The following is a 57671-nucleotide window of genomic DNA, read 5'->3' as shown; positions in this document are numbered from 1 at the left end:
TAACTTTCATATACGGATTTTACTGCATCCCGAAATGCGTTCGGGTCCGGCGTAGTAACTGTGACTTTTTGTTCCCTGATTTGTTGTAGATAGTCCGATTCTACGTCCGTCGAGAGCTTTCTCTGAATATCTCCTGCTTCCTTTGCTGCTTTCAGAATCGCGTCTTTTTGCACCTGAGAAAAACCATCAAAAAGATCTTTTCTGATAAGCAGCGGTTCTGCCGCGTATATATGGTGGGTTATTGCGAAATAAGGTTGTACTTCATAGAGTTTATAGGCGATCATATGACCATTCGGATTTTCCTGTCCATCCACTGTTTTCAACTGCAAGGCAGCAAATAACTCACTAAAAGCCATCGGAGTGGGAATAGCTCCTAAAGCCTCGAAAGTAGCAATGTAGACTTTGCTCTCCGGAACTCGAATTTTCAGCCCTTTCAGATCCTCAGCAGAATTGATTGGCCTTTTGGAATTACTTATGTTTCTGAATCCATTATCCCAAAAGTAGAGAAGCTGTAAATTTTTGTTTTCTAATTTTTGCGCTAAAGTTTTACCAATTTCACCGTCCAAGACTTTGTATACAACATCCCGGTCCGGAAAAAGAAAAGGCATGTCCAGAACGCCGAAAGCCTTTTCAAAATTGGTAACAGCCATTGATGACTCCAATGCTATATCGATAGTCCCGAATTGTACAGCTTCCACGGCCTGTCTTCCTGAAGCCAGTTCGTTGTTGGGGAAAATGTCGATTTTAATTGTACCGTCTGAATACTTCTCGACGCGTTCCTTGAATTCCAACGCACCCTTGTGATAAGGATGCCCAATAGGGCCGGGATGATGCATTTTCAGGCTATACGTATTTTCCGCCGCAAAACCGTTTAAAGATGAAAAAAACAACACTAACGCCGCACACAGAAATCTGATTGCAAGTTTTTTCACTTTAAAATCCTCCTTATAAAATATATTATTGATCAATAACTGAGCCGTCTATGTGAAGTCTCGTTTCAATCTTTCTGCGGTCGAACGGAAATTTTTCCTCCGCTCCGGGAGCAAGCTCCACACCAATGCCGGGAGTGTCCGGAATGATGATGAATCCGTTTTCACACTTTAAAGTATTTTTTACTACATCTTTTTGGTGGAATTTGTCGCTGTGTTCCGCGCTGACTTTACCATCGACGAACCGTTCAGTTGCCGCTCCTCGATCGTCTCCGGGATATTCCTGCAGGGCAAAATTAGGGATACAGGCCGCGATTTGTATGCAGGCTGCTGTACTGACGGGGCTGAGTGGGTTGTGCGGCACGACTCCCACCTCGTTGGCTTCGGCAAGAGCTGCTATTTTTTTTGCTCCGGTGATTCCTCCACACATGCAAACATCGGGCCTGACGTAAGATACCGCGTTTCGACGCAACAACAATTCGAACTCCTGCGGGGTGTGAAATCGTTCTCCTGTGGCAATGGGAATATGAATTTTTTCGGCTATCGCTGCCATAGCGTCAAAATTATCCGGTGTAGTCGGATCTTCGAAAAAGTAAGGATGGTATTTTTCAATTCCACGCGCCAGGACTATGGCCTCGGCTGGTTTCAGCTGGCGGTGAATTTCGATACAGAGATCCACGGTGTCACCAACAGCTTCCCTGTATTGTCTTACCCGATCGATAGCACGTTCCATTTTCTGTACATGAGTCTCAAAATAGGGCTTACTGCGCGGTTCATCCAAAAAAGGAGTCAGGTGGCCAATAGCGGTAAAGCCTTTGTTCTTAGCGTCAATACAATTTTTGACGAGTTCCTCTGTATTTTGTCCCCCCACATGATAATAGACCCGCGCTTTATAACGGCATTTTCCGCCTAAAAGCTGATATACCGGCACTCCGAAATACTTCCCGGCAATATCCCAGAGTGCGATATCGATGGCGCTCAATGCTCCCATAATGGCCGCTCCTCTGAAATGATAAGCACGATACATGTACTGCCAGAGATGTTCGATCCTGAGGGGATTCTGACCTATCAGACATTGAGCGAAGGAATTAATGGCTTCCCGCGATGCGTCGAGGAATGCCCAAGTCCCGGATTCTCCCAACCCGACTATTCCTTCATCGGTATGGACCTCTGCAAACAAAAAACGATTGATACCTATTGCCTTAACATCTGTGATTTTCATATTATGACCTCCCTGTTCAAAAACATATATTGATGTTGTCAACGCCGTTATTGTCTTCTGCGCAGATCAACGTCCTTTCTTTATAAAAAATTGGTAGGAGGTAGGACCAATTTGTCCTGCGAAAAAAAGAGGTGCACAAACCTCCTTTTTACTTCAGTATCAATTTTACTCCTTTAAGGTGTTCTTTTGCAAGTTTTACAGCTTTGTCCGTTTGTCCCTTTTTTATAGCATTGAAAATATTTATGTGTTCTTTATGTCTGGCTGCAGCATTAAGAACTGTGGAACCATTTTTTTTCCAAAATTCTTTCCAGGCTAGACTGATATTGAAATAAAACCCATACAGCAAAGTATTTTCCGTCAATCTAACTAACTCCACTTCAAAATTCAGATTGGGGAGATCGCTGATATCTTCTGCTTTGTTTTTTTCGGCCTCTCTTAAAAGGAGAGTCTCCAATTCCGAATAGTCCGGACAGGGGTGTTGCATGGACAGCAATCCTACAGCATAAGGTTCCACCATTTCGCGGATTTGGAGCAGTTTTTCCAGAACTCTCCCGTCAAAAACCTGTTTTTCTACAATCAGTCCGCTGATGTCACTGACATAGGTACCTGCGCCATGGGATATGTGTATATATCCCTGCGATTGCATACTCTTTAACGCTTCTCTTATGGAGTTTCTGCTTACATCAAGCGTTTGAGCCAAATCTCTTTCGGAAGGCAGTTTATTTCCGGGATTCAGCTTGTTGGAGAGAATGTATTCTTTTATAAGATTGAGAATCGTATCATGAACAACGACTCTTTTTATCGGCGTAAGTTCCAAAGTATCGCTTCCTTTCTCGTTGAGATTTTTCTGCATAGAACAGTTGGGATATAAAAAGACAAGGTTTCCTTTTTCTGTCGATCAGACCTTTCATTTCCTTATTTTGACGCGCTGCCGACGCCCAACAGGCGGTACGCGGCGAGGCCGGCCAGCTCTCTCAGGGCCATGCAGGAATCGTAAAACGCCAGAGCGCTGACTCCCAGAATATTGACGGCAAAACGCCCCCGGGTGGAGCGCCATCCGGAGGGCCAGGGAAGAAGCTCCACGTCGGGCATTTGCCGCCTCGCCATCCAGAGCGTCCGACGCATGTGGAAAGCCGTGGTGGAAAGAACGACCCGCTTGAATCCCCGTTGCCTCACGATTTTCGCGGTCTCTCTCAGATTTTCCCAGGTGTTTCGGGAGCTCGCATCCACCAGCACTTCCCCTTCGAATCCCAGCCGTTTCGCCTCACCGCGGAGATAATCCTCGTACACCGAGGCGTCCCCTTCCTCCCAGGCCCCCGAATAGAGCAGAGGCCAGCCGCGGCTTTTGGCCGCCAGAATCCCCTCCGCCAAACGCTGAAAGGACTGAGCGGACAGTTCCACCTCCGTCCCGGCCTCCCCGGAAACGTCGAGAACGGGGTGCGTGTCGCCTCCGGCCAGGGCCAGAACCAGCGTTGGGGTTTCGTCTCGGGGCAGAGGCGGACGGCCCGTCTCCACCTGCCTCATCAGAAAATCCGACGTCACCGGCATGAACAGAGCGTACAACAGAACGAGGAGAAAAAGCGCAGCCCGACTTCGCCACTTTTCACCCCGGCTCCGCGCACCGAGAGCCTGCCACAGCAGAAGGGGAAACAGCAGAGCGAAAAAACACCCCGGAGGTGTCAAAAGCCCGCCGATCAGTTTATAAAGGAAAAAAACGACCCCGCCGTACACCTGAACCTCCCCTGTTCCGCCTCTGACTGACGCTCCGTGTAGTATATACCATGCCGATCAGAATATTTCGTACAAAATAAAAAACGAGCAGCGCGAAACAATCGGATTTACGTGATTGACACAGCTCCTTGCGTCAGAAAGAGCCTGACACATTTTTTCTGTCCGACATAAGCGAATACACGTGATTTTTTAAAGAAACAGCATAAGACTATAGTATTACATGGATTTAAAAAATATGCTACACTCCAGACAGTCTAATGTGCGCTTTGCCCTGTGGAACGCAAGTTCTGCTGTGGCGGGCCGTTATTTTTGTACACAAAAAACGCGAAATTCGACAAATGCGCCTGCATGTGCCTCCGCATTGTCAGAAGGAGGTGAGCGAAATGAAATATCGTATTCTGACCGCGTGTCTGGAACAGACGCAGAAGTTCGACACGGAAAACGCTTATCAAACTTATATTAAAGGGCTTGACCGCAAGCGTGTCAGGTACAGAATTCTCGATAAGCAAAACCAGTCCGACGGCAGCGTTGTCATAAAGATGCTCAGGGACTACAGCACGTATCCCACAGGCGATTATCTGAACTGACGTTCCAGGGGCCGAATGAAAGGAAGGCAAATGAAAGGAAGGTAAAAACAATGAGACGCATTCAATTCGCGTGTCTTCATCAGACGCTTCATTTTCAGCTTCGGGACGGATTTGCTCCGGAGCAGGCGGCAAAGAAAGCGAGGGAAGAATACGAAGACTATAAAAACTCCCTCGACTACAACCATACGAAGTACAAAATCCTCGACGAAAAAACGTGTGACAACGGCTCCATCATCGTCAGGATAAAAAAACAGCTCAACAGCTACGATGTAGGAAATTATTTGGATTGATGCCACACACAGTCATATGCTCTCGCCGGAGATGGGGCATATGACTTTTTTTTGGTAAAAGCCCGCGCAACCCGGCTGAAGACTTCAAAACCACAAACCTGCCGTATCCTCCGTGACGTTTGGCTTAACATAACTTTACACAAATAACTTAACACAAATAGATTAGACATCTCTATATCTCTGCTCTATAATGATCAAACAATCTTTTAACAAATTAATTTGATTATTTTCTGATAAAGAGGTGATCATAGGGGACGCTGAATCCTTTTCGGCGATATGTACAGGGGTGTTGACGGATGGTTTTTATGGTCTGAAATTGGGAAGATTATGATTGTCCCGAGGAGGGTGTTTATTCAAATGAAGAAGCTATATATTGTGCTGTCGATATGCGTTCTGCTGGCGGTTGCCGCAGGGGCGGCCTTTGCGCAGGGCGATACGCTTACGGTCATTATGGCCGCCGATTCCAAGAGCCTCGATCCTCACGCCGCTCCGGACCTGGCCTCCACCGGCGTTATGAACCAGATGATGGAGTCTCTGATCACGATTCGAGACGGCGAAATTGTTCCTCTGCTGGCGGAAAAGTACGAAAAGTTGGACGACCTGAACTATAAATTTTATCTCAGAAAGGGCGTCAAATTCCACAACGGCGAGGAACTGAAGGCCTCGGACGTGAAGTTCACCTTCACCCGCGCCGTGAACACGGGCAAGGTCATCGACTACGTGGTCCGCAACATCGACATCGACAAAATTCAGATCCTCGACGACTACACCATCATCGTCCCCTCGAAGACGCCGGACAGCAGCTTTCTGGCCTGCCTTTCCCACTACTGCGCCGGGGTCATTCTCAGCGAGAAGGCCGTGAAGGACGCCGGAGACAACGTGGGCACCCAGCCCGTGGGGACGGGCCCCTATCAGTTCGTGAGCTGGCAGAAGGGCAACCGCATCGTCCTCAAGGGCTTCGACGGCTACTGGGGCGACAAGGCGAAGACTCCGAACCTGATTTTCCGCACCATCACGGAGGGAACCAGCCGCTGCATCGAACTGGAGACCGGAGGCGCGGACGTGGCGCTGAACATTCTGCCCATCGATGTGGACAAGGTTTCGAACAACGCAAAACTCTCCCTTCTGAGAGTTCCCTCCCGCAGCGTCATGTACCTGGGCATGAACGTCTCCAACGAGCCTCTCAGCGACATCCGCGTGCGTAAGGCCATCAACCTGGCCGTGGACAACCGGCCCATCGTGAAAATAGCCTTCCGCAACGTGGGACAGCCTCCAAGAGGTCCCGTGCCGCCCACCATCAAGTATTACGACACCAGTCTGCCGGAAATTCTGCCGGACGTGGAGAAGGCCAAAGCCCTTCTTGCGGAGGCCGGCTATAAGGACGGCATGAAGCTGGAGCTCTGGTGCCGCGACGACAAAACCTACACGGACACGGCGACCATCATTCAGAGCCAGCTCAAAAAGGTGGGAATCGACATCTCCATTCAGGTCATGGAGTGGGGCGCGTTCCTCGAAAAGCTGAAACAGCGGGAACAGCAGCTCTACCTGCAGGCATGGAACTCGGTCATCGCCGACCCGGACTACAGCCTGTTCGGGGTGTTCCACTCCTCCCAGAAGCTGACGGGGCTCAACCGAGGCGTCTACGGAAATCCGGAGGTGGACAAGCTGCTGGAGGAGGGCAAGCGCGTCAACGACGGCCCTGAACGCGAGGCGATCTACCACAAGCTGCAGCACATGATTCTGGACGACGCCGCCTGGGGATACCTGCACGTCAACGACCTTCTGATCGGAATGCAGAAAAACGTCAAAGGCTTCATCTTCGAGCCCTCCGGAAATCATCAGTACTATCAGACTTATTTCGAATAGAATATAAATTCCGGTGACTCTCAGGGGGGCAAAGGTTTGCAGACCGGCTCCGTCCCCCTGAGCCCTGCCCTTGAGCTTTGATTAATTCCTGTCATTTTCGCGGAGGTGACGCCTGTGTGGAGGTATGTGCTTCGCAGAGTTTTGTATCTTCTGCCGGTTTTCGTCGGCATCAGCTTTTTTGTCTTTCTCATGCTGCATCTGACGCCCGGCGACCCCGCCAAGATGATTCTGGGGGACACCGCCACCGAAGAAAGCGTGCAGGAACTTCGCAGAGAAATGGGGCTGAACGATCCCTTTCTGCTCCAATACTGGCGTTACATCAAAAATGCCATCGCCGGCAACATCGGAAGGTCCTACATCACAAAAAGCAGCGTCGCCCACGAGGTGATGCAGGCCTTCCCCGCCACGGTGAAACTGGCGCTTTTTTCCATCGTGCTGGCGATAGCCATCGGGGTTCCTCTTGGGGTCATCTCCGCCATTCGTCAGTACTCTTTGATGGATAACCTGGCCATGGGATTTGCGCTGGTGGGTATTTCCATGCCGGTGTTCTGGCTGGGGCTTCTGCTGATTCTCCTTTTCAGCGTGCACCTGGGCTGGTTTCCGGCGTCGGGATTCGATCGTTTCCGCCAGATGATCCTTCCGGCCGTGACGCTTTCCACGCCCTCTCTGGCCATTATCTCCCGAATGTCCCGCTCCAGTATGCTGGAGGTCATCCGTCAGGACTACATCCGGACGGCCCGGGCCAAGGGGCAGACGGAGTTCCGGGTCATTCGGGACCACGCCCTGAACAACGCGCTCATCCCCATCGTGACCATCATTGGACTTCAGTTCGGCGGCCTTCTGGAGGGAGCCGTGGTGACGGAGGCGGTTTTCGCCGTTCCGGGCATCGGCAGCCTTCTGGTGGAGGCCATCAAGACGCGGGATTATCCCATGGTGCTGGGGGGCGTGCTCTTCATCGGCATCGTGTTCAGTCTGGTGAACCTGGTGGTGGACGTTTTGTACGCCTGGATCGATCCGCGTATCAAGGCGCAGTATCAGGAGAGGGGGTAGCGGACCGTGAGCGACCTCGGAAAAAAGAAGTACGGCGGTCTGTGGGCGCGTTTTCGCAAAAACCGCATGGCCCTGTTTGGAGGGATCATGATCACGGGGCTGGCGGTGGTGGCCGTGTTCGCCCCCTGGATTGCCCCGTTCCCCTACGACGAACAGGACTTCATGGTGGCGCAGGAGCCGCCCTCCAGGGACCACTGGTTCGGCACGGACGAATTTGGGCGGGACATCTTCAGCCGCATCGTCTACGCGTCCCGAATTTCGCTGGAGGTGGGGTTCATCGCCGTGAGCATCGGCATGTTCGTGGGGGGGATGCTGGGGTCCATCGCCGGGTACTACGGGCAGAGGCTCGACAACATGATCATGCGCGCCATGGATATTCTGCTGGCGGTGCCCTCCACGATTCTGGCCATCGCCATCGCGGCCACCCTGGGACCGGGGCTTTTCAACCTCATGCTGGCCGTGGGAATTTCCACCATCCCCCGTTACGCGCGGATCGTGCGGGCCTCCGTCCTGTCCATCCGACACCTGGAGTTCATTGAGGCGGCGAAGGCCGTGGGGTCCAGCGACCTGCGCATTATCGCGAAGCACATTCTCCCCAACTGTCTGGCTCCGGTGATCGTTCAGGCGACGCTGGGAGTGGCCTCGGCCATCCTGAACACGGCGGGGCTTTCCTTCATCGGGCTGGGCATTCAGCCCCCGACTCCGGAATGGGGAGCCATGCTGTCCGGGGCCCGAACCTACATTCGGGACTACCCCTACATGATGATTTCCCCGGGGCTGGCCATTATGATAACGGTGCTGGCGCTGAATTTCCTGGGCGACGGCCTTCGGGACGCGCTGGACCCGAAGCTGAAACGATAAGGCTCCGGCGGAATCTGCGCAAAACGCGAAAAAAGAGGAAGGGCCGATTGAACAATGCTGACGGAACGGGAAAAGGAATTTTTGGCGCGGCTGGATCGCGAAACTTTGATGTCCCACCTGCGGAATATCGCGTCGTTCAATCGGCGCAGTGACGGAGAGGGAGAGCGACAGGCGCGAGGGTACATTCTGGAGCGGCTGAAACAGGAGGGAATTTCCTGCGGCGAAAGCTCCGAACCGGGCATTCTGAGCTTTGGAAGGGAAGCGTCCGTTCGAACCCATCCGTCGAAATCTTTTCCGCAGGGCCAGACGTTCACGGCGAAATCCTGGAATTTCTCGGTCTCCGCGGATTCCCGTCCGGCGACGGGAACCGCTGTGGTTCTGACCGAAGGACCCTCCGGCATTCTGGACTTGCTGTCCTCCATGAAACCCGCCGGTCAAAACCGGGACCTTGCGGGGCGTGTGGTTCTGTCCCGCTTTTTTTCGCCTCCCAGAATTTTGGACGCGGCCGCCCGGGGGGCAGTCGCCTTTGTTATCTGCTGGCCCCGGGGGGACGAAAAGGAAATTCACCACAGCGGCGCCGTCATGTGGTGGGGAACGCCAAACCCCGAAGAAAGCGCGTGGGCGCCGTCCATTCCGGTGGTGGGCGTCAACGGGATCGACGGAAACAGGCTCATTGAGGCGGTGGAAAAAGAGGGAGAGGGAGAAATTGTCCTCGAAGTTTCCTCCGACTGCAGAGAAGCGGTGACGCCGGTTTATCGCGTGGAGGCCGAAATTCCCTCCACGGAGGGGGATCCGCACTTCATCCTCCTGGGGGCGCATCTCGACAGCAAATATCTCGGGGCCACGGACAACGCCACGGGCGCGGCTCTGCTCCTGTCCCTGGCGGAAGCGGTCTCCCGGCTGAAGTACAGAAAATGGGGCGTCAAAATGTGCTGGTGGTCGGGGCACGAGTTCGGACGATACACGGGGTCCTCCATCTACGCCAGAGATTGCTTCGACGAGCTGGAGGAATATTGCATCGCCTGCGCGAACGCCGATATGCCCGGCATGAAGGACGCGAACAACTGGACCTCCATCACGGCCGGACCCGACCTCTTCGACCTGGCGGCCGGGGCCGTTCTGGACGTGACGGGGCAGAAGGGCGTTCCCTCCGGACGCGTTCGATCCTGGGATCAGTCTTTTCAGAATCTGGGCATTTCCACTCTGTTCGCCTGGAGTTCTCTCCTGGCTCCGGACAGCCCCTGTCGCACGGGGCGGGGGAATATGCCCTGGTGGTGGCACACGGAAGCGGACACTCTGGAGTTCTGCGATCCCGACGTGTTTGAAACGGACGCGAAGCTCTACATGACCGGCCTCTTCCGCCTCATCGCCTCCGGGGAGGAAAATAAAAACCAACCCTTTCAGGTGGAAAAACTCTGGAAGGCCGTCGACGAACGTCTTGCGCAGCTTCAGGGGGAACTGTCCGGGGCAGCGGACCTCTCCGGCGTTCGGGAACGTCTCGGCGAGGGGCTGCGGGAGTGGAGGAAAAGGGAGCGTTCTCCCGAAGAGTCTCTGCGAGCGGTTCGTCTGCTCAACCGCATGTGGTATTCCGCACGGGCTTCCTTTCTGCAGGACTGGGGAGACGGCAGCGAGTTTGTCCCAGGGCTTTCGGAGGCGGCTTCCCTGCTGCGCAGTGGAATTTCAAAAACGGATGTCCGCAAAACGACGATCGTCGTCAACTACGCCAAAACTCAGAGAAACAGACTTCGAATGCTCGCGGAAGGTCTGAAGCGCCTCGCCGCGGAGCGCCCTTCAGTCAGCACGTCGCCCTCGGGGTGAAACATGGGCGGTTGTTCCACGCCGCGCATGGCCCCGACAGGGAAGCTCTGACGGAAAGGGATCAATGATGGCGTACAGCGAGCTCATAAAAAATTTCGACCGTATCCGCGATTTTCTGCGCGAGTTTTTCGTGTACGGGTTCAGGAACCGCGGCGAGTACGACGCGAAAAGCGGCAGAACGTACGACGACGAGCGCCGGCGCATGGAAAGCTGGCTGGGAAGCTACATGTCCTTCCGTCGGGAAGCGTCCGGCAAGAACGTATTCATCTCCATCGACAGCCGCTCGATTCGCCGCAACCCCCTTTACAACGCCTTCAAGGCCAAAAGTTTCACCGCAAACGACCTCGTTCTCCATTTTTATATCCTGGACATTCTCGCGGACGGGGGAAGGATGTCGGTGCGGGAGATTCTCGAAAAAATCGACGGCGAATACCTGTCGCGGGTCAAAACGCCGCTTGAGTTCGACGAGTCCACGGTTCGCAAAAAACTCAAAGAATACGAAAGTTTGGGACTTCTGTGCTCCGAAAAATCAGGGAAACAGGTGCTGTACGCCAGATCCGACCGATCGTCCGTTGACGGAACGAATGAGTTCAACGACCGGAGTTGGAAGGAGGCCGCCGCGTTTTTCTCCGAGGCCGACCCTCTGGGGGTGATCGGCTCCACACTGTTGGACAGGGACAAATCGCCGCCGGACTATTTCGGCTTCAAGCACCATTACATTCTTCACGCCATGGAGAGCGAAATCCTGTACGGTCTGCTGGATGCCATCCACAGGCGGTTCCGCGTGGAGCTGAAGATTTTCAGTCCCCGCCGCGGGGAGCCCTCGTCTCACATCGTCGTCCCGCTGAAGATTTACATTTCCGCGCAGAACGGCAGGCGCTACCTGCTGGCTTACAACGCCCGCTTCAAACGGCATATTTTTTACCGTCTGGACAGCGTCAGAACCCTTGTTTTAAAGGAGCCCGAACCCGCCTTCGAGAGATACGAAAAATCGGCGGAGGCCTTCAGAAAGACTTTGTGGGGTGTCGCCGCTCCGAAACGGGACTCGTTCGATCACGTCGAGATGGACGTCCGCGTGAAGAAAGGCGAGCAGCACATCATCGGCCGCCTGAATCGGGAAAAGCGCGGCGGGAGCGTCTGTGTTCTGAACGGTGACGATGGTGAAAAACTCTGTCGATTTTCGGCGGACGTGAAGGACGCCGCGGAAATGCTTCCCTGGCTCCGAACCTTCATCGGGCGCATCGCCGATCTGCGTTGCAGCGAAGATCCCGTCATAAAGACGTTCCGCGAGGACATTCGGGCGATGGAGAAGATGTACGGGGTGAACGACGATGCTGTTCTCTGAAATTTACGGAAGTTATTTCAGCGTCCTTGCCGCCGTGCTGGAAGAAGCCGTGTCCGGAACCCTGACTCCGGAGCGAAGGGACGCAATCGCGGGAGAAAAAGCCTTTGCGGAAAGCGCGCTCCGCATCGTCTCCGCTCTGGAAACCGGCGAGTGGCCGCTGCTGGATGAACGGTTGCGCACTCCCGTGAAACATATCCCCACGATGCCGCTCACGACCCTGCAAAAGCGTTGGATGAAGGCGCTCCTCTCCGACCCGCGGATTCGCCTGTTCGAGCCCCCGACCACCGGGCTGGAGGACGTGGAACCCCTGTACGACCCGGACGTGTTCGTGTACTTCGACCGCTACGAAGACGGCGACCCTTACGGGGACGAGAGATATATCCGGCATTTCCGCACAATTCTGACAGCGCTGCGGGAGGGGAGAAAGCTGAAAATCCGCTTCCTTGGCGGCAAGGGGCGTAAACACATCTGGACATGCGTCCCTCACAGGCTGGAATACTCCTCGAAGGACGACAAGTTTCGGCTCGTGATTACGTCCTTCCCAAACGCGTCCTACATCAACGTCGCGAGAATCACGTCCTGCGCGCTTCTGGAGCCTTACACTCCCGAAGAACACGGAGAGCCGGTACGCGAAACCAAAACGCTGACGCTGGAGCTCATCGACGAGCGCAACGCGCTGGAGCGGGCGATGCTCCACTTCTCCCATTTAGAAAAGGAAACCAGGCGTCTGGACGAGAAACGCTACGCCATCACCCTGCGCTACGACCGCGACGACGAGATCGAAATGCTCATCAGGGTCCTGTCTTTCGGCCCCATGCTGCGAGTGACGTCCCCCGAAAGCTTCATTGAGAAGATACGCGAAAGGCTGAAAAAGCAGAGATCTTTAAATAAAGAAGCTAAATTATTCGACGACAGCCAGAAACGCGTCAGTTTATAAGCGCCTGAATTTTTTCCACGGGCAAACCGGCGCTCTTCGCGATAATATCCGGTGGAACACCATCAGCCAACAGATTTTTTGCCATTTCTTCCTTGCCGCGCTGTTCACCACGCTGTTCACCGCGTTTTTCCGCCATTCTCTCTTCTACTTTTTTAAGAAACGGTTCGTACACGAGTTTTCCCTCCCTGTCCAGTTCCTGGCGGTACTCCCAATATTGTGCCTCCAAAAGCTCGTCATTCAAATATATTATACGCATGATGAAAAGCATGAGATCACGCTTTTTATCCCTGTCCCAACCGCGCTCGGCAAGAAGACCGGTCAGTGTACGCAGATAATTGTACTTTTGGAGCTCCTCTTTGACCCGCAGCGAGACTTTGGCCGCATAAAGCGCGAGGTCGAAAGGATTGTCGCTCGCCAGGAGCTCTTCGTCGTCCAACTCCGCCAGCACAAGACTATTATAACGGTAAAGGTTCTCTGTGCCAAAATGGCTGTGTTCGTAAAATCGCGGTTCATTTTGATGTTTGTCCGTGATGATCACAAGCGCCACAGGATGCCGCCGAAAATGGCCGTAGATCAGACACTGATAATGGAACATCCGCTCGGCGATGCTTCCTCCGCCCGGTCCCTGCGCCTCGATATGCAGGAGAATCCATTCAGCATCCCCGTTCTTCAGCGGAACTTCGATGATATAGTCCGCGAAATACGGGCTCGTATGGATTTCCGGGTCTCCCGTGTTCAGGATGTCCCTGAATTCCTTGTCGAGAAAACGGGGAGCCCGTTTTATGTCAACGACCGCGTAAAGTTCCGGCAGGGCTCTGTTCAGCAGATCGCAGAAGAATTTTTCTATGAGGTCCTTCCACAAACCGTCATGGTCAAAGCGCACTTTCTTGTCGGATTTACTTTTGACAGCCGAACTTTGAATCGTTGTCTTTTTCCTGTTCGCCATCCAGGGCAAACCTCCTTTGTCATCAGCCGCATTATAGCGACAATCTCAAAACACCGGCTCCGCTTTATGACTGAAGGCGTTTTGATGAATGAGACCGAAGCAGTCTTCAGAAGGTATCTCGGTGACATATCCCCGTTCCACTTCACGACCAATGACAGTGTTGGGAATTTTCGAGTGGCATAAAATCAATCTCGCAACTTTTTTTCCATGATTTTTTCGCGACGCTTCTCTATTATCTTTTGCGTTCATGATGAAAATTCTCGGCTCGGAACGTTACGCAAAAATCGCGGCCTGACCATCAAAGCCGCGGGAACGGAGGACAGGGGATAATCCATGATTGAAATTCAGGGCGCGCACAACACGGCGGTCTGTTACTGTTCTGCTCTGGATGAAATCGCGGCGGCGCAGATCAGGGCGGTGTGCGATCAGGAAGAATTCGCGGGCTGCAAAATCAGGATCATGCCCGACGTTCACGCCGGCAGAGGGTGCACCATCGGAACCACCATGACCCTTCGGGACAGGGTCGTGCCCGGCATGGTGGGCGTGGACATCGGCTGCGGCATGGAAACGACGAAGCTGGCGGAAAGAAAGATCGACTGTCAGGCTCTCGACAGACTGGTACGCCAAAAGATACCGTCCGGCAGGGACGTCCGTAAAGAGCCTCATCTTCTGAACGCGGAAATCGACCTGTCCGAACTCCGCTGCGCGGCCCGGGTCAACCTGGAGCGGGCCCGCCGGAGCATCGGCACTCTGGGCGGCGGCAATCACTTCATCGAAGTGGACCGGGGAACGGACGGCGCGTTGTACCTCGTCGTCCACTCCGGCAGCCGGCATATTGGCACCGAGGTGGCGGGCTATTATCAGGACGAGGGTCTGGGCGCTTTGCACGGCGCCGCCGCGTTCCAGATCGACGAGACCATCGCCAGGCTGAAAGCGGAAGGCCGCGAGAGGGAAATTCAGAAAACCGTGAAGGAAATGAAAAAACGGCGCGAACGGCTGACCCCCTCCGCGCCCAAAGACCTGGCTTACGTGGAGGGTCGGCTGTTCGAGGATTACATCCACGACATGAAGATCATTCAACGGTTCGCCGGGCTCAACCGCAGGGCCATGACCGCCGAGATCCTCCGGGGAATGGGCTGGACCCCGGAGGAGACTTTCGCCACAGTACACAACTACATCGACACGGAAGCGATGATTTTGCGCAAAGGAGCCGTGTCGGCGAAGAAGGGCGAAAAACTGCTGATCCCCATCAACATGCGTTACGGCAGCCTGATCTGCGTCGGAAAGGGCAACTCCGACTGGAACGAGTCGGCCCCCCACGGCGCGGGACGCATGATGAGCCGCAAAAAAGCGTTCGCAACCCTGTCCATGGACGAGTACAAAGCGAGCATGGACGGCGTGTTTTCCACCTGCGTCGTCCGCGACACGCTGGACGAGTCGCCCATGGCGTACAAAGACGCCAGCGAAATCATCAGACAAATTGAACCCACGGCGGAAATCCTGGGCCGCATCGAGCCGGTCTACAATTTCAAGACGGCGGAGTGAGCGACGGCCGTTCTTTTCATAAAACTCTGATTCTCCAAAAAGGTTCTCTCAAAAATCGAACATCTGCTCAATGTTTGCCCTTTCCTTATATAAGCAGAATATTTCTTTCAGTTTTGGAACAGCAAATCATTCTTTAAACGCCCATAAAATAAAAATAAACGACAAAATATATTTTATGTGATACTATTCAATTCAATATTTGTTTGATAAATTTATAATATAATATAGAATATTAAATGTTTTTTAGACTACAATATAGAATATTCAATATGGGCTCAACAGGATAGGAGGGCTTTGAAAAAATGACGTTTGACCTCGTAATTAAAAACGGGTCGCTGGTCACCGCTGAGACTTGCACGGAAAGCGATTTGGGGCTGAAAGACGGAAAGATCGCCGGCATCGTTGCCCGGGGAACTGCCCTGGAGGGGAAAGAAATTATCGACGCCTCCGGCCTGATAGTCGTTCCCGGGCTGGTGGACGTTCACGCCCACGGCGGACACGGCGACCCGGACAGGGAGAGCTTCGGGTGCATGAGCGAAGCCTGCGCCGCGGGCGGTATAACCACGTTCATCGATATGCCCCTGTCCAATCCCAGTACGCTGACCCCGGAGGAGCTGAAGAAAAAAATCGCCACGTCGGGACGGGAGTCCGTTACGGACTACGCTCTTTACGGAGGCCTGGTGGGCGGTTATCTGAACCAGATTGAGCCCATGAGCGAAGCCGGAGCGAGAGCGTTCAAATGCTTCACCTGCCGGTGCTCCAACTACCCCATGACCGACGACGGAACCCTTGTGGAGGGCATGAAAGTCATTTCCCGAACGGGGGGACTCATCTCGGTTCACGCGGAGAACGACACCCTGATCCAGGTACTGGTGGACAAATTCAAAGCCGAAGGACGAAACGACGCCCAGGCCTTCCTTGATTCCCATCCCGTCTACTCGGAGCTGGAGGCGGTGCGCCGCGTTTTCTATCTGGCTGGAGTGTTCCCGGACTGCCGGGTCCACATCGCCCACATGAGCACAGCGGAGGGCGCGGAGCTTCTGGCGGAACTGCGGGGAAAGGGCGCTGCCAACATTTCCGCCGAAACCTGCCCTCAGTACCTCGGACTCACCGAAGAAGACCTCCTGACCCTGGGGCCCGTCGCCAAGTTTGATCCGCCGGCGCGACCCAGGGAGAACATGGAGCGGATGTGGAAGTACGTGCTGGACGGAACCATCGATTGCATCAGCTCGGACCACTCCCCTCACCCGCCCGCAAAAAAAACCGTGGTCGACGGCAATTTCTGGCCGGTCTCCGAGGGATGCAGCGGAGTTCAGACCCTGCTCCCGGTGACGCTGACCGAAGGGCGAAAACGAGGCCTCACCTGGGAGAGGTTCGTTCAGGTTTGCTCCACGCGACCCGCGGAGATGTTCGGACTTGGCGGATCGAAGGGGAAAATTGCCCCCGGCTTCGACGCCGATCTGACGCTCATCGATCCGGACGCGGTCTGGACCCTGAAGGACGAGGACCTTTTCTACCTGAACAAACGAAGTCCCTTTTCCGGCCGGCAGTTCAAAGGCAAAGTGATCCGCACGCTGGTGCGCGGCGTCACGGTGTTCCATGAGGGCAAAATTTGCGCTCCGCGCGGCTTTGGTCAATACGTCCCGATGCAAAAGATCGGACGCTGAGGACCGTACCCATGCGGGTCGTCATCATCAACCCCAACACGGATCAGGTGTTTACGGAACGGATCGGCCGGGGCGCGGCGGCCGTCGCTGCGGCGGGAACGGAAATCGAATGCTTCAGCGCGCCGGGCGCCCCCCCTTTCATTGAAAACTATAAAGACGAGGCGCTCTGCGCGCCGGGAATGATCGCGCTGGGAGAAGAGTGGGCGGAGAGAGCGGATGCGTTTGTGATCGCTTGCACCTGCGATCCGAATCTGAACCTGCTGAGAGAACTGACCGACAAACCCGTGCTGGGAGCGGGAGAGTGTTCCATGCTCCTGGCTCTGACTCTCGGGCATCGTTTTTCGATTTTGCAGGTGACGGCCCACTCCGTTCCCATGAAGCGGGACCTTGTCAGAAAATACGGACTGGAGCCACGCCTCGCTTCAGTTGTGGCCATTGACGAGAACGGAAACGAAGAGATGGAAGAAAAATTATACCGGGCGGGCACAATGGCGGTGGAACGCGACGGGGCCGAAGTTCTCGCGCTGGGCTGCGCCGGGCTGGGAGGGCTGGACTCGCGGCTCAGCGCCCGACTGGGCGTCCCCGTGGTCGATGGAGTGACCGCTTCCGTCAAAATGGCCGAAGCCCTCGTCTCCGCCGGGTACAAAACGGGTAAAAAGGGCGGATATGCCGCCAGGGAGGGATGACATGGCTGATTTCGTGATTCGAAACGCCACCGTGATCGACGGCACAGGGAAAGAGGAGTTCCGCGCGGACCTCGCCTTCGAAAACGGGCGTATCTCCAGAATCGGAAAAATCGAGGGACGCGGCGGACTGGATGCCGAGGGACTGACAGCCTGTCCCGGCTTCATCGACATGCACACCCACATGGACCTCGTGCTGCTGAAGGACGAAATCCCCGACGCCAAAATACGGCAGGGCGTCACGACGGACCTTCTGGGGCAGGACGGACTGGGTACCGCGCCGGTTTCCGAGAAAAACAAACCGCTGCTGATGGAGATTCTGAGCGGCCTCAACGGAATACTGCCCCCGGAGAAGTGGACCTGGGGCTCCTTTGGCGATTATCTGCGCGCTCTGGAGCGCCACGGGCTGGCCGGCAATGCGGCGGTGCTGCTGAGCCAGGGCCCGGTGCGCATCGAAGTCATGGGCATGGATGAGCGCCAGGCGACCCCGGAAGAGCTCGCTGCCATGAAACGTCTCGTGGCGGAGGGCATGGAAGAGGGCGCTTTCGGGCTCTCCTCCGGCCTGATCTATCCTCCGTGTCCCTACGCGGATTCCGAGGAACTGACGGAACTGAACCGCGTGACAGCGAAATACGACGGCGTTTTTGTGGTCCATCAGAGGGACGAGGGATACTATCTCTCCCGGTCCTTCGACGAGGTCTGCTCGATATGCGCCGCTTCCGGCGCGCGTCTGCACGTCTCTCACCTTCAGGCCTACGGCAGGGTCAACTGGCCCGTCATGGACGAAGTGCTGAAAAAGGCGGATCAGCGCCTCGCCGCCGGGCAGAAGATCACCTGGGACCGCTACCCCTACCTGGCCGGCTGCACTACGCTGACGGCGGTTCTGCCGGTCTGGACCTTCAACGAGGGGACCGAAGCCCTGATTAAAAATTTGATGGCTCCGGAGTACCGGGCCCGAATTCACGAGGAATTCACGAAGGGCCTGGACGTCTGGCACAACCGGCAAATCTCGGTGGGCTGGGATAAAATCCTCGTCACCGCCGTTCAACTGGAAAAAAACCGCTGGATGGAAGGACAATCCTGCCAGGCCATCGCTGATGCGCAGGGCAAAAACCCCATTGACGCGGTTTGCGATCTGCTGGCGGAGGAAAAACTGGCGGTGACCATGATCAGCTTCTATGGGTCGGACGAAGTGCTGCAAAAAGTGCTGTCCCATCCCCAGGCCACCGTCGGCAGCGACGGAATCTACGGCGGCAGGCCGCACCCCCGCCTCTACGGAACCTATCCGAAGTTTCTGAAGGAATTCGCTCTGACAAAACACGTCTTTACGCTGCCCGAGGCAGTGCGGCGGGTCACCTCCTTCCCAGCCTCAATCCTCGGGCTGAAGGATCGGGGCGTTCTGAAGGAAGGGAACCAGGCGGACGTGGTCCTGTTCGACCCTCGGCGGCTCGCGGACACCGCCACCTATGACGAACCCGAACGTTACCCGGAAGGTATCCCCTGGGTCTTCGTCAACGGAGAAATGGTGGTGGATGAGTCCGGATACACGGGAAAAACCCCCGGCAAAGTACTGCGCAGGGGAAAATAACATACAGAGAAGGCAGGTATTGGCAATGGAAAACGGAAAAATTGAAAACAAAAAGACGCACTGGTACGAGTGGATGCCCAATTCTTTTGTCCTGTTGTTTCTGATTATTGTGTTTATGACCATCCTCACCTACGTCATTCCGGCGGGGATGTTCGATCGGGTGGAGAAGGCCGGACGGATGGTGGTCAATCCGGAGACGTTCCACCGGGTCGATCAGTCTCCCGTCGGGCTCTGGGCGATGTTCAAATCCCTTCCCCAGGGGATGGTGGCCGCCGCCATCTACATCGTGAACATCCTCATCGCCGGGGCCATGATGAAGGTTCTCTACGTCTCCGGAGCCATTGAAAACGTCCTTGGCGTCAGCATCCGGAAGCTGGGCGTCAAAAACGACACGCTGGTGGTCGCCGTCATGAGCATCATTTTCGTGCTGCTGGGGGCGCTGGTGGGGTTCGAGAACAGCATCGCCCTGGTGCCCATAGCCGGAATGGTTTCCATGGCCATCGGCGGCGACATGATGCTGGGCGCGCTGATCGCGGTGGGGGGAATCGGCACGGGGTTCGCGGTGCATCCCTTCCAGCCCGCCACGGTGGGCACGGCCCACGCCATCGCGGAGCTGCCCATGTTCTCCGGCGCGGCCCTGCGGGGCCTGTTCATGGCCATGGCCGCCGTCATCGTGATGTTTCACAACCTCGCCTATCTGAAGAGAATCAAGAAAGATCCTGAAAAAAGCCTTTCGAAGGACATCGACACCGAGGGGTTCAGTCTTTCGAAGCCTCTGGAAGATTACCACATTCTGCCCATGCATAAAATCGTGTTCGGCATCTTCGTGACAGGGATTCTGATTTTCGTCTACGGAGCCAAGACCTATGGGTGGTTCATGGTCGAGCAGGTGACGGTCTTCATCGTGATCGCCATCCTGTGCGGTCTGGTGGCCGGCCTTTCACCCAACAAAATCACGGACACCATGGTGCAGGGCGCGACGGTGGTCACCGGAGGCGCCATCATCGTCGGCGTCGCCCGGGCGATCCAGGTCGTGATGGAGCAGGGAAGAATCGCCGACAGCATCGTTTATTACCTTTCGCTGCCCCTGAAGGACGTCCCGCTCATCGTTTCCGGCATCCTGATGACCGTCGTCCACAGCGTGATCAACTTCTTCATTCCCTCGGGAAGCGGACAGGCCATGGCCACCATGCCAATCATGATACCGCTGGCGGACATCATCGGGATGACGCGGCAGACGGCGGTGTTCGCCTTTCAGATGGGAGACGGAATCATGAACCTCGTGGTGCCCACTCTCGGAGGATTGCTGGCCATGCTGGCGCTTCTGAGGATCCCCTTCGGACGCTGGTTCCGGGTGGCGTTTCCTCTGGCGCTGAAGTTGCTGGTGGCGAGCTGGATCATCGTAGTGATCGCCGTCCTGACTCACTGGGGTCCGGCGTAGGCGCGGAGAAGGGCACATGGACATCAGGGCGAAATTTCTTGAAATGCAGCCCCAGATCGTCGAATGGCGAAGGGAGCTGCACAGAGCGCCGGAGGTGGGGTTTGATCTACCCCGAACGGAGGCAATGGTTCTCCGGGAACTGGCAAAACTGAACCTGGACGAGGTTCGGGGCGGCATGGGGGGCGGAGACGGCAATCCGTCCCACGGAGTGATCGCCACCCTCTCCGGGGCGCTCCCGGGCAAAACCCTGGCGCTCCGCGCGGACATGGACGCGCTGCCCGTCGCGGAGGAAACGGGCCTGCCCTTCGCCTCCGAAAACGGAAATATGCACGCCTGCGGCCATGACGCCCACGTGGCCATGCTTCTCTCGGCCGCAAAGTTTTTGTCAGAAGCGCGGGAGGAGCTCCGGGGCCGGATTCGTTTCATCTTTCAGCCTTCGGAGGAAAACTTCGGCTCGCCGTCCATGATCGCCTCCGGCGCTCTGGAAAATCCCGCCGTTGACGGCATCATAGGCCTGCACACGGGGAACCTCTGGGAGGGATTGAAGCCGGGTCAGATCGGCTTTCGCGTGGGGGAATTCATGGCCGCCAGCGACCTGATGTCCATCGCGGTGTACGGAAAAGACGGACATGGAGCCATGCCCCACAACACCGTCGACGCCATAGCCATCGCCGCTCAGATCATCACCGAACTTCAGACGCTGGTCAGCCGCGAGATCAGTCCTTTCGAGCCCGCCGTGGTCTCCATCGGCGAGGTGAAGGCCGGTTCCACATATAACATCATAGCGGGCCGGTGCGATATGAAAGGAACCCTGCGCACGTTCAAGGCGGGCCGCGACGTTCTCCTGAGGGAGAGGGTCCGGGCTGTGACGGAGGGTGTGGCGGCCTCCATGAGAGGCCGCGCGGAGGTGAACTTTATCAGCCCGTTGAAGGCGGTCATCAACGACCGCTTTTTCGCCGAAAAGATGAAAGATGTGGTCACCGACGCTATGGGCTCTGAAATGATCCACGAAATCGAGTTGCCGGCTTCGGTCAGCGAGGACTTCTGCTGGTATCTGACCAAAGTTCCGGGGGCGTTTTTCGCCCATTGTTCCACCTTCGGCGACGAGCGGGATTACCCCCACCACCACCCCAAATTCGACGTCAATGAATCTGTCCTGTGGACCGGCGGCTGCGCTTTGGGAGCCTACGCCCTCAACTGGCAGAAATAAGGGAAGGTTTGAAAATAAGGGAAGGTTTGATAAAGAAAAATGAAAACGCTGTTTTCGAGGCGCGCCAGTCGGCTTGCCCCTTCGGCTACGGAGTCCATGTCCGCGCTTGCGGGCGAAATGAAGCGACGGGGTGTGGACGTGATCTCCTTTGCCCAGGGCGAGCCGGATTTCGACACTCCGGACTCCATCAAAGAGGCGGCGGCCCGCGCTCTCGCGGACGGCTTCACGAAATATACGGACGTGCCGGGAACCCTGGAGCTGCGGCAGGCTGTGGCCCGGAAGCTGAAGCGTGAAAACGGACTCAGCTTTGATCCCTCCGAAATCGTGGTGAGCAACGGCGGCAAACAGGCGCTTTACGAGGTCTTTCAGGTGCTCTTCGACGCCGGAGATCGGGTGATGATCCCCACTCCGTGCTACGTCAGCTACATGGAGCAAATCCGTCTGGCGGACGCGGAGCCGCTTCTGTTTCCCACGGCGGAAGAGAACAATTTCCGGGTGACCCTGGCGGACGTGCGGTCGCACTACAGTCCGGAGGTTGCGGGCTTCGTCCTCAACTGCCCCAACAATCCCACCGGCAGCGTCTGCGAGCCGGAAGAGCTGGAAGGAATAGTTAATTTTCTGACGGAGCGGAACGTGTGGATCATCTCCGACGAGGTTTATGAGCACCTGATCTACGACGGGCGCGTCTGCCGGTCTCCCGCATCCTTCGGGGACGCGGCCGGAAGCCGGACGATCATCGTCAACTCCCTGTCGAAAACCTACGCCATGACGGGCTGGCGTGTGGGCTACACGGCCGGCCCTGCCGACGTGATCGGGATGATCGGGAGCCTTCAGGGGCACGTGAGCGGCAACATCAACTCCATCGCGCAGCAGGCGGCGGTGGAGGCGCTGGACGGCCCGCAGGACGCCGTCGCGGCCATGACGGCGGAGTACGCCCGACGGCGGGATTATTTCGTCGGACGGCTGAACGAAATTCCGCATATGAACTGCCGGAAGCCGGACGGAGCCTTCTACGCCTGGGCCAGCGTGAAGGAACTTCTGGGCCGGCATACCGGCGATGGCGCCGTGGTCGGGAACGATATGGACGTCGCCCGGTTCTTTCTGGAGGAAGCCCATGTCGCGGTGGTGCCTGGAACGGCCTTCGAGTATCCCGGATATGTCCGGTTCGTCTTCGCAAAGGGAATGAAGGTCCTCGAAGAAGGTTTGGACAGAATCGAAAAAGCGGTTCACCGCTTGTCAGAGGAGGGGTCGAAATGAGCAGACACGAAAGCGTCGTCCTGCCTGAATGGCAGCAGGACGCAAAGTTTCCCGCGCAGTATCATTGCTGCGAAGCACGCCGCGGCAGGGAGTTCATCGTTCGCATGACGACGGGCGCGGACCCGGTGCTGGCCATCGAAAACTTTGCCAAAGAGCAGCACATACGCTTCGGCAAGGTCCACGCCACCTTCATGGACGCGTTTCAGCCCTGCAAATACTTCATCTGGGCGCCGGATTACAACGATCCGGACAACTGGCACCGGGAGGCCGTTTGCGTGAACCACAACCTGAGCATGCTCGGCGCCATCGGCGGCATGATCGGTCAGCGACCCACGAAAAGCGGCGGGGAGGAACCCTTCGTGGCGATGCACTTTGTCGCCGGCGGCGCCTGGGACACGGTGACGTTCAGCGGCCATATGGTCGAGGGCACTGTCATAAAGGGCTGTATGCAGGTGTTTGTGACGGAACTGCTGGACATTGAGGCTCTGCCTCCGGTGGACGTCTTTGAAGAAGGCTATACCTTCCCGGAAAACTTCTACAGAAACGTCGCACAAAAATAATCCCTTATTATATAATTCTTTTCATCAATCCCAATTATTAAAAAAAAGGAGAGTTTTCAGAATGAAAAAGGCTTTGTGTTTCATTTTGGCGCTGTTCGTCGCGGCTCTGATCGGTTCCACGTTGGGCGGGGGTTTCATGGCGACGCCCGCGGAGGCCGCCGGGGCCGTTCCAGATGAGATCAAAATCGGCCTCGTGGCCTCGATTTCCGGCGGTCAGGCGCTGGACGGCAAAAACATGGTGGACGCCATTACACTGGTGAAGAAAGAGCTGGATGCCGTCGGCGGCCTCGACATTGGCGGAAAGAAGGTCAAAATCACGTGGGTCATCGAGGACTGCGAAGCGAAACCCGAAATCTCTGTTAATGCCGTTCAGAAGCTCATTGAGCAGGATGGAGTCCTCGCGATCGTCGGCCCAAACAACTCCGGCGACACCATTGCATCCGGCGAGGTCAGCCAGGCCGCGCAGATCCCTCAAATCACCAACACCGGCACCAATATCAAGGTCACTCAGGTCGGCGACTACATTTTCCGCGCCTGCTTCATCGATCCCTTCCAGGGCAAAGTCATCGCGAAGTTTGCTTATGACAACCTCGGAGTGCGCAAGGTCGCCGTTCTTTACGACAACGCCGACACCTACAGTTCCGGCCTGACCGATTCCTTCATCGAAGCCTTCAAAAATCTGGGCGGAAAAGTTGTGGCCGCGGAAGCCTTCAGCGGTCAGGAAATTAAAGACTTCAGCGCCCAGCTGACGCTCATCAAAAACGCGAATCCCGAAGCGGTGTTCTTCCCGAGCCACATCGAGAACATCCCGCTGCAGCTCCAGCAGGCCCGGGGCATGGGCATCACCGCCACGCTGCTCGGCTGCGACTCCTGGGACTACGCGGCTCTGCCGGACCTCGTCGGCCGCGACGTGCTCGAAGGCGCCTACTACGTCACCGGCTTCTCCCCCGACGCGGAAGGCGCAAAGGACTTCGTGAAAGCCTTCACTGATCTGGCCGGCTACCGCCCCAGTTTCTGCTCCGCCATGGCCTATGAAGCCGCTCATATCGTCCTCAACGCCCTCCAGACCGCAAAGACTCTGGACGGACCCGGAATCCGCGACGCCATGATGAAAACCGACATGACGCTCCCCTCCGGCCATGTCAAATTTGACGAGGATCGCAATCCGGTCAAGAGCGGCACGATCCTTCAGGTGAAAGACGGCGTCGCCCGGTTCGTGGATTCGATCAGCCTCAACTGAGGTTTTTTGTGTTGGCCTGGCCGGGACGGACACCGCCAGGCCAAATTTTTCTGACCCAATATTTCTGACCAGAATTTTTCTGACCAGAATTTTTCCGTCCCCAATTCCCCAATTTTTCCGGCCACAGAACGGGAGGCTTTCTTTTTGAACACATTCGCGCAGCTATTGGTTTACGGTCTGCAGCTCGGCAGCATTTACGCTTTGCTCGCGATTGGGTATACGATGGTTTTCGGCATCATTCGCATGATCAACATGGCCCACGGCGATTTTCTGATGATGGGCTCCTACGCCGTGTTCTTTATCGTGAGCATCTTCTTCGCCAACATAATGATCGGTCCGGCCGTCGCTCTGCTGGTGATCGGGACCGGTTCCGCCATCACCGGCTTCATTGGCGTGGGTGTGGAACGCGTCGCCTATAAACCGCTCCGCAACAGGCCCAAAATTTCCAGCATGATCGCCGCCATCGGCGTTTCCATCTTTACGCAGAACCTGCTGCGCGCATTGCCCTTCGTCGGGCCAAATCCCCGTACGTTCCCGAAGCTGATGCAGGACAGGCTCTTCTTTGCCGGCAACGTTCAGCTCAGCGTCATGCGTCTGGTCATCATCGTTCTGTCGATCATCATCATGATCATCCTCTACTTCGTGGTCATGAAAACAAAAATCGGAATGCAGATGCGCGCCGTTTCCTGCGATAAGGACGCGTCCGCCCTGATGGGGATCAATATCAACCGCGTGGTCTCCGTGACGTTCTTCATCGGCGCGGCGCTCGCCGCCATAAGCGGCGCGTTCTACGCCAGCAGCTACCCCATCCTCCTCGTCACGATGGGCGCGACGCTGGGCAACAAGGCGTTCATTGCGGCCGTCGTCGGCGGCATAGGCGACATACGCGGCGCGGTGCTGGGCGGCTTTATCATGGGTGTGGTGGAGATCATGATTTCCGCGGCCTATTCAGAAATCGCCTATGGCTTCTCGTTCGTGGTACTGGTGCTCATTCTGCTGCTCAAACCTGAAGGTCTGCTCGGCAAACCCATGATAGAGAAAGTTTAGAGGCGAAGATATGGAAGGTTTGAAAAAGCATTCTGAAATCATCTGTATCCCGCTGCTGTTTCTTATCCTGTTTGGTCTGCAGAAGTCCGGCTTTCTCAACAACTACATCATGCAGATCATTATGCTCGCCGGCATCAACATCATCATGACGCTGTCGCTGAATCTGGTCACCGGCATCACAGGTCAGTCCTCCATCGGGCACGCTGGTTTCATGTCCGTGGGGGCCTATATGGCCGCCCTGATGACCACCGTCCTGTTAAAAGCGTCGAAGATGCCCGAACCGGTGCAGTGGATCGTGTTCCTTTGGGCCACGTTCTTCGGCGGCGTCTGCGCCGCGATCTGCGGTTATCTGGTGGGAACGCCGACGCTTCGGCTCAAGGGCGACTATCTGGCGATCGTGACGCTGGGCTTCGGCGAGGTCATTCGCGCCATCGTCCGCATCACGCCGGTGGTTGGCGGCGCGAAGGGCCTCACAGGCGTTCCCAGGCTGGCAACGTTCTTCTGGGTTTATACATTCGTGATCCTCACGATCTACATTTGCCGAAACTTCATCGATTCATCCTACGGGCGCGCCTGCATGGCAATCCGCGATAACGAAATCGCCGCGGACACCATGGGTATCAACGTCACGCGCTACAAGATCGTCGCGTTCGTGCTGTCGGCGTTCATCGCGGGCGTCGCGGGCAGCATGTACGCGCATACGCTGCGCTATCTGCATCCCGACGTGTTCAGTTACACCAAATCCACCGACTTCCTCGTCTACCTGTACGCGGGGGGCGTGGGCAGCATCAGCGGCTCCATGCTCGGGGCCGCCGTGCTGACGATCCTGCCGGAGGTCCTGCGCTCCATCAAAGACTGGCGCCTGATCATCTACGGCCTGCTGCTCGTGGTCATCATCCTGTTCCGTCAGGAAGGCATGTTCGGCGGCAGGGAGTTCGCCTTCCTGAGGATGAATACCGGAGGTATCCGGAACATCGGCTTCCGCGATTTCATCCCGAAAAAATTGAGGAACAGGGTCGGAACGGAGGGGCCATAAATGAGCGTGTTTAAAGCGGACCGCATCGGGCTGCGGGTTGGCGGCCTGCAGATTGTGGACGATTTCAGCCTTGAGATGGAGGAGAAACAGCTTTACGCCATCATCGGCCCGAACGGCGCCGGCAAAACGACGGTGTTCAATATGCTCACCGGCATTTACCAGCCCACCAGCGGCATAATCTACGTGGGCAGCAAAGCCATGACGGGCTGTAAACCCTTCGAGTTCACCGCTGCGGGCCTGGCGCGCACGTTTCAAAATATCCGCCTGTTCAGTCAGGCGACCGTGCTGGACAACGTTAAAATGGCCTACACCCGCAGCACGGACTATGGTTTCGTCAACACGCTCTTCCGCTCCGGAAAATATCACAGCGAAGAGAAGCGCATCACCGACGAGGCGATGCATCTGCTTGAAATGTTTGGTTTGCAGGACAGGCGCGACTATTTTTCGCGAAACCTCCCCTACGGCGAACAGCGCAAACTGGAGATCGTGCGCGCGCTGGCGACGGAGCCCAGGCTCCTGTTGCTGGATGAACCCGCGGCCGGCATGAACCCCAACGAAATCGACGACATCATGCAACTCATTTGTCGCGTCAACACTGAGCTCGGCAAGACGATCCTCATGATCGAACATCACATGAAGCTGGTCATGCGTATCGCCCAATACATCAAAGTCCTCGACTTCGGAGTGACAATCGCGGAAGGGACGCCGGAGCAGGTCCAAAACAATCCAAAGTTCATAGAGGCCTATCTCGGAGGTGGACGCAGCTTATGATGCTCGAAGTGAAGGATCTGCAGGTCAGCTACGGCACGATCAAAGCGGTCAGGGGAATCGACTTCTGTCTCGAAGAAGGCGAGATCGTAACCCTGATCGGCTCCAACGGCGCGGGCAAAACAACGACGCTGCGCACGATCACGGGCTTGGAAAAGGCTTCCCGCGGATCGATTATATTCAAGGGCAGGGACATCACGAACAAGCCGCCGCACCAGATCGTCGGCTGGGGCATCACGCACATTCCCGAAGGCCGCCGAATCTTCACGAACCTGACCGTCATGGAAAACCTGAAGATGGGCGCAAACCTGCGCAGGGACCCCGCGGGCGTCAAAAGAGACATGGACGAAGTGTTTGACCGATTTCCCCGCCTCAGAGAACGCCGCAACCAACCCTCTCTGACGCTCTCCGGCGGAGAACAGCAGATGCTCGCCGTGGGGCGCGCGATGATGACCAGGGGCGAGCTTGTCGTGCTGGACGAACCCTCTATGGGGCTTGCACCGCTGATTATCGACGAAATCTTTCGCGTCATTCAGACCATGAACAGAAACGGCGCCACGATCCTGCTCGTCGAGCAAAATGCGTACATGGCGCTGAACATCGCCAGTCGGGCCTACGTTCTGGAAACCGGCAAAATCAGTCTCTCCGGCTCCGCGCAGGAACTTTTAACCGATCCGCGTGTGAAGGAAGCCTATCTGGGCAGCTGACAGCCTGAGGAGGACGTGTCTCCACTGAAAAACGGCGTTTTTGTTCATAAAATCGGGAGGTGGAGGAAACGAAAATACATACGGCATTATCGGATCTGCTGGGAATCGAGTTCCCGATCATCCAGGGGGCCATGGCGCATATTTCCAACGGGACGTTCGCGGCCGCGGTCAGCGAGGCGGGTGGACTGGGGATCATCGCCTCGGCCGCACAGGACGCCGACTTTGTCCGGAAGGAGGTCAGGGCCGCACGGGAGCGCACAAAACGCCCCTTCGGCGTCAGCATCGTGCTGAACAACCCCCACTGTCGGGCCATCGTCGACGTGATCCTGGAAGAGGGCGTCGCCGTGGTGACCACAGGGGCGGGCAACCCCGAACCCTACGTGAAGGACCTGCTCTCCGGAGGCTGCAAAATTCTTTCGGTGGTTCCCCACGTTCACGCCGCTCTGAAAGTGGAAGCCCTGGGCGTGACGGCGGTGGTGGCGGAAGGAGAGGAATCCGGGGGACATATCGGAACGGTCTCCACGATGACGCTCGTCCCGCTGGTTGCCGAGGCCCTGCGTATTCCCGTGATCGCCGCCGGAGGCATCGCGGACGGCAGGGGATTCCTTGCGGCTCTGGCCATGGGCGCCGTGGGAGTTCAGATGGGGACGGCTTTTCTCGCGACGAAGGAGTGCCCCGTTCATCCGGCCTTCAAGGAAAAGGTCCTGGCCGCCAAAGAGACGGACAGCGTGGTCACCTGCGCGAACACGAGAAACGCCACGCGGTGTATCCGAAATTCGCTGACGGACAGCTATTTTGAGGGCCTTCGCCGTCATCTGGACGAGGCGGAGCTTCTGAAGCCCCTGACGGGCTCCCTGCTTCGGGCCGTGGAGGGAGATGTGACAAACGGCAGCATTCAGGCCGGTCAGATCGCGGGAATGCTCCACGAAATAAAAACGGTGCGCCAGGTCATGGAGGACGTCATGGCCGGGGCGGAACGGGCGTTGCAAAAGGTGAAGGCGCTGGAAAGGGCCTGCTGATACCAGAACCTGCCGATCTCGTTCCCCGCGAGGAGGGCCCGACCTCTGCAACAGGGTATGGCGCCATGAAAAATCAATCTTTTCAGGCGGCAGAGAGTTGAGCCAGCAGTTTTTGCCGGTCTCGGGGCAGATTCCCCTTCAGGTAAAAATAGTTGGAAACGTGGGCGCTGGTAAAGAGGCAATTCTTCAGTTCCAGATGCTCCAGCAGCAGTTTCGCCTCCGCCAGAACCAGACGGAAGGACGGAAGTCGGGGGTCTTCTTCCTCCCGGTAAAGGTGGGCAAGACTCGTATCTTCTCCCGAGTGAAGAACCAGCAGACCCAGGTATTCCGGCTGCATGGCGTTCAGAGCGTCCGCCGTCTCCAGGATGTGTTCTTCGGACAGCGCCTCGCCGCCGAGACCGGCAATGATACTGACGGATTGAAGGATCCCCGCTTCCTTCAGCCGCAGGGCCCCGTCGATCATTTCCCGTTTGGTGATGCCCTTGTTGACGAGGGCGAGAACCCGGTCACTTCCGGACTCCAGACCGATATAAGCCATGTCCAGCCCCAGTTCGGCCAGGTGTTTCAGGTCCCCGGGGGTTTTCTCCAACACGTTCCGGGCTGAGGCGTAGGCCCGCACTCCCCGCAGGCCGGGAAACAGAAGCCGGATCTCCCTCAGGATTGCCGTCAGAAAGGGCATGGGCAATCCCAGAGCGTCCCCGTCGCAGAGAAAAATCCGCCGGAAGCGGTCCTGGTACGGCGCCGCCTCTCGAAGGTCCGCCAGCACCTCCTCCAGAGGGCGAACGCGATAGGTCTTCTCTCTGTACATGTCGCAAAAGGTGCAGGCGTTCCATGAACAGCCGATCGTCACCTGCACCAGCAGACTGTCCGCCTCCGACGGCGGCCGGTATATCGTTCCCTCGTAATTCATTTTTGAGACGCGGTCACGGCTCCGGTTCAGCGGGAGGCCTTAAGGGCCGGAGTCGAGGTTTTTACCGGGGCTTTCGCCGCTTTTTTCCCGACGGAGGTTTCGTCCGGCGGAATTCGGAACTGTCCCAGAATACTCGTCAGATCTTCCGCGTTGCCGCTCATTTCCTCGGACTGGCCGGCGACGCCCTGGGCCGCCTGCACCGTTTCGTCCGTGGCGTGACGAATGTTCGTCAGGGTCTCCACCATTTCCATCGTGGATTTTGTCGCGCTGTCAATGGCCGTGGCCACTTCCTTGCAGGACGCCGCCTGTTCTTCCGCTACCGCCGCGATGTTCTGGATCGAGTCGTTGGCTTTGTTGATCTCTTTCAGCGCCTGATCCAGCTCCTTCTGGGCCTGTTCCGCCTGAGTGAGGGTCTCGCCCAGCAGACGTCCCGCCTCCGTGGTCGCGTCGATGCTTTCGTTGGCTCCTTTTTGCAGCTCCGTGATGATGCTGCCCACACTCTGAGCCGCCCGGGCGGATTCCTCCGCCAGCTTCCGGACCTCCTCCGCCACCACGGCGAAGCCCCGTCCCACCTCTCCGGCCCGGGCCGCCTCAATGGCCGCGTTCAGGGCCAGAAGGTTCGTCTGATCCGCAATACCCGTAATAACCGAAACGAAGCTGCTGACGTTTTCCACCGAAGACACCAGATTGCGGATCTTTTCCTCGCTCACTTTGGAATTTTTGTCCACGTTGCGCATTCCGGAGATGACGTCGTCCACGGTCTGGATGGCCTTGTTGGACGCCTCCGTGGTCTGGGAGATAAACGCGGCGCTCTCCGTAGCGGAACGGGCCACGGTGTCCGCTCCGGCGCTCATTTCCTCCACTCCGGCGTTGCACTCCTGCAGGGCGGCGCTGTTGCTTTCGCTCAGGGTGGCGACCTGGTCTACGGAGGCCTTGACCTCCTCCATGGAGGCGTTGGTTTCCTGAGAAATGGAGGAAAGGTTGCTGGCGCCGTCCATGACCCGTCCCGCCACGGAGACGACCTGCTGCATGGCCTTGCCCTGGGCCTCCACCATGTTGGACATGGAAAGGGACAGAACGCCCAGTTCGTCTTTTCCCTCATAGTTGAAGTCTTTGTAGCCGATGGTGAGGTCTCCCTCCCCGGCCCGGCCGGCCAGCGTGACGATGGTCGCCAGGGGCTTCGCGATGCTGCGGGAAATGAAGATCGCGATCAAAACGCCCAAAATGACGGCGGCCAGCATCGACGCAAAAAGCAGGAAAATCGCGCTGCCCAGTTGAGACACGCTTTCATCCGCGACGCTTTTCACCCGTTTCTGGGCGAAGGAGGTAACATCCGTCCCCGCTTTGTTGAGCTTGTCCATAAGGGGGGTCCGCAGGGCGTTCTGGGCCTGATAATTTTTGAGCGCGGCGACGAAGGCCTTCAGTCCGTCCTTATAGAGCGTGATGCTGTTCCACATATCCTTCACCATGGCCTGGTCTTCGGGGGTGGCCGCGATGGATTCCAGATAGGAAGCGTCTTTGTCGATGACGCTGACCAGCTCGGAGGTCCCCTCGATGGCGCTGATGTCCTCGTCCGCCATGGCCTTTTGAATGGAGCGCCGCAGCGTTTCGATGGTATTGGCCATTTCATAGCCCTTGCGAATCAGCTCCAGGCGTTTCGACAGGACGTCGGGCTCGGCGGACTGAACGACCTTCTCCGTTCCGGTGAAAATGCTGTCCATCACCTTCCCCTCCACGGTGGACATTCCACTGCCCGCCTTCACCAGCATGTCCCAAGCTTTGTTTTTTTCCGTGGAATAGGCGATGGTCTTGTTGACGGAATCGATGTAGGCTGTGTAAGCGGGAAGGAAATTTTCCCTCACGGCTTTCGGAACCTGCAGCTCCGGGAATTTGGCGGCCAGACCGTCGATGGAGTCCAGCACCTTCTGAGTCTCGTCGATCGTGGTTTTGATCGCTTCCAACGACGAGTCGTCAAACTCGTACTGTATTTTGCGCACGGCGAGGAACAGCTCGTAAGAGGCCCTCTCCAGCGCGGTGGTTTCCATCATGATGGGGACGACTTCGCCGGACAGATACGCGCTGTCCGTCTGAACGCTCACCATGCGGGTCCAGCTGATGAAAACCGCGAGAATAAAGACCAGCAGAAGAACGCCAAAACCCAACAGCAATTTGAAGCTTATTTTGAGGTTACGCCACATTTTTTCCGCCTCTCTTCTCAAAAAATCCCAAAAAACCAAAAAATCCCCAAATTCGGAGCGGTCTCCTCAATTTTTTTCGCGGGGCTGCCCCAGGTAGCGGTGCAGAGAAGACAGGACCTCCCTGAAATCGAGGGGTTTGCCTACATGATCGTTCATTCCGGCCTCCAGACATTTTTCGATATCTTCACGGAACACGTTGGCAGTCATGGCGACGATGGGGACCTGTTTCGCGTAGATCGAATCCAGAGCCCGTATGCGGCGCGTCGCTTCGAGTCCGTCCATTTCGGGCATCTGAACGTCCATAAAAATCATGTCATATTTTTCCGGCGCGGCGGAGAATTTTTCCACGGCCTCGATGCCGTTTGCCGCGCAGTCGATGGACAGTTTCGCGGGTTCCAGCAGCGTAAGCACGATCTCTCGATTGATCTCCACGTCCTCGGCCAGGAGAATACGCCGTCCCTCGAAAATCTCCATTTCCTCCGGAGCGTCCTCCTCCGCGGCAGGGAGTGCGCCCGTTCCAATGCACTCGTTGATGCAGTCGGCAATGTCGGAGGGGAAAAGGGGCTTGGGAAGGAACTTGTCCACTCCCGCTTTCCTGGCGTCCTGCTCGATGACGCTCCACTCCGTGGCGGAAATCATGATCACCACGGACCGGTTCGCCCTGTCCGCCTTGATACGGCGCGTGAGTTCGATTCCATCAATACCGGGCATCTTCCAGTCCACAAAGTACATGTCGTAGGGCCCTTTTTTGTCGATGCATTCCAAGGCGGTTTCTCCTCCGTCGGCCGTATCGCATACAATCCCCAAACGCTGTGCAATGTCAGCAAAATACTCCCGTATTTCCTGGGCATCGTCCACAGCAAGAATACGTATGTTCTTCATGTTTACCCCGGGGCGCAGAGGACTTTCGTATTTTTCCGAAACCTTCCGAAGCTGTACCGTGAAGGAGAAGGTGGAGCCTTTTCCGAGTTCGGACTCGATCCAGATCTTCCCTCCCATCATTTCCACGATGCGCTTCGAAATGGCCAGCCCCAGTCCCGTGCCGCCAAATTTTCGGGACGTGCTGCTCTCCGCCTGAACGAAGGAGGTGAAGAGACGGGACTTCTGCTCTTCGCTGATGCCGATTCCCGTGTCCTTCACGTCGATCTGGATGGTGCAGAGCCCGTTTTCCTCGCCCGTCAGGCTGGCGTCGAGATGGATGGATCCCTGGGGCGGAGTGAATTTTACCGCGTTGGAGAGCAGGTTCGTGATGACCTGGGCCAGACGCTGGTCGTCGCCGATGAGGGACCGGGGAATGTTCCGGTCGAGGCGGACGGTGAAGTTCTGGGTTTTCTCGTCCACGCGGAAGTTGATCACATTCACCACTTTCTGGAGCATTTTTTCGAACACGAACTCCGCGAGAGAAAGCTCGAACCGGTTGGCCTCGATTTTCGACATGTCCAGAATGTCGTTGATGACCCCCAACAGATGGGTGGAGGCGTCGTCGATCTTGCCGAAGGCGTAGTCCTTTCTCTCGATGTCGGCTGCCGATTTGCCGATGGCGGTCATCCCGATGATGGCGTTCATGGGCGTCCGGATTTCGTGGCTCATATTGGAAAGGAAATCGCTTTTGGCGCGGTTGGCCTGTTCGGCCTTCTCCCGGGCGACCTGAATTTCCGTGACGTTTGTCGTCATCACGATATATCCGATTTTTTGTCCTTCCTTGTCCATGAAATAGTGGGCGATGCCCTTGAGATACTGATGAGACTCCTCAACATAATAGGCTTCCGCCTCGTAGCCTTCTCTCAGGGCCGTGATGGGACAGTACCTGGACCCGAAGGGATAGACGCTGTGCTCTCCGTAACCCGTTCCCACTACCTTTTCCAGCGTGGTATTCCGCATTTTCAGCCCCGGTTCGTTCATATAAATGATGCGCAGGTTCATGTCGGTGATGCACAGGGGGCTGTTCACGCTGTTGACGATGCTGTCGGCCATTTCGTCGAAGGAGTTCGCCAGCGTGCCGAACTCGTCCACCGCGTCGGAGTGGAAGCGGAACTGTCTCTCTCCGGACCGGAAGCGGGAGATTCCGTTGATGAGCAGGGTGATGTTGTGGGTGATGAAGGACGCCGTCCAGATGGCCACGAAAACCACCAGAACGATCAGGACGAGAGTGGTGCCCACGAGCTGCAGGGAGGTTTGCAGAAGGCTGTCGCCGATCAGCGCCCGAAGCGTCCCCTCCGTTTTTCTGGCGGGAGCCTGGAAGTCCTCCAGCCCCGCTCCGATGGCCACGAAGGCAAAACCCCGCTTCGAATAGCCGTTGGCCTCCGAAGGGGCGTACTGTCCCGTGTAGTAGGGGATCGCAGCCGCCGTGTTCAGCTTGTAGAGCCCGCTCCAGAGAATATAGAAGGAGCCGGAGCCCCCCTCTCCCGTCAGGTCCATCCATCCCGTACACTGAGGCGCGTTGTTGAGATAACGCCCGTCGAGCCCCACCAGCCCCGCCCGTGTCAGGTCGGGAGCGGGCTTCTTCTGTCGGGACTGCTTCAAAAAGGTTTTCTGTCCCCGGATAAGGTTCAGGGTCGGAGGTTCGTCGATGAGTTCCGGCCACTTCGCCTTGAGGTCCGACAGCCCGCCGCCGCCGATTTTATTCAGCAGGTCGTCGTAAATCGAGGTTTCCAGCCAGGGAATTTCCGGGTCTCCGGTTTCGGGGTCGAAGCCCACGATGGAGTGGTGCCGGGGGTGACAGATGCTCCGGCACTGGTAATCCCAGATGAAGGCGTAGTTCCCGTCGTAAGCGTTGGGCAGCTCGGTGTAGCGGGAGTACATGGGCGTGATGTGGTCGACGAATTCCATGATGTGATCGTGGTTCAGGGCAAAGGTGGCGTAACCGATAATTTTGCCCTCCGGGGTTCCGTCCTCCGTGACCGGAGTCGCCCACCGGACGATTCCCTCAAAGCGCCGGCCATTGGGGTTTTCCTTGCCGGCGAAGGCCTCTTCTTCGGGGTGAAAGGCGACGCCCGCCGTCTTTTGCATCAAGGCCCTAATCCGTTCCGCCAGTTCAGGGGTTTCGGCGGCCTTTCCGATCTCCGCCAGACGCCGGTTTACGGCCTCGATGGTCCGTCGGTTGAGCTCCTGATAATCCTCCGCCTCCACCGGAATTTGAGGGAGCTCCTCACTTCTGAAGGTCTGGAGTCTGCTCATCAGAGAGGCGACGCCCTTTCCGTCCCCCAGGGTTTTCAGCCCCGTGATTTCCCCGTTGATCAGGTTTGAGATCATCTGTTTCGGCGTGTACATCCCGATGAAATGCGACCGAACATAGGCCCCCGTCACGTCGGAAACGTAGATTTCGCCCGGCCTGAGTTTGGCCAGTTCTTTAAAATAGGTCTCCGAGCCGATGTAGGTGTTTTTCTTTTGTGAAACGTCCATCCGGTCCGGATTCATGGGATGATGAATTTTGTTGGAGCCGGGATCGACGATTTTGATTCGCTCATGTCCGTCGAGATCGATAAAGGTCGCTTCGTCATAAAGAGGAACGTCGTCGTACACGAAGTTTTCCGGCCGGCGATAGTGGTAGCTCGCGCCGTTGACCACGTCGTTGTTTTCGGAGTTCGTGGACTTCCCGCCCCCCACGTCCGGGGAAGGTTCATCCACGCGCAGCCAGGACATTCCATCCGGAGCGAGGTCCCATTTCCCTTTTCTCACGAGTTTGCTTTTCCGACTCTGCAGGAAATTGCGATAATTCTTTTCCGTGGGATCCAGGTTCGCCAGAAGCCGGATGTCGTCGTCCCGTCGGTAGAGGAAGGAGGCCACCCTTTGGGCCGTATCCGTGGACATGCGTTCGATGTTTTCCACGGCGCTGTCGTTCAGGGCCACGGTGGAATCGCTGACGGCAAGGTCCCGCAGGGAATTTCCAAGCGTCACAAGCTGCCTCCAGGCCAGAATCGCCAGCAAAATCAGAGGAATTACCTTTACAAGGAGGAAGATGAGAATGAGTTTTGCCCTCAGGCCGGGACTAAAGCTGTCCAAAAATTTTTTCGTCAGTCGGCCCGCATAATTCATGAACTTCTCCACACCCCTGCGCCTCCCCTGGATGATGAGACCCTCTTACGTCCTGCGGGCCACAGGGAAGAACCCTGCGCCGCCTGTCCGGCTTCGACGACAAAACAGTTTGCAGAACGAAGCATCCTGCAAATTATAACTGCCTGGAAGCAGCTGATCAAATGAAACTTCTTTTACCTGGGTCTGCCCGCCTTCAGCAGCTGGGATACCGAACTGGGGTACCACTGTCCCGCTCCGCTCAGCGTCGGCACGCCATTGGTGTTAAAAAACGCGGCGATTTGGGTAAAGGTTTTGCCCTCTTTTCTAAATTTCTTGATATTCTTCAGAATTTTTTTCCGGTATTCGGGATCCTTATAGGCATCGGCGTCCATCAGCTCCTCCGGAATCCAGTCGAAATCGGAGTTGGGATCGTCGGTACGACCCGCGATGAACCGCAGCATGTTCCCCTCCGTCCCCCGAATGACCGAGAGCAGCGTTTCTTCCTGAAGCAGCCATTTCACCAGAAGGTCATGAGCGGACAGGCTCGTCCGTTCCGACAACCTCTGAATTCTGGCCGTCAGTTCCTCATCTCCCAGAATTTCTGTGGGGGACATCATGAGATCCTGGTTTTCTGCAGTGCCTTTGCTAAGTTCCATGTCGAACACCTCTGTCCAAAAATTGTTATAATCCCACGTACTTAATCAAAACAAACTTAATTAAAACAAAAATTACGTAAAAATAACGCATTTTTAAATATTGTACATCACATCATCGGAAGACGCCCTGCCCGCGCGAAAAACCTCCTTCCACCCCTGGCGCAAATGAGAATAATATTATCTCATCAACAGTTTTCAGGTTTGAAGCCGAAGTTCAATTCCTTCGTTCGAGCGCGGGTTTTTCCGAAGCATGTAAGTCTCTACTCATGTAATATTATAAACTTTCTCTCCATACAGGCAAGAGAATAGATGAAAATATTTTACGATTGCTGTTTTGTTGCGTCAGAACTATGTCAACAGAGTGTTTTTTTCATTTTTTTCACATAAAACAGGTTGAGGAAACTATTTCGTAATTTGCATAAATTCCGCAAAAATAAACAGGTAATTAATCCCTTCAATATCTCTAAAGCCTCCGGTATCTTATTAGTCAGCCGGAAGCGAGCAGCAGAGTGCAACAGAGTTCCGCAGAGCCCCGAGAGTCAGAGCCTGGGAGACAGAGACCGAGAGACAGAGCCTGAGAGTCAGAGAGAGTCAGAGCCTGAGAATCAGAGATGAAGAGTCAGGAACCGGAAGACCAGAACGAGAGATCAGAATCGAGAGATTGAGGGCAGGAGAGACGAGAGCGCGTCACGTTTCCGGCAGCAGTCTCCGGAGGCTGAAAAACCCCGCCAGAGTAACCGGCGGGGCGTTGAATTATAAAAAGCAATGCTTAAAATTATAAAGTTAAAAGTATTAAAGTCACTCGAATTCGCAGGCCACCACACGGACCGGACAGCCGCTGGCCCCCACGATCTTCAGGGGAAACGCGGTGACGAAGCGTTTTTTTCCGTCCATGACGGCCTCAGGGAAGTACATTTCCTCGATGAGGACGATGTGCTTCTTCAGCAGGGCCAGATGGCAGGGGTTCGCTTTTTCCGGGGAACCCCAGCCTCCCATGCTCAGGGAGTCGCTGCCCACGGCCCGCACTCCGGCCTCAATCAGAAGCTCCGCCCCCGAACCGTCGAGATAGGGCCACTGATGGAGATACTCCTCGGTAAAGCCCCGCTTCTCGCACCAGCCCGTATTCATCAGGAAAATGTCGCCTTTTTCCACCTGCGACATGAAGGGCTTCAGCATGTCCGCCGTAATGGGACCGTCCAGCTTCGCTTTGCCGCGCAGGTCGGCGAAAACGGCGGGGCCGGCGAAGTGGTCCAGGGAGAGCTGGTCCACTGAAGGCTCCTCCGTGTAGAAGTGGTACGGGGCGTCGATGTGAGTCGTCGTGTGGGTGTTGAAGGTGAGAGTTTCCGCGTTGTAGCCGTGCAGCGCCTGATGATAGGTCACGTCGACGATGTTGGGAGCGTGCGTGGGCCAGCCGGGACAATTGTGGTAGAGGGTGTGCGAGAGATCGTAATACTTGACTTTCTTCAGATCCATGATATTGCCTCCTTCCAAAATTTGACCAAATTCTGCACCAGTTCACTTCTGCGCCAATTCACTTAAACGCCAAACTGTCTGAATACCCCCGCTTATACAAAAAACAACTCAGAAGCACAGAGCAAAACTCCGCGCTACAGTTTCTTCAGCTCGCCTTTGTCGCTGAAGTCCAGTGGAAGATCGCGCTCCACCACCGTTACATCGTCGCGTCCCTCCATTTCGGCGCAAAGGACGGGAGTGGCGTACACTTCGTCGATGTGCAGGGTGTCACGGATGCGCAGCAGACGCAGTTTCGACAGGTCAAGGCTTCCGCAGGTCCGCAGCGCCGTGTCCAGAACCTCCCTGTCGGTGGGCCGGACGATGGGAACGAAGCCCCTTTCGAGAAAGGTGCTCGTCAGCACGTTTTCGTAGGTGGCCTTCCAGTCGATGCTGTCGTACAGGCTTTGGGGGATCACATCGGCCATACCCACGCCCAGCGCGTTGCCGTGGCTTCGGGGGGTCAGGCCGAAGAGGCAGATCCGCGTTATATCCGGCCTGCCGTCCGGTTCGCCTCGAATGCACATGCGCCCGATGACGTTGGTATCCATGCCGGTGCCGCTGATGTCCTTGCCCATCAAATCCACCATCAGCACGTCCAGCGTCTTCCAGGGGAGTTTGGGCATCATTTCCTTCGAAAGAGCCAGCAGTTTCGAGTCCTCTTCCACGATGGACTCCGCTCCCACGGCTTTCACCAGGGACGTTTGGTCATAACCGTCCTCCACAACAGCCAGAGCTCCCAGAATTTTTCCTGTTTTGATCACCGTCTCCGCCGCCGGCCGTATCAGCTCCCGCAGCCCTCTCACCATGTGCTCGTGGATCACCGTGGCCTGAGCCTGTTTGCCGAGGCCGATCACCAGCATTTTCGCGATGCCGCTCTCGTTTACGCCGTGGAAGTCGGTGTGGGCTTTCACCCGGTTCACGACGACCACCCCGTCCGCTTCGAAGGCGTGCCGGTCCATGAACACGGGCAGTTTCGTCCCGTCCGTCAGTTCTCCCACCCGTTCAGCCGCCATGGAGGACAGAACCGGAACTCCCATGGTTTCGTCCGTAATGCCGTAACCCGCCAGCATCTCCTTCTGCCCCTCGGCGGTGGCCCCGCCGTGACTGCCCATGGCGGGAATGACGAAAGGCCGCGCCCCGAAGGAAACAAGCCCGTCCACCACGGCCTTCACGATGACGGCGATATTGTTGATACCCCGACTTCCCGCCGCCACGGCAATACGCATGTCCTTCCTCACCCGAGGGCGCAGTTTTTCCATCTCCGCGGCCACGGCTCCCGGCACATCCAAAAGAGGTTTGTTGCAAAAAGAAATCTTCAGTTTGTTCAGTGAGATTTGTCCGGCGTTCAGCGCCACTGTATCCACCTCCCGATTTTCGGCGTATCCATCCTTACCAGGAACCGTCACCACCGTTCCGGAGGAAGTACTGCCACCCTGTCTCAGGCGTCGAATAATAATGATATGCTGTTTTTGTATTATAAGGCTTCTCCGGCGGATGCGCCACACAAAGAGGAACGGGAGGAAACAGGGAGAACAGACTGTGCCCCCGTTCTAAAGGAAAAGTAGAAAAACTTATGTTTCATTTTTTGTAAGTGTTATACTGTCGATTTAGTAGATTTAGTAAGAAGCCGCGTTACAACTGCGGGGTCGTTTTGTCGCGAAGGCTTGATGCCAATTTGCTTTCAATTTGCTTTCAAGCGAGTGTTGCTGTCGACAGGCTGGAGGCTGAGATTTATGAGGATCAGAATGGACCAACTGATGGAATCCCTCTCCATGGCGCTCGACGTTGTGGAGGGCGAGTTGCTGGGGGCGAGTACGTATCACGGCAAGCGCATCGCCGTGCTCGTGGCCGCCATGTGCCGGCACGCAAAAATGGACGACAGATTCCTGTCCGCGGCGACGTTCTGCGCCCTGCTCCATGACAACGCTCTGACGGAGTACATTGACGCTCTGAAAAAGGGCGATCCCCCATCCATGCGTCCTCACTGCCAGTACGGACAGCGCAACGCGGAAATGCTGCCCTTCGAAAGCGACATCGACGGATTTATCCTGTATCACCACGAATACGCCGACGGCAGCGGCGCTTTCGGCAAAAAGGCAGGAGAATACCCCTTTGGAGCCGAGCTGATCGCTATAGCCGACATGATCGACATCGACCATCACCTGGCGACTCTGTCCTTCGACACTCTGCCGGACCTTCGGAGGCAAATCGTGGAGGACACGGGAAAACGCTTCACGATACGCGCCGCCGGAGCCATGCTGGCGATTCTCGACGAAGAGATACTCTTCCTCCTGCGGGACGACCGGATCGAAGAAACGGTGCAGCAGAGCATTCCCTTCACGATCGTGAACCTCGACAACGGGGCGATGATGCGTCTTGCGGAAGTGACGGCGCGAATTATCGACTATAAATCGACCTTTACCCGAAAACACACGTCTCAGATCGCCAACAGAGCCTGGCTGATGAGCGGCTACTACGGCTGCAACGACACGCTGCGGACAAAAATTTACCTGGCCGCCGCCCTGCACGACATCGGCAAGCTCGTCACCCCCGTAAACATTCTGGAAAAACCCGGAAAGCTGAACGAGGAAGAGTTCACCATCATCAAAAAGCACGTGTACCACACCTGGAATCTGCTCCGGCCCATCGACGGCTTCGAGGATATTTGCAGGTGGGCTTCCGAACATCACGAAAAACTGGACGGTTCCGGCTATCCCTTCGGAAAACGTCGGGAAGATCTGGATTTCATCTCGCGCATGCTGGCCTGTATCGACATCTATCAGGCCGTCAGCGAAGCCCGTCCCTATCACAATCCCCGCGACCATCAGGCCACTATGGCGATCCTGTACGGCATGGCGGAAAAGGGCTTTGTGGACGAGAGCATCGTGAAGGATATGGATCTGGTTATGGCCGAATATTCAAACCAGGACATCCCCTCCCCCGCACTGCCCCCGCTTTAAAACGACAGCAGCAATAACCGCATCAAAACCTGAAAGAAAGTCTGATGAGAAGTCTGAGGGAAGTCTGAAGCTCAGGCGGTTCAAATTTTAATTGTTTATTGTTGCTGAACCATCATTTTCATTATATTTTCTGCAAATAAAAGAGTACATTTCTCTAAAAAATCTCATTTTATCCTTAACATAAGAATGAAAAATATTGCGCCAACGCTTTTTACAGCAATATTCCCCGTTGCGGATTCGTTGGGCTTACGGAAGAACTCTTCCTTAAAAGGATGTATATCTTGGGCATAACTTGCACAATGCCATTGTCAAAGGAGATTTGAGAGGAATGTGGAACAACTTCAAAATCGGTTTCAAACTGTTGCTGGGGTTCAGTATCCTTCTGATTGTATTCATCGTCGCCGTGGGGGTGAGCTGGAGTTCCCTGTCGCACCTGCGGGATGAAAGCCTTTATCTGACGGATCAGGTCATTCCCGCCATGATGACGACCTTTTCGCTGGAACGGGCGCAGTACGAGGTGTTCCTGAGCGTGAGCAAAATGCAGAACAACACGACGAAGGAGACGATAGAGAATGTCGCGGCGACGACACAGGACGCCCGCAGGATTCTGGACCTCATAAAAACGATGAACGCCACCTGGCCGGAGCTGGCGACGCCAAAGTACGTCGTGGAAAAACTGGCGCCTCCCTACCAGGAGTACGTGAATGCCCTCCGCCGGACGACAACCGCCCTCCAGGAAAAGAACTCCGCTTACGACAGGATGATTCAGGCGGGTTCGACACTGTTTGCGAAGAGCTTCGAGGTGCGGAGCGTCATTTTCGAGAGCATAAGCCGTCTCGCGGATCATGCCCTGGACAACGCCGAAGGGCTGGACCGCTCCTTTTCCCGACGCTTCCATCAGGAACTGGAATGGCTGAGCCTGATCAACCAAATCAACGACTCTTTCCAAAAAGTACGGAACGGCGTTCAGAGCGCCATAGGCAGGAACAACATGGAGGGGGTGCAGCAATTTTTCGATGACCTGGACCTCCTTGACAAAGCCGCCGTAAATTTACGCAACTACGCCGAAAACGAAGAAGAAATCGCTCAAATGGACAGCATTCTGAACGCCTCTGCCAACTACAGGGGAGAGCTGCGTAATTTCCTGACGGCTTACAGGGAACTGGGCCTGCTGAACGCCGTACGGAGTCCTCTCGTGAAAACGCTTAACGATGAAGGGACTCAGGCCTCCGATATCGGCCAGAACTGGGTGAAGAACGCCGCTGAAGAAAGCTCTCAGGAACTGGGCAAAACCATTTTCCTCCTGCTCTCTTCGACGATGGTCTCGCTTGTGCTGGGATTTCTGGTGGCCTGGCTGATCGCCCGCAGCATTACAAAACCCCTCAACAGCATCGTCACTCTGGCCCAGCGCGCCGGAGAGGGCGATCTGACCATCCGGAGGAAGGACTTTCGCTATGACGGCAGGGATGAACTGGCCGTCATGGCCGATGCCATCGCAGATATGATCAAAACCCAGTCTTACGGACTGCAAAAGGTGGTCACCGTGGCAGACAGCCTGGAGGAAAGCGCCGAGAAACTCTCCTCCATTGCGGAGCAGACCAGCGCAGGCATGGAAGAAGTCAGAATATCCATCGAACAGGTTTCCGCCCTGAGCGAAAGCAACGGAGCCGCCCTTCAGGAGAGCAACTCGGGAGTGGAAGAGATGAGTGCCGGCGCGGATACCGTCGCACAGTCCGCCACGGACAGCGCCCAGTTTATTTCTCAGACCACGGAGGCCTCTCACAAAGCCATCCAGACGGTCAACGACGTCATCGAAGGCATGCGTGAAGTCGACGTAAACGCAAAAGAAAGTGAAAGCAGGACGCGGCAGCTGGTCGCTTCCGTCGAAAACGTCAGCAGTTTCGTGTCGGTTATCACGGGCATTGCGGACCAGACGAATCTTTTGGCACTGAACGCGGCCATCGAAGCCGCCCGGGCCGGAGAGGTGGGACGGGGCTTCGCCGTGGTGGCGGAGGAAGTTCGAAAACTCGCGGAAGAATCCGCTCGGGCGGCTCAAAACGTAAAGGAAATCATCGTTGAACTTCAGAATGGCGCTCAGGCCAGTATCAACGCCACCACAGAGGCGGGAAACCGTCTGGCGGCGACCCTCACTCAGGCGACGGAGGCGCAAAAAGAGCTGAATGACGCCCTGCAGGAGATTCAGAAAGCCAACGACTCCATACAAAATATCGCGGCCGTGGCCGAGGAACAGGCGGCTTCCAGCAGAGAGGTCGCGACGGGCATCGACAGCGCCACGAGGTCCACGATGGAAATGGTGGATACAATCGCGAACATACGCCGGATCAGCGAAAATACTGCATCACTGGGCCTTGGCGTGGCACAGCACTCGGAAACGATGGCGGAGCACGCTCAAAACCTGACCCATATCCTGTCCCGCTTCAGTCTGCCTCCCATCTCTCCGGAGGGCGCGGAAAAAGCGCTGCCGTCCACAGCGGTGTCTTTATCCAAACCACCCAGACCAAAAGCATAATAGCGGGAGAAATCGCGAACTTTTTTCACTCTGACGAACCTTTGCCTGACGAACATTCGCCTGACGGGTCTTCGTTCTCCCGTCAGGTTTCAAATGTGTTAACCTTTTTATAAATACAGGTTTACAGAAGAACGTCTTCATGCTATCCTCCGTAATATTTTGCAGGTCTTTTGCAGGAAAGGAGGAATATTGTCATGGGACAGGAGACGAGAGAAGCGGGCCTCGCCAAAGACAGAGTGCTGGCGTTGCTGGAGGAACAGGCGGGAGAAATTGTCACCGGTGAAGAGCTGGCACGGAAGCTGGGCGTTTCCCGGGTTGCCGTGTGGAAAATCATCAAACTGCTGCAGGAGCGTGGCTGCGCCATCGAGTCCGTTTCGCGGCGAGGTTATCGTTTTGTGAGTCGAAACGGGGTTCTCTCCGAAGTTTTCATTCAATCTGGTCTGAAAACCCGATTTTTGGGGCGTCGCCTCGAAGTTCTGAAATCCGTGGACTCCACTAACGCCTACATCAGGAGAATGGACCTGACTTCGACAGAAGCGGGTTTCGTCGTTGTGGCAGACGGGCAGACGAAAGGCAAAGGCCGCAAAAACAGGCCTTTTCTCTCTCTCCCCGGAGAAGGGCTCTACATGAGCATACTGCTGAAGCCGGACATTCCCGCCGACGAAACGCGTTTTTTGACCATCTGCGCGGGACTGGCCGTCTGTGAGGCGATTGAAGCCCTCTATGATCTGAACCCCCAAATCAAATGGGTCAATGACGTCTGGTGCGACGGCAAAAAACTCTGCGGCATTTTGACGGAGGGAGCCGTATCCCTGGAGCTGCAACGCATGAGTCACGTCGTCATCGGGATTGGAGTCAATACGGGATCCGTGGGCGAAGATTTGCGGGAAATCGCCACATCCCTGGGTCAGCTCACTGGGGGCAGTCCGGATCGGAACGAACTGGCGGCGGAAATCCTGAACCGTCTGGAGCCCTTCTGCATCGCTCTCGCCGAGGGCCGGAAAAAAGAACTGCTGGACGCATACCGAAGCCGTCAGTACGTGCTGGGGCGAACCGTCCAGGTCTTCACCGGAACGGAAACCTTCAGCGCCCTGGCCACGGGTATCGACGACGGAGGTGCGCTCATCGTCGAAAATGAAACGGGACGGATACGTCTCAGTTCCGAGGAAGTCAGCCTGAAACTGAAGTAAACCTGAAAGAAAGGACCCTGAAATCATGAGCAACAAAACATTTCCACTTAAAAATCTTCTTTTGACCGCTTTTTTTGCCGTTTTGACCTCCATCGGAGCCATGCTGTCGGTTCCGCTGCCCTTCATGCCGGTTCCGATAACGGTTCAGTCGTTTATCGTGCTGATGTCGGGATTGCTGCTGGGGCCGAAATACGGGCCGCTTTCCCAGATGCTCTACGTGGTCATGGGCCTGATCGGTCTGCCCGTTTTCGCCGGAGGAACAGGTGGACCACAGACTGTTTTTTCTCCCAGTTTCGGCTTTTTAATTGGCTTTATCGTTGCTTCCTGGATCGGAGGACTGCTCGCCTCGAAAGCTCAAACGTTTCTGCAGTACGCCCTCGTCTCTCTGGCCGCCACGGTCGGGCTCTACGCCGTTGGACTGCCGGGCTTTTATCTGATCATGCGCTTCGCCGCGGGAAAAGAACTGGATTTTGTCCGAGTCGTGCAACTCGCTTTTCTTCCCTTCCTCGTTCCCGATCTCATCAAAATTGTGGTAAGCGGCTGGCTGGCCTCCAGAGCGGTTCCGACGCTGGAAGGGGCGGGGCTGCTGTCCCATCGTCCGCTGCCCGCCGCGGAGGAAAACTCTCCGGTCTAAACTGCCTGTACGGAAAAGTGCCCGTATTTTCACATCGCATTTTTTTACATCGCATTTTTTCTTCCGTTCCGGCTTCGTTGTGTTATGCTTTTAATATAAAAAGACTCAGGGAAAACGCCTGAAAGAACGATAATTTCTGAAAATTTTTATATTGAAGGAGAGGGTTTGCTGTGAGGATCGACGCTGCTTTTGGGATGTTATCCAACATTGGAAGCTGGCTGGGCATATTTTTTATCCTGTTTCTGATTCTGTCGTCAGCAATCAGGATTGTCCCGGAGTACAGGCGGCTCGTTGTTTTCCGCCTGGGGCGTCTGGCCGGCAGCCGGGGACCGGGGGTGGTGTTCGTCATTCCCGTCATCGACCGCGTGACCACGGTGGACCTGAGGATCCTGACCATGGACGTCCCCGTTCAGGAGGTCATCACAAAGGACAACGTCCCCATCAAGGTGAACGCGGTGGTGTATTTCCGCGTCATGGACCCGTCTCATTCCGTGGTGGAAGTCGAAAACTACGTCATGGCCACGAGTCAGCTCGCCCAAACCACACTGAGATCCGTGGTGGGGTCCGTGGAACTGGACGAGGTCCTCTCCTCCAGAGAAAAGATCAACCAGGAGCTTCAGAAAATCATCGATGAGCGCACAGATCCCTGGGGCATCAAGGTCAGCGCCGTGGAGGTGAAGGAACTGGAGCTTCCCGACGGCATGAAGCGCGCCATGGCCCGTCAGGCCGAGGCCGAACGGGAACGCCGCGCAAAAATCATCGCCGCCGAGGGAGAACTTCAGGCGGCCACGAAACTTTCCGAGGCCGCGAAGCAAATGGAAGTGTCTCCCGTCACGCTTCAGCTCCGCTACCTGCAGACGATTCGGGAAATCTCCGGCGAACGCAACTCCACCACGTTCTTTCCGATCCCCGTGGACCTCCTTCGCCCTTTCATCGAAAAGACGCTGTCGAGAGAGGAAAAACAGGGCGGACAGGGCGTCTGACCGCAAATGGGACAATGAGCGAAACAGGTGTTTTTTGCAGAAAAAACGACAGAAAATGCGATTGAAAAAAAATGTAATTGCAGGAAAATGCAATCAGGAAGTATGATTTAAAGAAATGCGGTTGACGTGTGACAGGTAAAGGACATCGAATAACGGCCTTCGCGATTCTGATGGCGACCACGGATTCGCTTTTGGCCTCGGCGCTGGCGGCAATGGGCAGTACGTTCCCCGACAGAATCGAGCACATAATCTGGAGAAAAAAACGGGGGCGGCATCACAGAAGGACATCGCACTGGTTCGTGCTCTACGGGGCGGCGTTTATTTTCTGTTATTACCGATGGGGAAGCGGGCTGGTTCCGCAGCTGAGCACCTTTCCGCAGGAACTGGGAACCCATGTTCTGGAAACTTTCTCCACCTGCGCGGCATTCTGGTTTCTCGGCGGGCTGCTGCATATTTTCTGCGACGCCTGCTGCGGCAGGGTTCCTCTGTTGGTTCCCTGGCGAAAGACGTTCGGCTGGTATTTTTTTCGGGTGGCCGACGTTCCCGGGCAAATGAGCCAGGGTGAAACGGCCTTTGTGATGTTTGTCGTTTTTTCCTGTCTCAGCATCTGGCTGTCGGGACACGGATTGATTTATGTTTCTGTTCAGTAAAAAAGTAAAAATTTCAAAAAGAAAAGGAAGTGAGTTGCGCATGGACGCAGGGCCTGAAAGTTACCCCCCTTCGCGAAGGACGCTTAAATTGAACGGACGGCGGCGGGCCGTGCGGGAAAGGTAACGCGGGTTTCCCCGGAGAAGCCCACTGATCCTCTCACACGTCTGAGCCCTCCGCTCCGGGAAACGGAGGTTATCTCATGACGGATCTCATCACGGAACTTATCGACACAAAAAAACACCGGCAGCTCAAGGAGCTCATGCTGAACACCAACGTGGTTGACATTGCCGACGATCTGGAGGAACTGACTCCGGAACGGCGGGTGGTGCTGTTCCGCTCTCTGCCCAAGGATGCCGCGGCCAGCGTTTTTTCCTATCTTCAGCCGGATACGCAGGAAAACCTCATCAGTCTTCTGACGGATCCGGAGCTTTCTCATATCGTCAACGACCTGTTTCTGGACGACGCCGTGGATTTTGTCGAAGAAATGCCGGCGAACGTGGTCAAACGCGTCCTGAAAAACGTCTCGGAGGACACGCGAAACCAGATCAACCAGCTTCTCCGCTATCGGGAGGACTCGGCGGGCAGCATCATGACCACGGAGTACATCAGCCTGAAAGAGGAGATGGACGTGGAGGCGGCCTTCCGACGCATTCGCCGGGAGGGCATGGACAAGGAAACCATTTACACCTGCTACGTCACCGATGCGAAGCGCATTCTCAAAGGGGTAGTCACCGTGAAAACCCTTCTGCTGTCGGAGCCCACGGACCGCATCGGCGACATCATGAGCCGGAACATCATCTATGCCACCACCGGCGACGATCGGGAACAGGTGGCGGAGATCTTCCAGAAGTACGACCTCATCGCCCTGCCTGTGGTGGACACGGAGCGGCATTTGGTGGGCATCATCACCGTCGACGACGCGATGGAAGTTCTGGAGGAGGAAAACACGGAGGACTTTCACCTCATGGCGGCAATGAAGCCCTCCGACGATCCCTACCTTTCGGCGGGGGTCTTCGAGATGGCGAAACGCCGGATCGGCTGGCTGCTGTTTCTTATGGTGAGCGCGTTTTTCACGGGAGGCATCATCACCCACTACGAAGCCCTCTTCGCGGCGCTTCCGGCTCTGATTTCCGCCATTCCCATGCTGATGGACACGGGAGGAAACGCGGGCTCCCAGTCCTCCACTCTGATCATCCGCGGCATGGCGGTGGGAGAACTGGAACTTGCCGACTGGATCTCGATTTTCTGGAAAGAACTGCGAATCAGCACACTGGTCGGCGGAGTGCTGGGCGTCATCAACGTAGCCTACAAATGGCTTCTGAGCGGCAGCCTCTCCCTGGGGCTGATCGTCGGAACGAGCCTTTTCGCCACGGTTCTCTTCGCCAACCTCATCGGCAGTATGCTGCCCCTTCTGGCGCGGCGGCTGAAGTTCGACCCCGCACTGATGGCCGCCCCCATCGTCACGACCCTGGTGGATGCCGGCGGCCTGATCGTCTATTTTCTGGTCGCCGGCGTCGTTCTGAATTTATGCGCGCCCTGATTTTTACGCGGCGCAGATGGCCCGGGCCGCCACGACTCCGCTGGCGGCGGCCTGGATGATGCCGCGGCTGACCCCCGCTCCGTCGCCGATCGTCCAGAGTCCTCGAATTGAGGGAACCTCCAGATTGTTCCCCAGTTCGAGCCTCAGAGAGTACAGCTTGATCTCGACGCCGTAAAGCAGCGTGTCGCCGTGACTGACGCCCGGCATGATCCGGTTCAGCGCGTCCAGAAACTCCACGATGTCCGTGACGTAACGATGGGGCAGAACCAGGCTCAGATCCCCCGGCTGGGCGGAGGCGGTGGGGTCCACCATACCCCGGTCGATTCGGGGCTGAGTGGAGCGTCGGCCGCCCCTCAGATCGGCCAGCCGCTGAACCAGAATGCTCCCCCCCGCCAGCATGTTGGCCAGTTTCGCCACGTGGGTCGCGTAACCGATGGGGTCGCTGAAGGGCTGGCTGAAGTTTTTCGTCACGAGAATGGCGAAGTTCGTGTTGCCGGATTTTTTGTTCTTCAGGCTGTGCCCGTTGACCGTCACCAGGCGATGGGCCTGATTGAACTCGTGAACTACGTAACCGGACGGATTCATGCAGAAGGTGCGGCAGCGGTCGTCGAAAGTGGGGGAATTGTACAGGCACTTGACCTCGTAGAACTCCCGGGTCAGAGTCTCGCAGACACTGTCGGGGACCTCCACCCGCACGCCGATGTCCACGGGCATGGACGCGATGGGCAGCTTCAGCCTGCCGATGATTTTCTCCATCCAGGAAGCTCCCTCCCGGCCCGGCGACACGATGACATGTCCGCCCCGGACCGTCCTGCCGTCCTCGAACCGGATTCCGACCGCGGAGCCGTTTTCGATCAGCAGATCGTCCACAGCGGCGTTCATTTGAATATCGCACTTCGTGACCAGGTCCTCGTACATGTTGTGAAGAACCTCCCGGGACGCGTCCGTGCCGATGTGCCGAATGCGCGCAGGAAGAACGCGAACCCCCACCTCGGCGCCGGTGCGGATCGTCTCCCGGGTGATTTCGCAGCCGGCCTCGTAGCAGTGGGGATCCGCTCCGAAGCGAACGAATACCCCGTCCACCTCGGCGATCAGCTCCTCCAGCGCCGGGCGGCCGATGTATTCCTCAAGGTTGCCGCCGTAGCCCGTGGTCAGAGTCAGCTTTCCGTCGGAGGCCGATCCCGCGCCGCCCCACCCGGAGACAATAGCGCAGGACTGGCAGTTGAGGCAGTCCTGAACCAGTCCGGCCACAATAGGACACTGACGTTCGCTGATCAGTTTCCCCTTGTCCGCCATAAAAACCGTTTTCCCGCGGGCGACCAGCTCCAGCGCGGCGAAAATTCCAGCCGGTCCCGCCCCCACAATAACCACGTCGTAAGTTTCAGCAGATTTTCCTTTCATTCGGTAGTCCTCTCGTCGTCATTCGACTATTCAAAGATTAAAAGGCCGCTCCTTTGCGGGAACGGCCTCTTTGTCGCTCTCTGAACTGCCTGAAACCTTTTTTGGATCAGAAGCGGATGTAGGCCACCTGCGACTGAAGGTATTCCATAAGTCCGTGTTTGCCGTCCGCGCCGCCGATACCGGATTTGCGCCAGCCCGCGTGGAATCCCTGCATTCCCTCGAAATGCTCCCGATTCACGTAGGTCTCCCCGAACTTCAGGTCCTTGAGCGCCTGCATCACCGTGTTGACGTTCTTCGTGAAAATGGACGAGGTGAGCCCGTATTCACAGTCGTTGGCCAGGGTGATGGCCTCCTCGTATTCACTGTAGGGAAGGATGGGGATAACGGGTCCGAAAATTTCCTTACGAACGATCTCCATATCCTGGCGGCAGTTCACCAGAACCGTGGGTTCATAGAAGTAACCCGTTTGTGTATCGGCGACTTTTCCGCCCGTCAGAACCTTTGCGCCCTCGGCTTTTGCCCGGGTCACCATTCCGTCGATCTTCTGCTGCTGGTTTTTGTCGATCTGAGTGCTCATGTCCGGAGCGGGGGTGGCGAAGGGATCTCCGTATTTGACCGCCTGCATGGCCTTCACGAATTTATCCAGGAACTGATCGTAAATGCTTCTGTGAACGTAGGCCCGCTCCGCGCAGTTGCAGACCTGACCGCTGAAGATCACGCGGGAGGCGACGATGCCCTTCACCGCCAGATCCAGATCGGCATCGGGGAACACGATGGCCGGAGCCTTGCCGCCCAGTTCAAGCGAGACCTTCATGACCTTGTCGGCCGAGGCTCGGATGATTTCCTGCCCCGCCTCGACGCTGCCCGTCAGGGAAACCATATCGGTAATGGGATGGGTGGCCAGCGCGTTGCCCAAAGTCGCCCCGCTGCCGGTGACGAAGTTCACGACGCCCTTCGGAAGGTCAAGGGACGCCACCATCTTCGCGAATTCGAGGGTGGTGTTGGGCGTGAGGCTGCTGGGCTTTATCACGATCGTGCAGCCGGTGAGCAGCGCCGGAGCCACTTTGCGGGCCATGACGAAGAATGGGAAGTTCCAGGGACAGATGCCAACCGCAACGCCGATGGGTTTACGGAACAGGAAAATGTTTTCGTTCGGGCTGTCGCTCTGGATGATTTCACCCTCGTAAATGCGGGCCCAGCCGGCGTAGTAATCGAAATACGCCGCGGTGACGTCGATCTCCACCTGCGCGAGAGGCATGATTTTCGCCTGCTCCGACGCAAGGGTTCGGGCCAGTTCGACCCTTTTACCCCGAATCAGGTTCGCCATCTGCGCCAGATAAGCGCCACGCTCCACGGAGGCCCGGGCCGCCCAGGCGGGCTGCGCTTTTTTCGCCGCTTCCAGTGCGTCGATGCCGTCCTGTGCGTTACCCTTCGGTACCTTTGAAATGATCTGCCCCGTATAAGGGTTTTCCACTTCGATCCAATCCGAAGAATGGGAGTTCACAAGAGCGCCGTTTATAAACTGTTGGTACGTCTCCATCGCAATCCCCTCCTGGTCGATTTGTTTTACTCTTTCGCCATCATGAATATGGTTATTAATATATCATAGCACCGCAGAAAAAGACAGTTTCATCTTCCCATCAATGCACCTTCAATGCAACTTCAGAATATTGAGACGATAAAGGCTGAACACGACTGCCTGGAGCGAAAAGCATCAGGCCCGCTTTTCGTCCCGGGAGGACAGGAGGATGGCGGCGACGAGAAACGCAAAGCCCAAAAGGCCGACGCCTTTGGGGTATTCGCCGAAGAACAGCCAGGCGAGGATTGCGCCGCCCAAAGGTTCTCCCAGAAGCAGAATCGAGATATGGCAGGTGCTGCAATAGCCCAGCGCCCAGTTGTAGCCGCTGTGTCCCAGCACCTGCGCCAAAAGAGCCATGCCCGCCAGAGCCCGCCAGGTCGCCGCGGAAAACCCCGTGATTTTGAGCCCCATGGCAAGGACCACAATCCACATGATCACCGCGCAGGACCCGTAGCAAAGGGTGGCGTAGGAGGCGATGCTGAGCTTGCGCCGGACCTCCCCGCCGCAGATGATATAAACGGAAGCGGCGATACCTCCCAGCAGGGCGAGAAAATCGCCAAAGAGCTCCCTTTTTCCGAAGGACATGTCGCCGTATCCCAAAATGCAGGCTCCCACAACGCTCATGACAATGCACAGTCCCATGAGGCGCGACAGGCGCTCCCTGCCCAGAGCCAGGTTGATCAGCGCCGTCCATATGGGGACCGTGTCCACCAGTATCAGGCTCGAAGCCACGGACGTATAGTCGAGGGAGGTCATCCAGACCGCAAAATGAAAAGCCAGAAAGGCCCCCGACAGCAGGGTGATGGCGAGGTCTCTGCCGGTGAGCCGGCGATAGTCCTCCCGATAAAAAATCAGAGAAACGGGCAGAAACACCAGCGTGGCAAAAGAGACCCGATAAACGCACTTGACGAAAGGATGAGCTTCCGCAACCCGCACCAGAATCGACCCCGTGGAGACGCTCATGATCGCCACCGTCAGAACGGCAAAAAGCAGGACTCGCTTCGACGCTGCCACAATAAAACCTCCGTTTCAAAACTTTCGGAAGAGACATCCTCATTGTACCCCGTCGGAACGAATTGAAAACGAACTGGATATGAAAAGAAGCTGAAAAAATGCTGAAAAAACGCGTTCCGAAAATAAGCACCTTGACAATAGCATCTCTTTAGAGTATTTTTTCCGAAATTTCTTTAAATTTTCCTTTATCAAGTTAATTTTATATCGCTTTATATCATTAAGGAGAACTCCGGAACTGTTGTTCTGGTGGGGAAATTGTTGAAGAAAAATTCCACTCAAAGGAGGAGCCCCCTGTGGAAACCTGAGAAAACATAAATTTAAAAAAAGTTGGACGGCGTGCGGCGGGAGAGAGAAGGGGAAGAATCTTTGCAGTGTGTCAACGCTAACATAAATTAACTTTTTTAAGGAGGATCTTTCATGGAACACTTCATGTGGCTGTTTGTTTGTATCGCGATTTTCTCGATTGGCGATTTGATGGGCGTCTTCACAAAAGCGAAGCTGTCTTCGGTGTTTGTGGCGATGTTCCTGTTCCTGCTCGGGTTTATGACGGGCATCCTGCCCGCGGATGTCATCGATCGGGCCTGGCTCACGGAAATTGGACGGTGGTCGTCGCCCTTCATCGTATATCACATGGGAACCATGGTCAAAATGGAAGAGCTGCGCAAGGAGTGGCGGACGGTCATTATGGCGCTTTGGGGAATGCTCATCGCGGTGGGCGCCCTTTACCTGATCATTCCCATCATCGGACAGGCGGCGGCGTACGTCAGCATTCCCATCATCAACGGCGGAATCGTCGCCACGCAAATCATGACGACAGCTGCGATGGAAAAGGCCGCTCATGCCCCCGAGGCCACGGCCGAAGCTCTCAAACTGGCGGCGGCGCTGGGAACCGCGGTTTTCGCCATGCAGAAGCTGGTGGGAACCCCTCCGACCTCCTACTGCGCCATGAAGGAAGCTCAGAAGATCATCGAGGACTTTCGGGCCAAAAAGGCGGCGGGACAGCTAAACGACAAATCGAAGACCGACGAGCCCAAAACGCTGGGGTTCTTTGAGCGTCACAACCTGGGCCGGTACTACACCCCCTTCGTCTGCCTCGGCGTGACGGCGTTCTTCGCGTGGATGTCCATGTACCTGGGCAGCGTCACTCCCATCAATTATTCCATATGGGCGCTGGTTTTCGGCGTCGTGACCTCCTACGCGGGCATCGTCCCTCAGAACATTCTGGATCGGGGAAAGGCCTCCGGACTGGTGACCGGGGTCGTCTTCACCAGCATTATCCCCGCCCTGGCCAAAATCCGGCTTGAGGACCTGAAGCCCCTCGCCTTCCAGACCGTCCTGATTTTTGCGGTTGTGCTTATCGCGCTCTATATCTTCATTTACATCCTGCCCACCTGGAAAATCGTCGGCAGCAAAAACCTCGCTCTGGGGCTTTCAATGACGCAGCTTCTGGGGTTCCCCGCGTTCTTCCTCATCATCAACGAAGTGGCCGTCGCCTCCAGCGACAAAGAGGAGGAACGAGAGGCCGTTCTGGCAAAACTGGTTCCGGCTTTCGTGGTCTCCAACTTCATATCGGTGACGAGCATTTCCATCGTCATCGCGGGCATTTTTGCGCCCATGCTGTAATTTGCTCCCGATTAAAATAATCCTGACAAAAAACGATCCTGACAAAACAAAAAAGAGGCAAAAGATATGAAAACTCATTGTGTTACGAAGTTTGATCCGCACCATTACCGCTATCCTTCCCACCGGAACGTGGTCTACGGTTCCCGGGGCATGGTCGCCACATCCCAGCCACTGGCGGCTCAGGCGGGGCTGGCCGTGCTGAAAAAGGGCGGCAACGCGGCAGACGCGGCCATCGCCACGGCGGCGGCGCTTACCGTGGTGGAGCCCACGGGCAACGGTTTGGGAAGCGACGCCTTCACCCTGATCTGGAAGGATGGAAAACTGCACGGCCTCAACGGAAGCGGGTTCGCACCCCAAGCCTGCACCGCGGAACTCTACCGGTCGAAGGGCTGGAAAACGGTTCCGCCCTACGGTTGGCCCGCAGTCACAGTTCCCGCCGTGGTCGCCTCCTGGTGTGAGGTGTCGAAAAAAATGGGCCGGCTGCCCCTGAAGGACGTGCTGGAGCCCGCCATCGACTACGCCGTCAACGGTTACGCCGTGCCCGTGACCATCGCTTATAACTGGAACGTGGCCGCAAAAAAGTACCCCGCCATGTCGGAGCCGGAGCTTCAGGCCTGGAGCCGCACATTTGCCCCCAAAGGCCGTGCCCCCGGAGCGGGAGAGCTGTTTCTCTCGCCGGACCACGCCCGCACCCTCACGCGCATAGCGGAAACCAATGGGGAGGCTTTTTATAAGGGAGAAATCGCGGAAAAGATCGTGAAATTCGCCAAAGAAACCGGCGGATTCCTCACCATGGAGGACCTTGCGGCCTTCGCGCCGGAATGGGTCGAGCCCATCGGGATCAGCTACAAAGGTTACGACGTCTGGGAAATTCCCCCCAACGGTCAGGGTATTTGCGCTCTGATCGCCCTGAACATCCTCAAGGGATTGGAGCTCGACGAGCGTTACTCCGCGGAGACCTGCCACAACCAGCTTGAATCCATTAAACTGGCTTTTGCGGACGTGCACAAATACGTCGCCGACCAGCGTTTCAGCACCGTACCGGTGAAGGAGCTGCTCAATGAGGAATACGCCGACCGGCGCAGACAGCTGGTCACCGGTCAGGCGGTGGACTTCAGGGCCGGAAATCCCATGCCGGGCGGAACGGTTTACCTGGCGGCGGCGGACGGAGAGGGAATGATGGTCTCCTGGATTCAGAGCAACTACATGGGGTTCGGTTCCGGCGTGGTGTGTCCCGACACGGGCATCGCCTTCAACAACCGGGGAGCCTGCTTCACTCTCTCCGCCGATCACGCCAACGTTCTCCAGGGGCGCAAACGGCCTTACAACACGATTATCCCCGCCTTCCTGACCCACAAAGGCCAGGCTGTGGGGCCTTTCGGCGTCATGGGCGGATTTATGCAGCCTCAGGGTCATCTGCAGGTCATCTCCAACGTGGTAGACTTCGGGATGAACCCTCAGGAGGCTCTGGACGCGCCGCGCTGGCAGTGGATCGGCGGCATGAAGGTCTCCGTGGAGCCGGATTTCCCCGCCGCCACGGCTCTGAAGCTGGCGGCAATGGGACACGAGATCGTCCCCGACGTGACCTCCAACGACTTCGGCAGAGGAGAAATCATCTGGAGGACGGAGGACGGTACGCTGGTTGGCGCGACGGAGCCGAGAACGGACGGGCACGTGGCCGCCTGGTAGGAAAGTTGAGCGGGTAAAACGTAAGATAAAAACGTAAGAAAGAACAGGGAGGTTTTCAGGATGAAGTTTTTGAGCGCCGCGCAGCACATCTACGCTTATGAGCCCGAAATGAAAGGCGTCGCGGAAGTCAGCCCCGGCGACTCGGCGGTTTTCGAGACACAGGACTGCTTTGCGGGGCAAATTCAAACCGAAGAGACGTTGTGCGCGGATATTGACTTCGACCACGTCAACCCCGCCACAGGCCCCCTGCACGTCGTCGGCGCGGAGAAAAACGACCTGCTGGGCGTCCTGATCGAGAGCATCGAAACGGCGGACCGCGCCGCGTCCGTGGTGGTGCCCGGAGCCGGAGTCATGCCGGACAGGGTCGAAGCGTCCCTGACCCGAATACTCGAAATCGACGGTAAGAACCGGCGTTGTTCCTTCCGGGGCCTGAATCTGCCACTGAAACCCATGATCGGGGTCATCGGCGTGGCCACCGCCTCCGAACGCGTCCCCACCGGCACTCCGGGGTCCCACGGGGGCAACATGGACACGACGGACATCACGGAAAAAAGTGTCCTGTGGCTTCCCGTTTTCCAAAAAGGAGCCCTGCTGGCGCTGGGAGACTGCCACGCCGTCATGGGCGACGGAGAAATCGGATGCTCGGGAGCCGAGGTGGCCGCAAAAGTGACCGTGCGTCTCGACCTGCTGAAACAGGCCGCTTTTCCCTGGCCCATCCTGGTGACGCCACGTGAACTGATGATCATCGCCTCGGCGGAAACACTGGATCTGGCCGCGCGAACCGCCAGCGAGGCAATGGTCCAACTGGTCGAAAAAACCCTCGGCCTGAGCATGTCGGACGCGCTGATCCTCTGTTCTCTCGTCATGGATTTGAGAATCAGTCAGGTCGTGGATCCTCAGAAAACCGTAAGGGCGGTCATGCCCCTCGAAATTCTGCCCTGGGAAAAGGTCAGGGCAACCCTGACAGCGGCTCGGGGCCTCTGGTAATCGAGAATTTTTAATTAGAGCGAATTGCGTAATCGTGTACCAAAAAAAGACGTTTAACACGGGTAAGCGACGCACAAAAACTTATGCAGAAAAGAGCCAGCGGCTCTAAGAGAAAGGGCTCTCGTGAAAGTTCGGGAGCCCTTCAGATTTCCACGCCGGTTTTCGCCGCGTCCAGCCGATGAAGGACGACGACTCCGCCGCAGAACCGCTTTACGAGGTCCATCGTCTCCTCCGCGGCCTGACGTCCCGT

Annotated in this window: 47 protein-coding genes (1 of these 47 running past the window's edge); 32 read left to right on the top strand and 15 right to left on the bottom strand. The window is 56.4% G+C overall.

Features of this window, described 5'->3' with window-relative positions; all coding sequences use genetic code 11:
- The 4 genes from LBR61_05665 to LBR61_05650 all read right to left on the bottom strand — a co-directional run.
- A protein-coding gene (locus LBR61_05665; protein MDR1731564.1) for a TRAP transporter substrate-binding protein crosses the window boundary here: on the bottom strand, positions 1–932 show its 5' portion. Its footprint begins 49 nt before the window's first position; only the first 932 of its 981 coding nucleotides appear in the window; its start codon is at positions 930–932; its stop codon lies off the left edge, out of view.
- 25 nt (positions 933–957) lie between these two features.
- On the bottom strand, positions 958–2151 hold the full coding sequence (locus LBR61_05660) for a mandelate racemase/muconate lactonizing enzyme family protein (protein ID MDR1731563.1): 1194 nt from the start codon (positions 2149–2151) through the stop codon (positions 958–960).
- Positions 2152–2299: 148 nt separating this feature from the next.
- Positions 2300–2968, bottom strand: coding sequence for a FadR family transcriptional regulator (locus LBR61_05655; protein MDR1731562.1), 669 nt, complete (start codon positions 2966–2968; stop codon positions 2300–2302).
- Positions 2969–3066: 98 nt separating this feature from the next.
- Complete coding sequence (locus tag LBR61_05650; GenBank protein MDR1731561.1) at positions 3067–3882, bottom strand: YdcF family protein; 816 nt, start codon at positions 3880–3882, stop codon at positions 3067–3069.
- A gap of 383 nt (positions 3883–4265) precedes the next feature.
- Between LBR61_05650 and LBR61_05645 the strand changes: the two genes are divergently transcribed.
- The 8 genes from LBR61_05645 to LBR61_05610 all read left to right on the top strand — a co-directional run bounded on the left by LBR61_05645 (position 4266) and on the right by LBR61_05610 (position 12636).
- On the top strand, positions 4266–4469 hold the full coding sequence (locus LBR61_05645) for a hypothetical protein (protein ID MDR1731560.1): 204 nt from the start codon (positions 4266–4268) through the stop codon (positions 4467–4469).
- 50 nt (positions 4470–4519) lie between these two features.
- Complete coding sequence (locus tag LBR61_05640) at positions 4520–4759, top strand: hypothetical protein (protein MDR1731559.1); 240 nt, start codon at positions 4520–4522, stop codon at positions 4757–4759.
- 357 nt (positions 4760–5116) lie between these two features.
- Positions 5117–6625 carry an ABC transporter substrate-binding protein gene (locus LBR61_05635; GenBank protein MDR1731558.1) on the top strand — a complete coding sequence of 503 codons (1509 nt, stop codon included), beginning with the start codon at positions 5117–5119 and terminating at the stop codon, positions 6623–6625.
- Between the two features lie 114 nt (positions 6626–6739).
- Positions 6740–7675 carry an ABC transporter permease gene (locus LBR61_05630; protein ID MDR1731557.1) on the top strand — a complete coding sequence of 312 codons (936 nt, stop codon included), beginning with the start codon at positions 6740–6742 and terminating at the stop codon, positions 7673–7675.
- Positions 7676–7681: 6 nt separating this feature from the next.
- Positions 7682–8536: an ABC transporter permease gene (locus LBR61_05625; protein MDR1731556.1), complete on the top strand. Its 855-nt coding sequence runs from the start codon at positions 7682–7684 to the stop codon at positions 8534–8536.
- 54 nt (positions 8537–8590) lie between these two features.
- Positions 8591–10354, top strand: a complete 1764-nt coding sequence (locus LBR61_05620) for a M28 family peptidase (protein MDR1731555.1) — start codon at positions 8591–8593, stop codon at positions 10352–10354.
- A gap of 64 nt (positions 10355–10418) precedes the next feature.
- Positions 10419–11699 carry a WYL domain-containing transcriptional regulator gene (locus LBR61_05615; GenBank protein ID MDR1731554.1) on the top strand — a complete coding sequence of 427 codons (1281 nt, stop codon included), beginning with the start codon at positions 10419–10421 and terminating at the stop codon, positions 11697–11699.
- The gene (locus LBR61_05610) at positions 11686–12636 is read left to right on the top strand and encodes a WYL domain-containing protein (GenBank protein ID MDR1731553.1); all 951 of its coding nucleotides are present in this window, start codon (positions 11686–11688) and stop codon (positions 12634–12636) included. The genes LBR61_05615 and LBR61_05610 overlap by 14 nt, the downstream gene beginning before the upstream one ends.
- On the opposite strand, the gene LBR61_05605 is transcribed toward LBR61_05610, so the two are convergent.
- Both LBR61_05605 and LBR61_05600 read right to left on the bottom strand, forming a co-directional pair.
- On the bottom strand, positions 12626–13582 hold the full coding sequence (locus LBR61_05605) for a hypothetical protein (protein ID MDR1731552.1): 957 nt from the start codon (positions 13580–13582) through the stop codon (positions 12626–12628). The two genes, LBR61_05610 and LBR61_05605, sit on opposite strands and share 11 nt — an antisense overlap.
- Positions 13583–13627: 45 nt before the next feature.
- Positions 13628–13831: a hypothetical protein gene (locus LBR61_05600; GenBank protein MDR1731551.1), complete on the bottom strand. Its 204-nt coding sequence runs from the start codon at positions 13829–13831 to the stop codon at positions 13628–13630.
- 84 nt (positions 13832–13915) lie between these two features.
- Here LBR61_05600 and LBR61_05595 point away from each other — a divergent pair, with 84 nt between their 5' ends.
- The 14 genes from LBR61_05595 to LBR61_05530 all read left to right on the top strand — a co-directional run bounded on the left by LBR61_05595 (position 13916) and on the right by LBR61_05530 (position 29350).
- Positions 13916–15127 (top strand): RtcB family protein, encoded by a 1212-nt coding sequence (locus tag LBR61_05595; protein MDR1731550.1) that lies wholly within the window; start codon positions 13916–13918, stop codon positions 15125–15127.
- 302 nt (positions 15128–15429) lie between these two features.
- A complete protein-coding gene (gene allB, locus LBR61_05590) occupies positions 15430–16794 on the top strand; it encodes an allantoinase AllB (GenBank protein ID MDR1731549.1) in 1365 nt (454 codons plus the stop codon).
- Between the two features lie 11 nt (positions 16795–16805).
- Positions 16806–17480: an aspartate/glutamate racemase family protein gene (locus tag LBR61_05585; protein MDR1731548.1), complete on the top strand. Its 675-nt coding sequence runs from the start codon at positions 16806–16808 to the stop codon at positions 17478–17480.
- 1 nt (position 17481) lies between these two features.
- Entirely contained in the window at positions 17482–19065 is a 1584-nt protein-coding gene (locus tag LBR61_05580; GenBank protein MDR1731547.1) for a D-aminoacylase, read from the top strand.
- Positions 19066–19090: 25 nt separating this feature from the next.
- Positions 19091–20506, top strand: coding sequence for a TIGR00366 family protein (locus tag LBR61_05575; protein MDR1731546.1), 1416 nt, complete (start codon positions 19091–19093; stop codon positions 20504–20506).
- 16 nt (positions 20507–20522) lie between these two features.
- The gene (locus LBR61_05570) at positions 20523–21716 is read left to right on the top strand and encodes an amidohydrolase (protein MDR1731545.1); all 1194 of its coding nucleotides are present in this window, start codon (positions 20523–20525) and stop codon (positions 21714–21716) included.
- 39 nt (positions 21717–21755) lie between these two features.
- Positions 21756–22973, top strand: coding sequence for a pyridoxal phosphate-dependent aminotransferase (locus LBR61_05565; GenBank protein ID MDR1731544.1), 1218 nt, complete (start codon positions 21756–21758; stop codon positions 22971–22973).
- Positions 22970–23533, top strand: coding sequence for a DNA-binding protein (locus LBR61_05560; GenBank protein MDR1731543.1), 564 nt, complete (start codon positions 22970–22972; stop codon positions 23531–23533). The genes LBR61_05565 and LBR61_05560 overlap by 4 nt, the downstream gene beginning before the upstream one ends.
- 61 nt (positions 23534–23594) lie before the next feature.
- Positions 23595–24773, top strand: coding sequence for an ABC transporter substrate-binding protein (locus LBR61_05555; GenBank protein ID MDR1731542.1), 1179 nt, complete (start codon positions 23595–23597; stop codon positions 24771–24773).
- Positions 24774–24917: 144 nt separating this feature from the next.
- Entirely contained in the window at positions 24918–25820 is a 903-nt protein-coding gene (locus LBR61_05550; GenBank protein ID MDR1731541.1) for a branched-chain amino acid ABC transporter permease, read from the top strand.
- Between the two features lie 10 nt (positions 25821–25830).
- Complete coding sequence (locus LBR61_05545; protein ID MDR1731540.1) at positions 25831–26856, top strand: branched-chain amino acid ABC transporter permease; 1026 nt, start codon at positions 25831–25833, stop codon at positions 26854–26856.
- The gene (locus LBR61_05540; GenBank protein MDR1731539.1) at positions 26857–27627 is read left to right on the top strand and encodes an ABC transporter ATP-binding protein; all 771 of its coding nucleotides are present in this window, start codon (positions 26857–26859) and stop codon (positions 27625–27627) included.
- Entirely contained in the window at positions 27627–28331 is a 705-nt protein-coding gene (locus tag LBR61_05535; protein ID MDR1731538.1) for an ABC transporter ATP-binding protein, read from the top strand. The genes LBR61_05540 and LBR61_05535 overlap by 1 nt, the downstream gene beginning before the upstream one ends.
- A gap of 59 nt (positions 28332–28390) precedes the next feature.
- Complete coding sequence (locus LBR61_05530) at positions 28391–29350, top strand: nitronate monooxygenase (GenBank protein MDR1731537.1); 960 nt, start codon at positions 28391–28393, stop codon at positions 29348–29350.
- 82 nt (positions 29351–29432) lie between these two features.
- On the opposite strand, the gene LBR61_05525 is transcribed toward LBR61_05530, so the two are convergent.
- From LBR61_05525 to LBR61_05500, 6 genes are all read right to left on the bottom strand, one after another.
- Positions 29433–30260 carry a radical SAM protein gene (locus LBR61_05525; protein MDR1731536.1) on the bottom strand — a complete coding sequence of 276 codons (828 nt, stop codon included), beginning with the start codon at positions 30258–30260 and terminating at the stop codon, positions 29433–29435.
- A 26-nt stretch (positions 30261–30286) separates the two neighbouring features.
- Positions 30287–32458 carry a methyl-accepting chemotaxis protein gene (locus LBR61_05520; GenBank protein MDR1731535.1) on the bottom strand — a complete coding sequence of 724 codons (2172 nt, stop codon included), beginning with the start codon at positions 32456–32458 and terminating at the stop codon, positions 30287–30289.
- A gap of 66 nt (positions 32459–32524) precedes the next feature.
- On the bottom strand, positions 32525–36505 hold the full coding sequence (locus tag LBR61_05515; protein ID MDR1731534.1) for a response regulator: 3981 nt from the start codon (positions 36503–36505) through the stop codon (positions 32525–32527).
- A 161-nt stretch (positions 36506–36666) separates the two neighbouring features.
- Positions 36667–37128, bottom strand: a complete 462-nt coding sequence (locus tag LBR61_05510; GenBank protein ID MDR1731533.1) for a recombinase family protein — start codon at positions 37126–37128, stop codon at positions 36667–36669.
- A 798-nt stretch (positions 37129–37926) separates the two neighbouring features.
- A complete protein-coding gene (locus tag LBR61_05505) occupies positions 37927–38601 on the bottom strand; it encodes a cyclase family protein (protein MDR1731532.1) in 675 nt (224 codons plus the stop codon).
- A gap of 134 nt (positions 38602–38735) precedes the next feature.
- Complete coding sequence (locus tag LBR61_05500; GenBank protein MDR1731531.1) at positions 38736–39995, bottom strand: nickel-dependent lactate racemase; 1260 nt, start codon at positions 39993–39995, stop codon at positions 38736–38738.
- 378 nt (positions 39996–40373) lie between these two features.
- On the opposite strand from LBR61_05500, the gene LBR61_05495 reads away from it, so the two are divergent.
- The 7 genes from LBR61_05495 (at position 40374) to mgtE (ending at position 49128) form a co-directional block, all read left to right on the top strand.
- The gene (locus LBR61_05495; protein MDR1731530.1) at positions 40374–41600 is read left to right on the top strand and encodes an HD domain-containing protein; all 1227 of its coding nucleotides are present in this window, start codon (positions 40374–40376) and stop codon (positions 41598–41600) included.
- A gap of 328 nt (positions 41601–41928) precedes the next feature.
- Complete coding sequence (locus tag LBR61_05490) at positions 41929–44130, top strand: methyl-accepting chemotaxis protein (GenBank protein MDR1731529.1); 2202 nt, start codon at positions 41929–41931, stop codon at positions 44128–44130.
- A gap of 194 nt (positions 44131–44324) precedes the next feature.
- Entirely contained in the window at positions 44325–45320 is a 996-nt protein-coding gene (locus tag LBR61_05485; GenBank protein ID MDR1731528.1) for a biotin--[acetyl-CoA-carboxylase] ligase, read from the top strand.
- A gap of 25 nt (positions 45321–45345) precedes the next feature.
- The gene (locus tag LBR61_05480) at positions 45346–45954 is read left to right on the top strand and encodes a biotin transporter BioY (protein ID MDR1731527.1); all 609 of its coding nucleotides are present in this window, start codon (positions 45346–45348) and stop codon (positions 45952–45954) included.
- A gap of 194 nt (positions 45955–46148) precedes the next feature.
- On the top strand, positions 46149–46937 hold the full coding sequence (locus LBR61_05475; protein MDR1731526.1) for a slipin family protein: 789 nt from the start codon (positions 46149–46151) through the stop codon (positions 46935–46937).
- Positions 46938–47065: 128 nt separating this feature from the next.
- A complete protein-coding gene (locus tag LBR61_05470) occupies positions 47066–47587 on the top strand; it encodes a metal-dependent hydrolase (GenBank protein ID MDR1731525.1) in 522 nt (173 codons plus the stop codon).
- Between the two features lie 200 nt (positions 47588–47787).
- A complete protein-coding gene (gene mgtE, locus LBR61_05465; protein MDR1731524.1) occupies positions 47788–49128 on the top strand; it encodes a magnesium transporter in 1341 nt (446 codons plus the stop codon).
- A 3-nt stretch (positions 49129–49131) separates the two neighbouring features.
- On the opposite strand, the gene LBR61_05460 is transcribed toward mgtE, so the two are convergent.
- The 3 genes from LBR61_05460 to LBR61_05450 all read right to left on the bottom strand — a co-directional run bounded on the left by LBR61_05460 (position 49132) and on the right by LBR61_05450 (position 53122).
- Complete coding sequence (locus LBR61_05460; GenBank protein ID MDR1731523.1) at positions 49132–50529, bottom strand: FAD-binding protein; 1398 nt, start codon at positions 50527–50529, stop codon at positions 49132–49134.
- Positions 50530–50635: 106 nt separating this feature from the next.
- Positions 50636–52069 carry an aldehyde dehydrogenase gene (aldA, locus tag LBR61_05455; protein MDR1731522.1) on the bottom strand — a complete coding sequence of 478 codons (1434 nt, stop codon included), beginning with the start codon at positions 52067–52069 and terminating at the stop codon, positions 50636–50638.
- A 174-nt stretch (positions 52070–52243) separates the two neighbouring features.
- Complete coding sequence (locus LBR61_05450; protein ID MDR1731521.1) at positions 52244–53122, bottom strand: DMT family transporter; 879 nt, start codon at positions 53120–53122, stop codon at positions 52244–52246.
- Between the two features lie 417 nt (positions 53123–53539).
- On the opposite strand from LBR61_05450, the gene LBR61_05445 reads away from it, so the two are divergent.
- The 3 genes from LBR61_05445 (at position 53540) to LBR61_05435 (ending at position 57421) form a co-directional block, all read left to right on the top strand.
- The gene (locus LBR61_05445; protein ID MDR1731520.1) at positions 53540–54745 is read left to right on the top strand and encodes a hypothetical protein; all 1206 of its coding nucleotides are present in this window, start codon (positions 53540–53542) and stop codon (positions 54743–54745) included.
- A gap of 66 nt (positions 54746–54811) precedes the next feature.
- The gene (locus tag LBR61_05440; GenBank protein ID MDR1731519.1) at positions 54812–56434 is read left to right on the top strand and encodes a gamma-glutamyltransferase family protein; all 1623 of its coding nucleotides are present in this window, start codon (positions 54812–54814) and stop codon (positions 56432–56434) included.
- A 60-nt stretch (positions 56435–56494) separates the two neighbouring features.
- On the top strand, positions 56495–57421 hold the full coding sequence (locus LBR61_05435) for an acetamidase/formamidase family protein (GenBank protein MDR1731518.1): 927 nt from the start codon (positions 56495–56497) through the stop codon (positions 57419–57421).
- Positions 57422–57671: the final 250 nt, after the last annotated feature.

The sequence above is a fragment of the Synergistaceae bacterium genome, from assembly GCA_031272035.1.
Classification (GTDB): Bacteria; Synergistota; Synergistia; order Synergistales; family Aminobacteriaceae; genus JAISSA01.
Note: the sequence above shows the minus strand (reverse complement) of the source record. Positions and strands in the feature narration are given on the sequence as shown.

Excerpts from the sequence above, each read along its gene's own strand:
- LBR61_05620 (MDR1731555.1), top strand. The coding sequence starts at position 8,591 with ATGCTGACGGAACGGGAAAAGGAATTTTTGGCGCGGCTGGATCGCGAA.
- LBR61_05505 (MDR1731532.1), bottom strand. The coding sequence starts at position 38,601 with ATGGATCTGAAGAAAGTCAAGTATTACGATCTCTCGCACACCCTCTAC.
- LBR61_05560 (MDR1731543.1), top strand. The coding sequence starts at position 22,970 with ATGAGCAGACACGAAAGCGTCGTCCTGCCTGAATGGCAGCAGGACGCA.
- LBR61_05555 (MDR1731542.1), top strand. The coding sequence starts at position 23,595 with ATGAAAAAGGCTTTGTGTTTCATTTTGGCGCTGTTCGTCGCGGCTCTG.
- LBR61_05645 (MDR1731560.1), top strand. The coding sequence starts at position 4,266 with ATGAAATATCGTATTCTGACCGCGTGTCTGGAACAGACGCAGAAGTTC.
- LBR61_05600 (MDR1731551.1), bottom strand. The coding sequence starts at position 13,831 with ATGAACGCAAAAGATAATAGAGAAGCGTCGCGAAAAAATCATGGAAAA.
- LBR61_05605 (MDR1731552.1), bottom strand. The coding sequence starts at position 13,582 with ATGGCGAACAGGAAAAAGACAACGATTCAAAGTTCGGCTGTCAAAAGT.
- LBR61_05585 (MDR1731548.1), top strand. The coding sequence starts at position 16,806 with ATGCGGGTCGTCATCATCAACCCCAACACGGATCAGGTGTTTACGGAA.
- LBR61_05545 (MDR1731540.1), top strand. The coding sequence starts at position 25,831 with ATGGAAGGTTTGAAAAAGCATTCTGAAATCATCTGTATCCCGCTGCTG.
- LBR61_05595 (MDR1731550.1), top strand. The coding sequence starts at position 13,916 with ATGATTGAAATTCAGGGCGCGCACAACACGGCGGTCTGTTACTGTTCT.
- aldA (MDR1731522.1), bottom strand. The coding sequence starts at position 52,069 with ATGGAGACGTACCAACAGTTTATAAACGGCGCTCTTGTGAACTCCCAT.
- LBR61_05575 (MDR1731546.1), top strand. The coding sequence starts at position 19,091 with ATGGAAAACGGAAAAATTGAAAACAAAAAGACGCACTGGTACGAGTGG.
- LBR61_05480 (MDR1731527.1), top strand. The coding sequence starts at position 45,346 with ATGAGCAACAAAACATTTCCACTTAAAAATCTTCTTTTGACCGCTTTT.
- LBR61_05615 (MDR1731554.1), top strand. The coding sequence starts at position 10,419 with ATGATGGCGTACAGCGAGCTCATAAAAAATTTCGACCGTATCCGCGAT.
- LBR61_05635 (MDR1731558.1), top strand. The coding sequence starts at position 5,117 with ATGAAGAAGCTATATATTGTGCTGTCGATATGCGTTCTGCTGGCGGTT.
- LBR61_05565 (MDR1731544.1), top strand. The coding sequence starts at position 21,756 with ATGAAAACGCTGTTTTCGAGGCGCGCCAGTCGGCTTGCCCCTTCGGCT.
- LBR61_05660 (MDR1731563.1), bottom strand. The coding sequence starts at position 2,151 with ATGAAAATCACAGATGTTAAGGCAATAGGTATCAATCGTTTTTTGTTT.
- LBR61_05535 (MDR1731538.1), top strand. The coding sequence starts at position 27,627 with ATGCTCGAAGTGAAGGATCTGCAGGTCAGCTACGGCACGATCAAAGCG.
- LBR61_05460 (MDR1731523.1), bottom strand. The coding sequence starts at position 50,529 with ATGAAAGGAAAATCTGCTGAAACTTACGACGTGGTTATTGTGGGGGCG.
- LBR61_05435 (MDR1731518.1), top strand. The coding sequence starts at position 56,495 with ATGAAGTTTTTGAGCGCCGCGCAGCACATCTACGCTTATGAGCCCGAA.
- LBR61_05475 (MDR1731526.1), top strand. The coding sequence starts at position 46,149 with ATGTTATCCAACATTGGAAGCTGGCTGGGCATATTTTTTATCCTGTTT.
- LBR61_05490 (MDR1731529.1), top strand. The coding sequence starts at position 41,929 with ATGTGGAACAACTTCAAAATCGGTTTCAAACTGTTGCTGGGGTTCAGT.
- allB (MDR1731549.1), top strand. The coding sequence starts at position 15,430 with ATGACGTTTGACCTCGTAATTAAAAACGGGTCGCTGGTCACCGCTGAG.
- LBR61_05610 (MDR1731553.1), top strand. The coding sequence starts at position 11,686 with ATGCTGTTCTCTGAAATTTACGGAAGTTATTTCAGCGTCCTTGCCGCC.
- LBR61_05570 (MDR1731545.1), top strand. The coding sequence starts at position 20,523 with ATGGACATCAGGGCGAAATTTCTTGAAATGCAGCCCCAGATCGTCGAA.
- LBR61_05445 (MDR1731520.1), top strand. The coding sequence starts at position 53,540 with ATGGAACACTTCATGTGGCTGTTTGTTTGTATCGCGATTTTCTCGATT.
- LBR61_05510 (MDR1731533.1), bottom strand. The coding sequence starts at position 37,128 with ATGGAACTTAGCAAAGGCACTGCAGAAAACCAGGATCTCATGATGTCC.
- LBR61_05520 (MDR1731535.1), bottom strand. The coding sequence starts at position 32,458 with ATGTGGCGTAACCTCAAAATAAGCTTCAAATTGCTGTTGGGTTTTGGC.
- mgtE (MDR1731524.1), top strand. The coding sequence starts at position 47,788 with ATGACGGATCTCATCACGGAACTTATCGACACAAAAAAACACCGGCAG.
- LBR61_05640 (MDR1731559.1), top strand. The coding sequence starts at position 4,520 with ATGAGACGCATTCAATTCGCGTGTCTTCATCAGACGCTTCATTTTCAG.
- LBR61_05525 (MDR1731536.1), bottom strand. The coding sequence starts at position 30,260 with ATGAATTACGAGGGAACGATATACCGGCCGCCGTCGGAGGCGGACAGT.
- LBR61_05485 (MDR1731528.1), top strand. The coding sequence starts at position 44,325 with ATGGGACAGGAGACGAGAGAAGCGGGCCTCGCCAAAGACAGAGTGCTG.
- LBR61_05540 (MDR1731539.1), top strand. The coding sequence starts at position 26,857 with ATGAGCGTGTTTAAAGCGGACCGCATCGGGCTGCGGGTTGGCGGCCTG.
- LBR61_05495 (MDR1731530.1), top strand. The coding sequence starts at position 40,374 with ATGAGGATCAGAATGGACCAACTGATGGAATCCCTCTCCATGGCGCTC.
- LBR61_05440 (MDR1731519.1), top strand. The coding sequence starts at position 54,812 with ATGAAAACTCATTGTGTTACGAAGTTTGATCCGCACCATTACCGCTAT.
- LBR61_05580 (MDR1731547.1), top strand. The coding sequence starts at position 17,482 with ATGGCTGATTTCGTGATTCGAAACGCCACCGTGATCGACGGCACAGGG.